56 protein-coding genes and 1 tRNA gene (1 of these 57 cut by a window edge) are annotated in these 54,640 nt (G+C 70.1%); 23 read left to right on the top strand and 34 right to left on the bottom strand.

The genetic code is table 11. The annotated features are described in order from the left end of the window. From DS843_RS26115 to DS843_RS26100, 4 genes are all read right to left on the bottom strand, one after another. Positions 1-190, bottom strand: the start of a protein-coding gene (locus DS843_RS26115; protein ID WP_286192332.1) for a putative nucleotidyltransferase substrate binding domain-containing protein. 1,670 nt of this gene lie to the left of the window's left edge; 190 of the gene's 1,860 nt are visible here — the first part of the coding sequence; it begins with the start codon at positions 188-190; the stop codon falls past the left edge of the window. Positions 191-308: 118 nt separating this feature from the next. Continuing rightward, positions 309-2,027: a cation acetate symporter gene (locus tag DS843_RS26110; protein ID WP_149471751.1), complete on the bottom strand. Its 1,719-nt coding sequence runs from the start codon at positions 2,025-2,027 to the stop codon at positions 309-311. After that, positions 2,027-2,329, bottom strand: a complete 303-nt coding sequence (locus DS843_RS26105; RefSeq protein WP_149471750.1) for a DUF485 domain-containing protein — start codon at positions 2,327-2,329, stop codon at positions 2,027-2,029. Before DS843_RS26105 ends, DS843_RS26110 begins: the two co-directional genes overlap by 1 nt. 218 nt (positions 2,330-2,547) lie before the next feature. Beyond that, positions 2,548-3,075, bottom strand: a complete 528-nt coding sequence (locus DS843_RS26100) for a DUF1178 family protein (protein WP_149471749.1) — start codon at positions 3,073-3,075, stop codon at positions 2,548-2,550. A gap of 130 nt (positions 3,076-3,205) precedes the next feature. Here DS843_RS26100 and DS843_RS26095 point away from each other — a divergent pair, with 130 nt between their 5' ends. Continuing rightward, a complete protein-coding gene (locus tag DS843_RS26095) occupies positions 3,206-3,835 on the top strand; it encodes a class I SAM-dependent methyltransferase (RefSeq protein ID WP_149471748.1) in 630 nt (209 codons plus the stop codon). Positions 3,836-3,839: 4 nt separating this feature from the next. Here DS843_RS26095 and DS843_RS26090 read toward each other — a convergent pair whose 3' ends face one another. The 4 genes from DS843_RS26090 to DS843_RS26075 form a co-directional block, all read right to left on the bottom strand. Further along, positions 3,840-4,676 (bottom strand): carbon-nitrogen hydrolase family protein, encoded by an 837-nt coding sequence (locus DS843_RS26090; protein WP_149471747.1) that lies wholly within the window; start codon positions 4,674-4,676, stop codon positions 3,840-3,842. Next, positions 4,673-4,936: a glutaredoxin 3 gene (gene grxC / locus DS843_RS26085; protein WP_149471746.1), complete on the bottom strand. Its 264-nt coding sequence runs from the start codon at positions 4,934-4,936 to the stop codon at positions 4,673-4,675. The genes DS843_RS26090 and grxC overlap by 4 nt, the downstream gene beginning before the upstream one ends. A gap of 91 nt (positions 4,937-5,027) precedes the next feature. Next, positions 5,028-5,771: a ComF family protein gene (locus tag DS843_RS26080; protein WP_149471745.1), complete on the bottom strand. Its 744-nt coding sequence runs from the start codon at positions 5,769-5,771 to the stop codon at positions 5,028-5,030. Positions 5,772-5,784: 13 nt separating this feature from the next. Next, complete coding sequence (locus DS843_RS26075; RefSeq protein WP_286192331.1) at positions 5,785-6,084, bottom strand: flagellar biosynthetic protein FliQ; 300 nt, start codon at positions 6,082-6,084, stop codon at positions 5,785-5,787. A 61-nt stretch (positions 6,085-6,145) separates the two neighbouring features. Between DS843_RS26075 and DS843_RS26070 the strand changes: the two genes are divergently transcribed. Next, positions 6,146-7,042 (top strand): methyltransferase domain-containing protein, encoded by an 897-nt coding sequence (locus DS843_RS26070; protein WP_149471744.1) that lies wholly within the window; start codon positions 6,146-6,148, stop codon positions 7,040-7,042. Positions 7,043-7,240: 198 nt separating this feature from the next. Here the strand turns inward: DS843_RS26070 and DS843_RS26065 are convergent, their stop codons facing one another. The 3 genes from DS843_RS26065 to DS843_RS31395 all read right to left on the bottom strand — a co-directional run bounded on the left by DS843_RS26065 (position 7,241) and on the right by DS843_RS31395 (position 8,975). Further along, positions 7,241-8,008, bottom strand: coding sequence for a sulfite exporter TauE/SafE family protein (locus tag DS843_RS26065; protein ID WP_149471743.1), 768 nt, complete (start codon positions 8,006-8,008; stop codon positions 7,241-7,243). Positions 8,009-8,127: 119 nt separating this feature from the next. Then, entirely contained in the window at positions 8,128-8,733 is a 606-nt protein-coding gene (locus DS843_RS26060; protein WP_149471742.1) for a general stress protein, read from the bottom strand. Positions 8,734-8,828: 95 nt separating this feature from the next. After that, positions 8,829-8,975 (bottom strand): hypothetical protein, encoded by a 147-nt coding sequence (locus DS843_RS31395; protein ID WP_167525474.1) that lies wholly within the window; start codon positions 8,973-8,975, stop codon positions 8,829-8,831. A 108-nt stretch (positions 8,976-9,083) separates the two neighbouring features. Here DS843_RS31395 and DS843_RS26055 point away from each other — a divergent pair, with 108 nt between their 5' ends. Together DS843_RS26055 and DS843_RS26050 are read left to right on the top strand one after the other, a co-directional pair. Further along, complete coding sequence (locus DS843_RS26055) at positions 9,084-9,647, top strand: ankyrin repeat domain-containing protein (protein WP_149471741.1); 564 nt, start codon at positions 9,084-9,086, stop codon at positions 9,645-9,647. A 7-nt stretch (positions 9,648-9,654) separates the two neighbouring features. Continuing rightward, positions 9,655-10,662 carry a cobalamin biosynthesis protein CobD/CbiB gene (locus DS843_RS26050; protein WP_149471740.1) on the top strand — a complete coding sequence of 336 codons (1,008 nt, stop codon included), beginning with the start codon at positions 9,655-9,657 and terminating at the stop codon, positions 10,660-10,662. An 82-nt stretch (positions 10,663-10,744) separates the two neighbouring features. Here DS843_RS26050 and DS843_RS26045 read toward each other — a convergent pair whose 3' ends face one another. From DS843_RS26045 to secA, 3 genes are all read right to left on the bottom strand, one after another. Further along, complete coding sequence (locus DS843_RS26045) at positions 10,745-12,274, bottom strand: DEAD/DEAH box helicase (protein ID WP_286192330.1); 1,530 nt, start codon at positions 12,272-12,274, stop codon at positions 10,745-10,747. Positions 12,275-12,539: 265 nt separating this feature from the next. After that, positions 12,540-12,974, bottom strand: a complete 435-nt coding sequence (gene mscL / locus DS843_RS26040) for a large conductance mechanosensitive channel protein MscL (RefSeq protein ID WP_149471739.1) — start codon at positions 12,972-12,974, stop codon at positions 12,540-12,542. A gap of 122 nt (positions 12,975-13,096) precedes the next feature. Beyond that, on the bottom strand, positions 13,097-15,847 hold the full coding sequence (gene secA / locus DS843_RS26035) for a preprotein translocase subunit SecA (protein ID WP_149471738.1): 2,751 nt from the start codon (positions 15,845-15,847) through the stop codon (positions 13,097-13,099). 400 nt (positions 15,848-16,247) lie between these two features. On the opposite strand from secA, the gene DS843_RS26030 reads away from it, so the two are divergent. The 9 genes from DS843_RS26030 (at position 16,248) to DS843_RS25990 (ending at position 25,246) form a co-directional block, all read left to right on the top strand. Beyond that, a complete protein-coding gene (locus tag DS843_RS26030; protein WP_149471737.1) occupies positions 16,248-17,186 on the top strand; it encodes a peptidylprolyl isomerase in 939 nt (312 codons plus the stop codon). Between the two features lie 164 nt (positions 17,187-17,350). Then, positions 17,351-18,589, top strand: coding sequence for a bifunctional glutamate N-acetyltransferase/amino-acid acetyltransferase ArgJ (gene argJ, locus DS843_RS26025; RefSeq protein WP_149471736.1), 1,239 nt, complete (start codon positions 17,351-17,353; stop codon positions 18,587-18,589). Between the two features lie 27 nt (positions 18,590-18,616). Next, positions 18,617-19,147: a GNAT family N-acetyltransferase gene (locus DS843_RS26020; protein WP_149471735.1), complete on the top strand. Its 531-nt coding sequence runs from the start codon at positions 18,617-18,619 to the stop codon at positions 19,145-19,147. Continuing rightward, a complete protein-coding gene (locus DS843_RS26015) occupies positions 19,147-19,590 on the top strand; it encodes a (deoxy)nucleoside triphosphate pyrophosphohydrolase (protein ID WP_149471734.1) in 444 nt (147 codons plus the stop codon). The genes DS843_RS26020 and DS843_RS26015 overlap by 1 nt, the downstream gene beginning before the upstream one ends. Before the next feature lie 440 nt (positions 19,591-20,030). Beyond that, entirely contained in the window at positions 20,031-21,950 is a 1,920-nt protein-coding gene (recQ, locus tag DS843_RS26010) for a DNA helicase RecQ (protein ID WP_149471733.1), read from the top strand. 81 nt (positions 21,951-22,031) lie between these two features. After that, positions 22,032-22,106, top strand: a tRNA-Thr gene (locus DS843_RS26005). An 85-nt stretch (positions 22,107-22,191) separates the two neighbouring features. After that, positions 22,192-23,757, top strand: coding sequence for a glycosyltransferase (locus tag DS843_RS26000; protein WP_167525473.1), 1,566 nt, complete (start codon positions 22,192-22,194; stop codon positions 23,755-23,757). A gap of 149 nt (positions 23,758-23,906) precedes the next feature. Continuing rightward, a complete protein-coding gene (locus tag DS843_RS25995; protein WP_149471731.1) occupies positions 23,907-24,272 on the top strand; it encodes a hypothetical protein in 366 nt (121 codons plus the stop codon). Positions 24,273-24,331: 59 nt separating this feature from the next. Beyond that, entirely contained in the window at positions 24,332-25,246 is a 915-nt protein-coding gene (locus tag DS843_RS25990; protein ID WP_149471730.1) for a DMT family transporter, read from the top strand. A gap of 3 nt (positions 25,247-25,249) precedes the next feature. Here the strand turns inward: DS843_RS25990 and DS843_RS25985 are convergent, their stop codons facing one another. From DS843_RS25985 to DS843_RS25975, 3 genes are all read right to left on the bottom strand, one after another. Next, positions 25,250-26,533 carry a TRAP transporter large permease gene (locus DS843_RS25985; protein WP_149471729.1) on the bottom strand — a complete coding sequence of 428 codons (1,284 nt, stop codon included), beginning with the start codon at positions 26,531-26,533 and terminating at the stop codon, positions 25,250-25,252. After that, positions 26,533-27,042: a TRAP transporter small permease gene (locus DS843_RS25980; protein ID WP_286192329.1), complete on the bottom strand. Its 510-nt coding sequence runs from the start codon at positions 27,040-27,042 to the stop codon at positions 26,533-26,535. The genes DS843_RS25985 and DS843_RS25980 overlap by 1 nt, the downstream gene beginning before the upstream one ends. A gap of 118 nt (positions 27,043-27,160) precedes the next feature. Next, entirely contained in the window at positions 27,161-28,198 is a 1,038-nt protein-coding gene (locus DS843_RS25975) for a DctP family TRAP transporter solute-binding subunit (protein WP_167525472.1), read from the bottom strand. 115 nt (positions 28,199-28,313) lie between these two features. On the opposite strand from DS843_RS25975, the gene DS843_RS25970 reads away from it, so the two are divergent. Next, positions 28,314-28,967 carry an OmpA family protein gene (locus DS843_RS25970; protein ID WP_149471728.1) on the top strand — a complete coding sequence of 218 codons (654 nt, stop codon included), beginning with the start codon at positions 28,314-28,316 and terminating at the stop codon, positions 28,965-28,967. Between the two features lie 24 nt (positions 28,968-28,991). Here the strand turns inward: DS843_RS25970 and tagF are convergent, their stop codons facing one another. Genes tagF through icmH form a run of 3 tightly spaced genes read right to left on the bottom strand, consistent with a single transcriptional unit; the run spans position 28,992 to position 32,984 of the window. Continuing rightward, positions 28,992-29,636: a type VI secretion system-associated protein TagF gene (tagF, locus tag DS843_RS25965; protein ID WP_149471727.1), complete on the bottom strand. Its 645-nt coding sequence runs from the start codon at positions 29,634-29,636 to the stop codon at positions 28,992-28,994. Beyond that, positions 29,636-31,630: a type VI secretion system membrane subunit TssM gene (tssM, locus tag DS843_RS25960; RefSeq protein ID WP_286192328.1), complete on the bottom strand. Its 1,995-nt coding sequence runs from the start codon at positions 31,628-31,630 to the stop codon at positions 29,636-29,638. Before tssM ends, tagF begins: the two co-directional genes overlap by 1 nt. A gap of 10 nt (positions 31,631-31,640) precedes the next feature. Next, entirely contained in the window at positions 31,641-32,984 is a 1,344-nt protein-coding gene (icmH, locus tag DS843_RS25955; protein ID WP_149471725.1) for a type IVB secretion system protein IcmH/DotU, read from the bottom strand. 101 nt (positions 32,985-33,085) lie between these two features. On the opposite strand from icmH, the gene DS843_RS25950 reads away from it, so the two are divergent. Beyond that, complete coding sequence (locus DS843_RS25950; RefSeq protein ID WP_167525471.1) at positions 33,086-33,475, top strand: STAS domain-containing protein; 390 nt, start codon at positions 33,086-33,088, stop codon at positions 33,473-33,475. A gap of 1 nt (position 33,476) precedes the next feature. On the opposite strand, the gene DS843_RS31390 is transcribed toward DS843_RS25950, so the two are convergent. From DS843_RS31390 to DS843_RS25920, 7 genes are all read right to left on the bottom strand, one after another. After that, positions 33,477-33,647 carry a hypothetical protein gene (locus tag DS843_RS31390; protein WP_167525470.1) on the bottom strand — a complete coding sequence of 57 codons (171 nt, stop codon included), beginning with the start codon at positions 33,645-33,647 and terminating at the stop codon, positions 33,477-33,479. Positions 33,648-33,786: 139 nt separating this feature from the next. Further along, complete coding sequence (locus tag DS843_RS25945; RefSeq protein WP_149471723.1) at positions 33,787-34,806, bottom strand: LLM class flavin-dependent oxidoreductase; 1,020 nt, start codon at positions 34,804-34,806, stop codon at positions 33,787-33,789. Between the two features lie 49 nt (positions 34,807-34,855). Then, a complete protein-coding gene (gene msrB, locus DS843_RS25940; RefSeq protein WP_149471722.1) occupies positions 34,856-35,368 on the bottom strand; it encodes a peptide-methionine (R)-S-oxide reductase MsrB in 513 nt (170 codons plus the stop codon). A 140-nt stretch (positions 35,369-35,508) separates the two neighbouring features. Continuing rightward, the gene (locus tag DS843_RS25935) at positions 35,509-37,140 is read right to left on the bottom strand and encodes an alpha-D-glucose phosphate-specific phosphoglucomutase (protein ID WP_149471721.1); all 1,632 of its coding nucleotides are present in this window, start codon (positions 37,138-37,140) and stop codon (positions 35,509-35,511) included. A gap of 148 nt (positions 37,141-37,288) precedes the next feature. Beyond that, a complete protein-coding gene (locus DS843_RS25930; RefSeq protein ID WP_149471720.1) occupies positions 37,289-38,083 on the bottom strand; it encodes a cold-shock protein in 795 nt (264 codons plus the stop codon). A gap of 150 nt (positions 38,084-38,233) precedes the next feature. After that, complete coding sequence (locus DS843_RS25925; RefSeq protein WP_286192325.1) at positions 38,234-38,509, bottom strand: hypothetical protein; 276 nt, start codon at positions 38,507-38,509, stop codon at positions 38,234-38,236. Then, a complete protein-coding gene (locus tag DS843_RS25920; protein ID WP_149471719.1) occupies positions 38,509-39,069 on the bottom strand; it encodes a hypothetical protein in 561 nt (186 codons plus the stop codon). Before DS843_RS25920 ends, DS843_RS25925 begins: the two co-directional genes overlap by 1 nt. A 157-nt stretch (positions 39,070-39,226) precedes the next feature. Between DS843_RS25920 and DS843_RS25915 the strand changes: the two genes are divergently transcribed. From DS843_RS25915 to DS843_RS25900, 4 genes are all read left to right on the top strand, one after another. Continuing rightward, a complete protein-coding gene (locus tag DS843_RS25915) occupies positions 39,227-39,988 on the top strand; it encodes a nucleotidyltransferase family protein (protein ID WP_149471718.1) in 762 nt (253 codons plus the stop codon). Further along, positions 39,981-40,712: a metallophosphoesterase family protein gene (locus DS843_RS25910; RefSeq protein WP_149471717.1), complete on the top strand. Its 732-nt coding sequence runs from the start codon at positions 39,981-39,983 to the stop codon at positions 40,710-40,712. Before DS843_RS25915 ends, DS843_RS25910 begins: the two co-directional genes overlap by 8 nt. Positions 40,713-40,917: 205 nt before the next feature. After that, positions 40,918-41,829, top strand: a complete 912-nt coding sequence (locus DS843_RS25905; protein ID WP_149471716.1) for a DMT family transporter — start codon at positions 40,918-40,920, stop codon at positions 41,827-41,829. Between the two features lie 111 nt (positions 41,830-41,940). Then, positions 41,941-42,456 carry a MarR family winged helix-turn-helix transcriptional regulator gene (locus DS843_RS25900; protein ID WP_149471715.1) on the top strand — a complete coding sequence of 172 codons (516 nt, stop codon included), beginning with the start codon at positions 41,941-41,943 and terminating at the stop codon, positions 42,454-42,456. A 4-nt stretch (positions 42,457-42,460) separates the two neighbouring features. Here the strand turns inward: DS843_RS25900 and DS843_RS25895 are convergent, their stop codons facing one another. From DS843_RS25895 to DS843_RS25875, 5 genes are all read right to left on the bottom strand, one after another. Beyond that, positions 42,461-43,228, bottom strand: a complete 768-nt coding sequence (locus DS843_RS25895; protein WP_475849392.1) for an ATP-binding cassette domain-containing protein — start codon at positions 43,226-43,228, stop codon at positions 42,461-42,463. A gap of 13 nt (positions 43,229-43,241) precedes the next feature. Then, positions 43,242-44,084, bottom strand: a complete 843-nt coding sequence (locus tag DS843_RS25890) for an ABC transporter ATP-binding protein (protein WP_149471713.1) — start codon at positions 44,082-44,084, stop codon at positions 43,242-43,244. Continuing rightward, complete coding sequence (gene nikC, locus DS843_RS25885) at positions 44,081-44,992, bottom strand: nickel transporter permease (RefSeq protein WP_208852327.1); 912 nt, start codon at positions 44,990-44,992, stop codon at positions 44,081-44,083. Before nikC ends, DS843_RS25890 begins: the two co-directional genes overlap by 4 nt. Positions 44,993-45,000: 8 nt before the next feature. Beyond that, the gene (locus DS843_RS25880) at positions 45,001-46,020 is read right to left on the bottom strand and encodes an ABC transporter permease (protein WP_149471711.1); all 1,020 of its coding nucleotides are present in this window, start codon (positions 46,018-46,020) and stop codon (positions 45,001-45,003) included. A 263-nt stretch (positions 46,021-46,283) separates the two neighbouring features. Then, positions 46,284-47,879 (bottom strand): ABC transporter substrate-binding protein, encoded by a 1,596-nt coding sequence (locus DS843_RS25875; protein ID WP_149471710.1) that lies wholly within the window; start codon positions 47,877-47,879, stop codon positions 46,284-46,286. A 202-nt stretch (positions 47,880-48,081) separates the two neighbouring features. On the opposite strand from DS843_RS25875, the gene DS843_RS31385 reads away from it, so the two are divergent. Then, complete coding sequence (locus DS843_RS31385; protein WP_167525468.1) at positions 48,082-48,240, top strand: hypothetical protein; 159 nt, start codon at positions 48,082-48,084, stop codon at positions 48,238-48,240. A gap of 86 nt (positions 48,241-48,326) precedes the next feature. Beyond that, positions 48,327-48,548, top strand: coding sequence for a hypothetical protein (locus DS843_RS25870; protein ID WP_149471709.1), 222 nt, complete (start codon positions 48,327-48,329; stop codon positions 48,546-48,548). Positions 48,549-48,555: 7 nt separating this feature from the next. On the opposite strand, the gene DS843_RS25865 is transcribed toward DS843_RS25870, so the two are convergent. After that, complete coding sequence (locus tag DS843_RS25865) at positions 48,556-50,421, bottom strand: tetratricopeptide repeat protein (RefSeq protein ID WP_149471708.1); 1,866 nt, start codon at positions 50,419-50,421, stop codon at positions 48,556-48,558. Between the two features lie 45 nt (positions 50,422-50,466). Between DS843_RS25865 and DS843_RS25860 the strand changes: the two genes are divergently transcribed. After that, entirely contained in the window at positions 50,467-50,874 is a 408-nt protein-coding gene (locus tag DS843_RS25860) for a hypothetical protein (RefSeq protein WP_149471707.1), read from the top strand. A gap of 6 nt (positions 50,875-50,880) precedes the next feature. On the opposite strand, the gene DS843_RS25855 is transcribed toward DS843_RS25860, so the two are convergent. Further along, positions 50,881-52,443, bottom strand: a complete 1,563-nt coding sequence (locus tag DS843_RS25855) for an ATP-binding protein (protein WP_149471706.1) — start codon at positions 52,441-52,443, stop codon at positions 50,881-50,883. A gap of 184 nt (positions 52,444-52,627) precedes the next feature. Between DS843_RS25855 and DS843_RS25850 the strand changes: the two genes are divergently transcribed. Next, positions 52,628-54,475 carry a bifunctional diguanylate cyclase/phosphodiesterase gene (locus DS843_RS25850; protein WP_286192324.1) on the top strand — a complete coding sequence of 616 codons (1,848 nt, stop codon included), beginning with the start codon at positions 52,628-52,630 and terminating at the stop codon, positions 54,473-54,475. Positions 54,476-54,640: the final 165 nt, after the last annotated feature.

The following is a 54,640-nucleotide window of genomic DNA, read 5'->3' as shown; positions in this document are numbered from 1 at the left end:
CCTCGCCCCCGCGGCGTTCGTGAACCAGCCCCTGCCGCACGACGAACAGGCAATCCGCCGGCTCGCCCCGGCTCAGGATCACGCTGTCGCGCGGATAGACGCCGAGGTCGAGAGCCGCGCCGAGGCGCTGCCGCTGCTCCGGCGTCAGCCGGTCGAAGGGGGGAACGGAGAAATCGAAGGCGTCGGACAAAACCCGCTCCACGAACCGGTGGGGTGAATAAAAAAGGCGCCCCAAGACCTGTGTCCTGAGGCGCCTTGAAGATTACACCAGTCCCGTCATTCGCGGAAGGCAGGTGCGACCATTCGCATTAGTGGGCAGAGGCCCCCTCCGCGCCCAGGCCGGTCTGCGACCGGATGTACTGGGCCTTGTAGGCCTCGCGCTCGTCCTGCGCGGTCTTGCTGTTGTCGGTGATCGAGAAGAACCAGATCGCCAGGAAGGACAGCGGGATGGTGAAGATGCCCGGGTTGTCGTACGGGAAGATGGCGGCCGGGTTGCCCAGCACCGACTTCCACACGGTCGGACCCAGGATCAGCAGCGTCACCGAGGAGATCAGGCCGATCCAGCCGCCCAGCACGGCGCCGCGGGTGGTCATCCGGCCCCAGAACATCGACATCAGCAGAACCGGGAAGTTCGCCGAGGCCGCGATCACGAAGGCGAGGCCGACCATGAAGGCCACGTTCTGGTTCTCGAAGGCGATGCCGAGGAAGATCGAGACGATGCCGATGACCACGGTGGTGATCTTCGACACGCGGATCTCGTCATGCTCCGACGCGCGGCCCTTGGCGAACACCGAGGCGTACAGGTCGTGCGACACGGCCGAGGCGCCGGCCAGCGTCAGGCCCGCGACCACCGCGAGGATGGTGGCGAAGGCCACGGCCGAGATGAAGCCGAAGAACAGGTCGCCGCCCACCGCGTGCGCGGTGTGGATGGCCGCCATGTTGGAGCCGCCGATGATCATCGCCGGGTTGACCTTGCCGCCCGCCGCCGCCAGCTTGGCCGCGTCGAGGAACGGATAGGCGCCGGTGGCGTCCGGAGCCAGCAGCAGCACGATGGCGCCGAAGCCGATGATGAAGGTCAGGATGTAGAAGTAGCCGATGAAGCCGGTCGCGTAGAACACCGACTTGCGGGCTTCCCGGGCGTCCGACACCGTGAAGAAGCGCATCAGGATGTGCGGCAGGCCGGCGGTGCCGAACATCAGCGCCATGCCCAGCGAAATCGCCGAGACCGGGTCGCTGATGAGGGCGCCCGGCGCCATGATGGAGACGCCCTTCGGGTGGAGCTGCGTGGCCGTGGAGAACATCGCCTCCGGGCTGAAGCCGAACTTGGCGAGCACCGCGAAGGCCATGAAGGAGGCACCCGACAGCAGCAGCACCGCCTTGATGATCTGCACCCAGGTGGTGGCGAGCATGCCGCCGAAGGTCACGTAGGCGATCATGAGGATGCCGACGATCACCACCGCCCACAGATAGTCCATGCCGAACAGAAGCTGGATCAGCTTGCCGGCGCCGACCATCTGGGCGATCAGGTAGAAGGTCACCGTGGCGAGCGAGCCACAGGCGGCCATCGTGCGCATCGGGGTCTGCTGGAAGCGGTAGGAGGCGACGTCGGCGAAGGTGTATTTGCCGAGGTTGCGCAGGCGCTCAGCGACCAGGAACAGGATGATCGGCCAACCGACCAGCCAGCCCACCGAGAAGATCAGGCCGTCGAAGCCCGACATGTAGACGAGGCCGGCGATGCCGAGGAAGGAGGCCGCCGACATGTAGTCGCCGGCGATGGCGAGGCCGTTCTGGAAGCCGGTGATGCCACCGCCGGCAGCGTAGAAGTCCTTGGCCGACTTCGTGCGGCGCGCCGCCCAGTAGGTGATGCCGAGCGTGGCGAGCACGAAGATCAGGAACATGACGATCGCGGAATAATTCGTCGCCTGCTTCTGAACCGCGCCTTCGACCGCCGCCGCGTGCACCGACGCGGGGATGAGCGCGCCAGCCGCAGCGGCCGCGACGCCCACACGATTGATCAGCGAACGCATCACTTCGACTCCTCCATGATCTGCCGGTTCAGCTCATCGAACTCGCCGTTCGCCCGGTGCACGTAGATGCCGGTCAGGATGAACGCCGAGACGATGGTGAAGAGGCCGACGGGAATACCCCAGGTGATCACGCCGTTACCGATCGGGGTACCCAGGAACCCCTTGCCGAAGGCGACCAGCAGGATGAAGCCGAAGTAGATGACGAGCATGGCGATCGAGAGCGTCCACGCGAATGCGCTGCGCTTCTGCACCAGCTCCTGAAACTTGGGATTCGCGAGAATCCTCTGAGCGTTTTCTTTCATAGTGCGTCCCCTCGCGAGTGCCGAGCGTTTTTGCAAGGTCATATTAGACACTCGGACCATATGGTCTTTGTAACGAACTATCCCGTCAACAACTTTGATTCAGGTCAACCGTTAAAAAGCGGCTTGACGCAGCCCGCAGTCGTTGTTCCGGCAGCCCGTCTGCAAACCCGAGGTAACGAAAGGGCAAGGGGAGCGGCGAATTGTTCTGAAGCGTGGACTTAGGAATTGGTCCGCGGAAGCCAAGGTATGCGACCAAAAGTCACACCCTCCTCCTCCAACTCTTCGGCTTCCCTGGCCGTGGCTTCGCCGTAGATGCCGCGCGGGTCGGTCTCGCCGTAATGGATGCGCCGCGCCTCCTCGGCGAAGCGGTCGCCGACGTAGTCGCAGTTGTCCTCCACCGTCCGGCGGATCTCCGTCAACTGGCGCATGACCTCCGCCGCGAAGCGCTCGCGCACCTCCGGCGGCAGGGGCGGAACGGCGGGTGCCGAAGGAGCCGCGGGGACCGGCGCGCCTCCCGCCGGCGCCGCGGGGGCGGTTTCCGGCGCGCCGCCGTCCCGGGGCGCGTCGTCCTTGGACCGCCCCCCTTTGGCGATGCGCGGCGCCATGGGGGCCTTGGTGATGTGCGTGTCGCCGCAGACCGGGCATGCGATGGCTCGGGCGGCGGCCTGCGTCTCATAGGCGTCGCCGTTGCGGAACCAGGCTTCGAACCGGTGGTCGGCCGTGCATTTCAGAACGAAGAGGATCATATCCCCGTCGGATGCTCCAAGGTGTGAAGGACAGATGGTATGGTGAAGGACCGCTGAACAGCCGCCAATTCAGCACGACGCGGCATCAGCGTCAAACACCGGTCATGAAAAGAGCGGGAGCATCCATCCCTTGTCCATCCCCCCCTCCGCTGCCCCATCCTCCTCTGCCCCTTCCCCGGCATCGCCCCATTCCGCGCTCGGCCCGCCCTCCCCCTGGGTCGCGCGCTTCGCGCCGCTGGTGCGGTCGGGCGGCCCCGTCCTCGACCTCGCTTGCGGATCGGGCCGGCATCTGCGGCTGTTCCACGCGCGCAACCACCCGGTCACCGGGCTGGACCGCGACCTGCGCGGGGTGGCCGACCTGTCCGGCACGCCGGGGGTGGAACTGGTGGAGGCCGATCTGGAGACCGGGGAACCCGTGCCGCTGCTGCGCGACCGCCGCTTCGCCGCGATCGTGGTGACCAACTACCTGCACCGCCCGCTGTTCCCCGCCCTGCTGGGCGCGCTGGAGCCGGGCGGCGTGCTGCTGTACGAGACCTTCGCGCTGGGCAACGCCCGCTTCGGGCGCCCCGCCTCCCCCGCCTTCCTGCTGCGCAGCGGCGAGCTTCTGGACGTCGCGCGCGGGCGCCTCCAGGTCGTCGCCTACGAGCATGGCGAGGTTGCCTCGCCCAAGGCCGCGGTGGTGCAGCGCCTGTGCGCGGTCAACGACCTGGAGGCCGGAAACGGGCTGGACGGCGACCCGGAGCCCCGGCCCCTTCCCTGAATCCTCAGAAGCCGATCCGCTCCAGCGTGAAGGTCCGGTCGTGGGTCAGGGCCGGCACCATCCGCCGGGCCTCCTCCACGCGGGCCATGTCCAGCTCCGCCAGGACGAAGCCCACCTCCTCCCCGGCGTCGGCAAGCACCTCGCCCCAGGGGGCGACGATCAGGGAATGGCCGTAGGTCAGCCGTCCCTGGTCGTGGGTGCCGGTCTGGGCCGGGGCGAGCACGAAGCAGCCCGTCTCGATGGCGCGGGCGCGCAGCAGCGTGTGCCAATGCGCCCGGCCGGTCGGCACGGTGAAGGCCGCCGGCACGGTGAGGATCGACGCCCCCGCTTGGGCCAGCGCCCGGTAGAGATAGGCGAAGCGCAGGTCGTAGCAGACGGTCATGCCCACCCCGCCCCAGGGCGTGGCGGCCAGGACCGCGCGGTCGCCGGGCCGGAAGGTCGCGGATTCGCGATAGCTTTCCCCGCCCGTCAGGTCCACGTCGAACATGTGGAGCTTGTCGTACTGGGCGACGGTCCGCCCCTCCGCGTTGAAAAGGTAACTGCGGTTCGCCACCCGCCCGTCGTCCAGAAGCACGCCCAGCGTGCCGGCGAGCAGCCAAGTCCCCGTCTCCCGCGCCAGATCGGCGAAGAAGGGGATGGCGGGGTGCTCGTCCGCCGGCTTCACCCGCTCCAGCACCTTCGCGCGGCCCTGCACGATCATGCCGACATTCTCGGGAAGGGCGATGAAGTCCGCGCCGGCGTCCCGCGCCCGGCGGACCAGATCGCCCGCCGCCTGAAGGTTCGGAAGGATTTCCGTGCCCGCGTTCACCTGGACGCAGGCGGCCTTCAGGATGCCGGTCATCCGCCGATCCCCAGCAGGGGGTCGAGCTTGCCCGCGCGGTCCAGCGCGTGGATGTCGTCGGACCCGCCGTAGGGCTTCCCGTCGATGAAGATCTGCGGCACGGTCATGCGCCCCTCGGCGCGCTGCACCATCTCGTCACGGCGGCCCGGCTGCATGTAGAGGTCGATCTCCTCATACGCCACCCCCTTGCTGTCGAGCAGGCGCTTGGCGCGCGAGCAGTAGGGGCAGAAGGGCGTTGTGTAGATGACGACGTCGGCCATGCGGGCGGCTCCTTGGCTGTTTGGAACGGTTATAAGATCAACCGTCCTTCCACGCCACCCGTTACGTTTTCAAGGCTTACGTCTTCACGGCTTACGTCTTCACGACGCGCGCCAGGGTCAGCGCGTCAACCCGCTCCGCCCCGGCGCGCAGAAGCACCCGCGCGCATTCCGACAGGGTGGCCCCGGTGGTCAGCACGTCGTCCACCAGAACGATCCGCTTGCCCGCCACCCGCGGCTCCAGCCCCGGACGGACCGCGAAGGCTCCCTTCACGTTCCGCCGCCGCCCGGACCGGTCCAGGCCGCCCTGCGACGGGGTGGCCCGGCGGCGGATCAGCAGATCGGGCAGCACCGGGCACCCGGCCTGCCGCCCCGCCGCCCGGGCCAGCAGGGCCGCCTGGTTGTAGCGCCGCCGGAACAGCCGCAGCCGGTGCAGCGGCACCGGGGCCAGCAGGTCGGCCTCGGCCAGAAGCTCCGCCCCGGCGCGGGCCAGCCACGCGCCGTAGGCGTCGGCGGCGTGGATGCGGTCGCCGTGCTTGAAGCCCAGCACCAGGGGCCGGCTGCCGTCGTCATAGGCCAGCACGGCGCGGGCGCGGGCGTAGACCGGCGGTTCCGCGATGCAGGCGCCGCACAGATGCTCCCCCTCCAGCGCGAAGTCGAAGGGCGTGCCGCAGCCGGCGCAGAAGGGCGGCGCGATGAAGGTCAGGCCGGTCCAGCAGGCCGCGCACAAACCGCCCTGCCGGTCCACCGCCCCACCACAGCACAGGCAGCGCGGCGGCAGAAGCGCGTCCAGGATTCCCGCCAGGACTCCGGTCGCCAGCCGTTGCGCGAGGGCCATCGCGGCGCCCCCCTCAGTTCAGCCCGGCGATGCGGTCGAAGATCACGAAGGTGTAGTCGCGCAGCGCGATGTAGATCGCCGGCCCCGTGATGAACAGAAGCGCCAGCGTCGCGAAGATCTTCAGATCCTGCTGGAGCGTCGATTCGTTGATGTTGGTCGCCTGCTGAAAGACGGTCAACACCATGCCGAGCACGGTCGTGACGACGAGGACCGGGGTGGTGATCTTGATGATGACGATCAGCGCCTCGTAAGTGGCGCCGATGGCTTCCTCGATTCCCATGGCCAAGCTCCAGCGACGTTCGGCGTCGATCATACCACAGCTCCGCCGCTTCGCCGATGGTTGTAGCCCCCGGGCGCTGGGCTATATTGCGGGCATGACCACGCCCGACAGCATGACCGTCTTCGACCGCGCGCTCGTCCGCCGCCGCCGCGACCGCGCCGTCCCCGCCTTCGCCGAACACGCCTTCCTGTTCGAGGAGGTGGCCGACCGCCTCGCCGACCGGCTGGAGGACGTGGTCCGGCCCTTTCCCACCGCGCTCGACCTCGGCGCCCATGACGGGGTGATGGGGCGGATGCTGCGCGGGCGGAAGGGGATCGAGACGCTCGTCGCCTGCGACCTCTCCCCCGGCTTCGCCCGGCGGGCCGGTCCGCTGGCCGTCGCCGCCGACGAGGAATTCCTGCCCTTCGCGCCCGAGACCTTCGACCTCGTGGTCAGCAACCTCAGCCTCCACTGGGTCAACGACCTGCCGGGCGCGCTGGTCCAGGTGCGGCAGGCGCTGAAGCCCGACGGCTTCTTCTGCGCGGCCATGCTGGGCGGCGAAACGCTTCTGGAGCTGCGCCGCTGCCTTTACGAGGCGGAGATGGAGGTGTCGGGAGGCGTGTCGCCCCGCGTGTCGCCCTTCGCGGAGATCCGGGACGTGGGCGGGCTGATGCAGCGAGCCGGCTTCGCCCTGCCGGTGATCGACAGCGACGTCATCACCGTCACCTACAGCGACGCCTTCCGCCTGATGCGCGACCTGCGCGGCATGGGGGAGACCAACGCCGTCCTCGCCCGCCGCAAGGTGCCGGCCACCCGCGCCCTGCTGTTCGACGCCGCCCGCCGCTATGCCGAGCGGTATGCCGAGCCGGACGGGCGCATCGAGGCGACCTTCCAGATCCTCTATCTGGCCGGCTGGTCGCCGCACGAGAGCCAGCAGCAACCGCTCAAGCCCGGCTGCGGTGAGATCCCGCTGGGCGAGGCGCTGAAGGGATCGGCGGAAAGGTTGTCGTAATTCCGGGGGGTGTCGCTTGGGCGGCGGGACACCACAAAGACACGAAGGCACAAAGGAAGCACAAAGAAGCTTCTTGCCCGAGACGTTCGGATAACAGGAAATTTCATCCGGGCTCAGGCGCGGCCAAGTCAACCAATCTTCGTGTGTTCTTAGTGCCTTCGTGTCTTCGTGGTGAAATCCCGCAACCCCACCAGCAACTCACCCGATCATCCGGACCGCCATCCAGCCCAGCACCCCGGCGTTCACCACCATGATGACCGGCGCCGCACGCACCACCGCGGTGCGCCAGGTGCGCCCCGCCAGATGCCCGGCCAGACCGACCGCCAGCAGGCTCGGCAGCGTGCCCAGCGTGAAGGCCGCCATGCCCAGCGCCCCGGTCAGCGCGCTGCCGCTGGCCGCGGCCACCGCCACGGCGCCGTAAAGAAGCCCGCAGGGAATGAAGCCCAGCGCGAGACCGAGCGCGTAGCCGCGCCAGCCCGTGGGGTTGCCGAACAGGGGACGGGCCAGCCCCGACACCCGGTCGCCCCACCAGCGCTGGACCGCGCCGTCGAGCTTCGGCACCCAGGCCGTCAGCCCCTTCACCGCATAGCCCAGGAAGAACAGCGCCGCGAAGGCCAGCAGAGCCACCGACAGCCATTTCAGCCCCGGCAGAGCCCCGACATGGCCGGCGACCGCCGCCGCCGCCGCGCCGATCAGCGTGTAGGTGGTGCCGCGCCCCAAATGATAGGGCAGCACCGCCGCCCCGGCCAGCCGGTGGAACTCGCTCATCCGCGAGGCCGGAACCTGCTCCAGCCTCGCGGTGACCTGGGCCAGAACGAAGGGACCGCACATGCCCGCGCAATGGGTCGCCCCCCCGACCAGCCCCGCGGTGAGCAGCGCGAACAGGAGCCCGCCGTCCCGGTCGATGACGATGGCGCACTGGTTCAGGCCGGCTTCGAGAAGCGACAGGGCCGAGTGGGTGTCCAAGGCGGACCTCCGGTTGGAAGACCGCCCGTGTATAGGGGAAGCCCGCCGCGAAGGCTATGACCTGGGTCAACGGGGCCGGGTCAACGGGGCTCGGTCAACGGGTCGTAAGCGCCCTGCGCTCAGCCCTCGGAACCGGCCTGCGGCACCTCGTGCACCGTCACCGGCTGGACGGCGTGGCGGTTCATGATCTCCAGCGCCTGCCGCTCCCGCCCGGCGTCGGCCAGATTGACCCACAGCAGGATGCCGCCCTTGTCGAGGTGCTGGAGCATCGGCTCGTTGCGCTTGTCGGTCAGCCAACTCGACATGACGGAGCCCATGGCACCGCCCCCGACACCCGCCGCCGCCGCCGCGGCCACCGCGGCCAGGGCCGTCCCGCCGGTCGCCAGAACGGCGCCGGTCGCCAGGATCGCTCCCACATAGGCCGGGAACCCAACGGCGACGCCCTTCACGCTGCCGACATCCTCCGGCGAGACGTAGGACTGGCGCGGCGCGTCTGGATCGTGGGCGATGTCCTCCGCCCGCTCCGGCACATGGCCCAGATGGTCGCGGATGGTCTGGTCATTGGCGAGCACGCTCAGCTCGTGGCGCTGGAAGCCGGCGAGGGACAGCTCGTCGATGGCCTTTTGAAGGGCGTCGCGGCTGGCGAAGATGCCCACCGCTTCGCGCACGGCGCCGCGCGGATCGCCGCCGGTCCGGTTCGCGTTCACGTCACTTTCGAAGCTCATGGTGGTCTCCCCTGTTGCGCCTCCCGGTTGAGGCCCCCCGGTTGAAGATTAACCGCGGGCGCCGAAGGGAGGTTCCCGCCGGGGAGGCCGTGGGGTCAGGGCTTTCCGGCGGCGGCGGGCGGCGGCACCACGCCCCGCGGTTCCGGCATGGAGCCGAAGAACCACCAGAGGCCCAGCGCGATCAACGCGAACTTCACCGCGAGAAACAGGGCGATGTGGCGGGCGAGCGGGTTGCGGACCATGGGCGGCTCCTTTGCAGCGGGTCGCCGTCGCCAAACCGGGCCAAACTGGATAGTATCCCCGGCCGAAGGACGGATCTCACCCACACGGATCGCACAAAAGGACGCGCCATGAAACGGCTGCTGTTGCTCAGTCTGCTGGCCCTCGGCCTGACCGCCCCCGTCACGGCGCCGGCCCTGGCCCAGATCAACCTTCTGGAAGGCCCCTCCATGGTCAAGGCGGTGACGTCCAACGACGCCAGCGCGCTGCGGCTTCTGCTTCTGAAGGGCGAAAACCCGAATCAGGTCGATGCCAGCGGGCGGCCCGTCCTGCTGCTGGCCATCGGCAACGGCCATCCGGAGTTGGTGCGGCTTCTGCTGGACGGCGGGGCCAACCCCAACCGCGCCGACAAGGCCGGCAACACCCCGCTGCACTACGCGGCGGAGTCCGACGCGCCGGAGGCGGTTGACCTTCTGCTGGCCAAGGGTGCCAAGGTCGATCAGGACAACCGCCAGGGCATCACCCCGCTGATGACCGCGGCGCGCTATGGCCGGGCCGAAATGGTGGAGCGGCTGCTGAAGGCCGGTGCGAAGGCCGACCGGTCCGACTTCACGGGCCGCACGACGCTGAGCTGGGCGCAGGACAGCCGCAACGCCCGCGTGGCGAGCCTGCTGCGTCAGGCCGGGGCGCGCTGAGGCCGCGATGGGCGACGCCACGCTCACCTCCATCCTCGGCGCCGCCCCCCTGAACGGTCCGGGTCCGCTGTTCCTGTTGCTGCTGGCCCTGGCCATCGACGCCGCCGCGGGCGATTGGATCGGGCACGTCCTGCCCGACCCGGCGGCTCTGGCGCGGCGCTTCTGCGCCTGGGCCGACCGGCGGCTGAACCGGGTGGAGCGCGGGAAGACCGCCCGCCTGCTGCGCGGCGCCCTGGTCGTGCTGGCGCTCCTGCTGGCCGCTGTCGCCATCGGCCTGATCGTGGAGCGCATCGGCGCGCAGAGCCGGGGCTGGCTGCTGGAACTGGTCGTGATTCTCGCCACGTTGCGCGGGCGGAGCGCCTGGGTGCAGGTGCGGGCGGTGCGCCGCGCGCTGGAGAAGGGCGGAGCGGTCCCGGCGCAGGTCGCCGTCGCCCCCCTCACCCGCCGCCATGCCTTCAGCCTGGACGAGCACGGCATCGCCCGCGCCGCCATCGAGGCCGCCGCCAAGGGCTTCGCCCGCAAGCTGGTGGCCCCAGTCTTCGGTTACGCCCTGCTGGGGGTACCGGGGCTGCTGGTCTGGGCGGTGGTGGACGGGGCCGATTCGGCGCTGGGCCATCAGGGCATCCGGCACGAGCGCTTCGGCCTGACGGCGGCGCGGCTGGACGACGCGCTGAACGCCATCCCGGCCCGGCTGGCCGCGTTCCTGCTCGCGCTGGCCGCGCCATTCGCCGGGGCGAAGGCCGGCGGCGCCTTCCGCACCATGATGCGGGACGGCGGCAAGGCGGCTTCCCTCAACATGGGCTGGCCGACCGCCGCCATGGCCGGCGCGCTGGGTCTGGCGCTGGGCGGGCCGCACCGCGACGGCGGAGTGGTCATCACCGAACCCTGGATCGGCGAAGGCCGCGCGAGGGCCACCGCCGCCGACATCGGACGGGCGCTGGCGGTCTACGCCGTGGCCGGGCTGATCCTGATCCTGCTGGTGGCCCTGCTGCTGTGGGGCATTGCGGGGGTGTGACGCGGCTCCCAAAGAGCATGGCCAAGAAAAAAGGCGCGATCCCGAAGGACCGCGCCTTTTTCATGTCAGCGGCGAGCCGCTGTTACCACTTGGACGCCCGGTGCGCCGGCTTGCCGCCCTGGGAGTCGCGGCGGGCGTGACCACCGTGCTCGTTGCGGGCATGGTCGCTGCGGCCATGCTCGTTCCGGTTCGCCGGACGGCCCTGCGGACGGCCCCCCGGGCCGCCGTTCGGCTTGCCGCCCTCGGCGCCACCCGCGTTGCGCACCCACGGCTTCTTGTTGTAGCCGCCGCCGTTGCCACCACCCGGGCGGCCACCCGGACGGCCCGCCGGACGACCACCGCCGCCGGACTGGAACGGACGCTGCGGCTCCAGACCCGGAACGACGTGGATGTCGAGACGGGTGCCGGTGTAGCGCTCGATCCGGAACAGGGCGTCGCGGTCGGCGCGGGCGGCGAAGGAGATCGCCACGCCCGAGGCGCCCGCACGGCCAGTGCGGCCGATGCGGTGGACATAGTCCTCCGCCGAACGCGGCAGGTCGAAGTTGATGACGTGGGTGATGTCGCGCACGTCGATGCCGCGCGCCGCCACGTCGGTCGCCACCAGCAGGCGGACCTGACCGGTGCGCAGGCGCTGGAGCGTGCGGTTGCGCTTGAACTGGTCCATGTCGCCGTGCAGGGCGGCGGCGGCGTGGCCGGCGTCGCTCAGCTCCTCGGCCAGCGCATCCGCGTCGCGCTTGGTGGCGGCGAAGATGATCGCCTTGCCCACCTCGGGCTGGTCCGCGAAGTGCTTCAGCAGGCGGCGCTTGTGGTCCATGTCGTCGGCGTGGTGCAGGCGCTGCTCGACGTTCACCGAGGTGGTCGCGCTTTCAACGGCGACGCGCACCGGGTTGCGCAGCAGGTTGCCGGCGAGCTGGGCCATGCGGCGGTCCAGCGTGGCGGTGAACAGCAGCGTCTGGCGGTTGTCCGGGCAGCACTTGGCGATGGTTTCCACATCGTCCAGGAAGCCCATGTCCAGCATGCGGTCCGCCTCGTCCAGGATCAGCACCTCGACGGCGCTGAGGTCGATGCGGTTGCGCGACACATGGTCCAGCAGGCGGCCCGGCGTGGCGACCATCACATCGACGGCGCGCGACAGCAGGCGGAGCTGGTCGCGGTAGGGCATGCCGCCGACCACGTCCACGATGTTGTACTTCATGAACTTGGCGTACTTGCGCGCGGCGTCGGTGACCTGCTTGGCCAGCTCGCGGGTCGGGGCCAGCACCAGCACGCGCGGGGCGGCGACGCCCAGACGCGGAAGGTCGATGGTGCGGGTCAGCGCCGGCAGCATGAAGGCGGCGGTCTTGCCCGTGCCCGTCTCGGCGGTCGCCAGGATGTCGCGGCCTTCCAGGGCCGGCGGGATCGCCTCGGCCTGGACCGGGGTCGGGGTGTTGTATTCGAACGCTTCCAGCGCCTTCACGACCAGCGGGTGGACGCCCAGCCCGGTGAAGGCGTTGGGGGTGACGGTGGTGTCGGTCACGGTTTCGTCGGCGACGGCAACCTCGGTGACAGAGGTCTCGATGACGGAAGTCTCGGCAACGAGAGCGTCGGCGGCGGTCATTTCGATGGACGACAAGTAGGGTAACCTTTCCTCAGGACCAAGACGGCGCACGGCCGCCGCACCAGGATGGTGAGCGGTGGAACGCCGGCGTTTTCGCCGGGAGGAGGTCGGAAGAGGGAGAGGCGTCTGTCCGAAGCTACGGGCGACCGGGTCCCAAGGAAGGCCGTCCCGAAATATCAAAGCGCGTCTCGCTCAAGAGACGCGCGAGCCTCCAGCGATCAAGACGCCTTACATAATGGTTTGCGCTGCACAATCCAAGAAGATTCTTTCACGGTCCCGGTCATCCCCCGTCCCCCGGGGCGGTTGCCTGCCGTGCGCGCAGCGCATCCCGGATCTCCTCCAGCAGCACTTCCTGGCGGGGCGGCGTCTTTGGCTTGGAATCCTGGAGGAAATGCAGGCGGTTGACCTGCCGCACGATCATGAACAGAGCCCCCGCCACGATGAAGAAGTTGATGAGGGCGTTGATGAAGCGGCCGTAGTTGATGGTCGCGGCACCCGCCGCCTCCGCCGCGGCGAGGCTCTCGTACTGGCCGCCGGACAGGTTCAGGAAGTAGTTGGAAAAGTCGATCCCGCCCATGAGCCAGCCGATGGGCGGCATCAGCACATCCTTGACCAGCGAGTTGACGATGCCGGTGAAGGCCGCGCCGATGATGATGCCGACGGCCAGCTCCACGACGTTGCCGCGGCTGATGAAGGTCTTGAACTCCTGCAACATGGCTGCGCTCCGGCTTTTGTTCGGAAGAACGCCAAAGCCCAGCCGAAGTTTCAAGACCCGCAAAAGGAAAGGGCCGAACCCGACGGTCCGGCCCCATCCGAAACACCTTCGGCGGTGGCTGCTTACGCGACCTTGCCGTGGCAGTGCTTGTACTTCTGGCCCGACCCGCAGGGGCACGGCGCGTTGCGCGGCGTGTTCGCCCAGGCGTTGGGATCGGCCCCCGGCACCACCGAGGCGGCGGCCTCGCGCCGGACCATGCCGGCGGGCAGCGGCGCGTCGGCCGGCGGATAGCCCTGAGCGGCCCCGGCTCCAGCCTCCGCCATCGCGAGCGCCGGATCGTCACGGCCCTCGTGCATCTCCTGCGGCGGACGGGCGTAGAGGTCTTCCGGCTGCGGGGCGATGCGGATCTCCACATGCATCAGCACGGCGGTCACCTGCTCGCGCAGCGTCGACAGCATGGTCTCGAACAGTTCGAAGGCTTCCCGCTTGTACTCGTTCAGCGGGTCCTTCTGCGCGTAGGCGCGCAAGGAAATGCCCTGGCGGAGATGGTCGAGCTGGAGCAGGTGATCCTTCCATTCCTGATCCAGGATCTGGAGGAGCAGGCTCTTCTCCACATGGCGCATCGTCTCGGCGCCGTAGCTCTCCACCTTCTCCGCGTATTTGCGGTCGGCGGCCTCGCGGACGCGCTCCTCGATCTCCGGCTCGGCGATGCCCTCTTCCTTGGCCCAGTCGGCAACCGGCAGGTCCATGCCCAGAAGGCGGTTCACCTCCTCGTGCAGGCCGGCGATGTCCCAGGCTTCGGAGTAGGAGTTCGGCGGAATCGCCTTGTTGACCATGTTGGAGATGACCTGATGGCGCATCTCCAGGATCGTCTCGGCGATGTCCTCCGTGTCCATGATCTCGCGGCGCTGCTCGTAGACGACCTTGCGCTGGTCGTTCATCACGTTGTCGAACTTGAGCAGGTTCTTGCGGACCTCGAAGTGATGGGCCTCGACCTTGGTCTGGGCCTTTTCCAGCGCCTTGTTGATCCAGGGGTGGATGATCGCTTCCCCATCCTTGAGGCCCAGGCGCTGGAGCATGCCGTCCATGCGCTCCGACCCGAAGATGCGCATCAGGTCGTCTTCCAGCGACAGGAAGAACTTCGACGCGCCCGGATCGCCCTGGCGGCCCGAACGGCCGCGGAGCTGGTTGTCGATGCGGCGGCTCTCGTGCCGCTCCGTGCCGACCACGTAGAGGCCGCCGGCCTGCTTCACCAGCTCACGCGCCTCGGCCACCTCGGCCTGGATCTGCTTGATCCTGGCGTCGCGCTCCGGCCCCTCCGGCAGGTCGGCGAGTTCGGTCGCGATGCGCATCTCGACGTTGCCGCCGAGTTGGATGTCGGTGCCGCGGCCCGCCATGTTGGTGGCAACCGTGACGGCGCCCGGACGGCCCGCCTGGGCGACGATGTAGGCTTCCTGCTCATGGTGGCGGGCGTTCAGCACGTTGTGCGGGATGCCGCGCTTCTTCAACAGGTCGGCAATCAGTTCCGACTTCTCGATGGAGGTCGTGCCGACCAGCACCGGCTGCTGGCGCTTGCGGGCGTCCTCGATCAGGTCGACGATCGCGTCGTACTTCTCCGACGCCTTCCGATAGACCTCGTCGTCCATGTCCTTGCGCTGGACCGGTACGTTGGTCGGCATGTCCACGACCTCGAGGCCGTAGATCTCGGCGAATTCGGCCGCCTCGGTCATCGCCGTGCCGGTCATGCCGGCCAGCTTCGGATAGATGCGGAAGTAGTTCTGGAAGGTGATGGAGGCCAGCGTCTGGTTCTCGCGCTGGATGGTCACCTTCTCCTTGGCCTCCAGCGCCTGATGAAGGCCCTCCGAATAGCGGCGGCCCTCCATCATGCGGCCGGTGAACTCGTCGATGATGATGACCTTGTCGTCCTTGACGATGTAGTCCTTGTCGCGCTGGAACAGGGTGTAGGCGCGCAGCGCCTGCTGGGAATGATGGACCAGCGCCACGTTCTGGATGTCGTACAGCCCGCCCGCCTTCAGCAGCCCGGCCTCGGACAGAAGCTGTTCCATGTGCTCCTGCCCGGCTTCGGACAGGCTGACGGTGCGGTTCTTCTCGTCCAGCTCATAATCGTCCCGCGTGAGCTGCGGGATCAGGCGGTCCACCTGCACGTACATTTCCGACGAGTCGGTGGACGGTCCGGAGATGATGAGCGGGGTGCGCGCCTCGTCGATCAGGATCGAGTCGACCTCGTCCACGATGGCGAAGTTGAAGGGCCGCTGGACCATGTCCTCCAGGCGGAACTTCATGTTGTCGCGCAGATAGTCGAAGCCGAATTCGTTGTTCGTGCCGTAGGTGATGTCGGCGGCGTAGGCGGCGCGGCGCTCCTCGTCATCCAGCCCGTGCACGATGCAGCCGGTGGTCAGGCCGAGGAAGCCGTAGATTCGGCCCATCCATGAGCTGTCGCGCGAGGCCAGATAGTCGTTCACGGTGACGACGTGGACGCCCTTGCCTTCCAGCGCGTTCAGGTAGACGGCCAGCGTGGCGACCAGCGTCTTGCCTTCGCCGGTGCGCATTTCGGTGATCTTGCCCTGGTGCAGGACCATGCCGCCCATGAGCTGCACGTCGTAGTGCCGCTGCCCCAGAACGCGCTTGCCCGCCTCGCGCACGGTGGCGAAGGCGTCGGGCAGGATGGCGTCGAGCGTCTCGCCCTGCGACAGCCGGCCGCGCAGCCAGTCGGTGCGGGCGCGCAGTTCGTCGTCGGAGAGCTTCTCCAGCTCGGGCTCCAGCGCGTTGATCTGCTGGACGGATTTTTGCAGCGCCTTGACCGTGCGCGTGTTGGCGGTGCCGAAAATCTTGCGGGCGAGAGCACCGAACATGAAAACCTCGGGGGTGGAACGTCGTGAAGCCGGCTTTTTGACCGGTCTCACATAGGCCCGAAGCAAGTTTCTGTCAACGAGACCCGCCCCTTTGCCCGGCCATTTGGGAGGTCCATCGCGGGACTGCCGGCCCTGCATGGGGCGGCGATCGGCGTGTGGCGCGCCCTGGAAGCACCACCGTTCCGCCGCCATATCGCCTTGAACACGGTCGAAGCAGGGCGCCGAAGGAAGGCGTCACGGCCACGCATCACGACCGCTTGCTCCGCGCCGCGAACCCATGCTTAATCCCCCGCGGATTCGGGCGCGGAGCCGGATCGTCCGTACAGCCGCCGCCAATCATAAGACGTTCTGTCATGCCATTGACCGTGACAAGACACATCCGCCGGAAGGAAAAGACTCCATGGTGAATCGAGTGTTCCGCGCCGCCCTGCTGTCGATGGCCGCCTGCGGCGTCGCGCTGGCCGCACACGCCCAGACTCCGGCTCCCGCGGCCACGCCCGCTCCGGCCGCGCAGGCCGCTCCCGCCCCGGCGGACGCCGATCCGGTGGTGGCGCGCGTCAACGGCGAGGCGGTCCACCGCTCCGACGTCCAGCGCATGGTCGCCCAGCTTCCGCCGCAGGTGCAGCAGATGCCGCTGGAAATGATCTACCCGGCGGTGATCGAGCAGCTCGTGAACTCCAAGCTCGTCGCGGAGGCCGGCTACAAGGCCAACCTCGCCGGCACGCCGGAGGTCAAGGACGAGATCAAGCGCGCCGAGGAGCGCGCCGTCCAGCGCGCCTACATCCAGAAGGAAGTCCAGTCCCGCATCACCCCGGCCAAGCTGGACGAGGCCTACAAGGACTTCCTGAAGCAGAACCCGCCGCAGGAAGAGGTGAAGGCCAGCCACATCCTCGTGGAGAAGGAGGACGAGGCCAAGGCCATCATCGCCCAGCTCAACAAGGGCGGCGATTTCGCCAAGCTCGCCAAGGAGAAGTCGAAGGACCCGGTGGCCGCCGAGCAGGGCGGCGACCTCGGCTACTTCACCAAGGACACGATGGTCGAGCCCTTCGCCGACGCCGCCTTCGCCATGAAGAAGGGCGAGATCAGCAAGGAGCCGGTGAAGACCCAGTTCGGCTGGCACGTCATCAAGGTCGAGGACAAGCGCACCATGCCCCAGCCGACCCTGGACGAGGTGAAGCCGCAGCTCGAACAGCAGCTCAGCAAGGACATCGTGAACAACGTCGTCGAGGATCTGCGCAAGGCCGCGAAGGTCGAAACCTTCCAGCTCGACGGCTCGCCGATGCCGAAGGAAGAGCCGGCGAAGGACGCCCCCAAGGCCGAAGAGCCTAAGAAGAACTAAGGTCCGGAACCGGTTGCCCCCACCCCGGCCCTCCCCCGCTAACGCAGGGGAGGGAGCCAATCCCCTCCCCTGCGAAGCGGGGGAGGGTTAGGGAGGGGGCAAGCGCCTTGCATCCCAATCACTGCCCAACACCCCCCGCTCACCAGAACCGCGAGCCCGTTCCCATGGCCACGACCGTCTCCCCCCTGGCACCCGCCGGCTTCCCGACGCTCCCGCCCGTGGCGGGCGTGCGCATCGCCACCGCCAACAGCGGCATCCGATACAAGGGCCGCGACGACCTGATGCTGGCCGTGCTCGACGAAGGCACCACCGTGGCCGGCGTGCTGACCCGGTCGCTGACCTGCTCCGCCCCGGTGATCTGGTGCCGCGACAGCCTGTCCCGCGGTTCGGCCCGCGCGGTCGTGGTCAACGCCGGCAACGCCAACGCCTTCACCGGCAAGGCCGGCGACGCCACCGTCAAGGCGACCGTCGAGGCCGCGGCGGAGATCGCCGGCTGCGCCACGGACGAGGTTTATGTCGCCTCCACCGGCGTGATCGGCATCCCGCTGGCCGCCGATGCCATCGCCAAGGTCCTGCCGGGCATGGTCCCGAATCTGAAGGACGACTCGGCGGCGCTGGAGGCCGGTGCCCGCGCCATCATGACCACCGACACCTTCGCCAAGGGCTCGACCCGTCAGGTCGCCATCGGCGGAACGACGGTGACGATCAGCGGCTTCGCCAAGGGCTCCGGCATGATCGCTCCGGACATGGCGACCATGCTGGGCTTTATCTTCACCGACGCCGCCATCGCCGCCCCGGCGCTGCAATCCATGCTGTCGGAGTTCACGGAGCGCAGCTTCAACGCCATCACCGTGGACGGCGACACCTCGACCAGCGACACTCTGCTGCTGTTCGCCACCGGCAAGGCCGGCAACGCCCCGGTGACAGACGCCCAGGCGCCGGAGCTGGCAGACTTCCGCAGGGCGCTGGAAGAGGTGATGCTCGACCTCGCGCTGCAGATCGTGCGCGACGGCGAGGGGGCGACCAAGTTCGTCTCGATCACGCTGGTCGGCGCCGAGAGCGACGCCGCCGCCAAGCGCATCGCGCTCACCGTCGCCAACTCTCCGCTGGTCAAGACCGCGCTGGCCGGCGAGGACGCCAACTGGGGCCGCATCGTCGCCGCCATCGGGCGGGCGGGCGAGCGGGCCGACCGCGACCTCATCAAGATCACCATCGGCGGCACGCTGATCTGCGCCGAGGGCATGGAGGTTCCGGGCTATGACGAGGCGCCGGTCGCCGCCCACATGAAGGGCCAGGAGATCGACGTGCACATCGACCTGGGCATCGGCACCGGCAAGTCCCGCGTCTGGACCTGCGACCTGACCCACGGCTACATCGACATCAACGGCTCCTACCGGAGCTGAGGCACACGCCGACCCGCTCCAACAGCCATGACCGGCGCGCCCCTGCCCGAGCGCCTCGACACGGCGCGGCTGACGCTCCGCCCCTTCCGCGCGGAGGATGTGGAGCGCTTCGTGCCGCTGATCGGGGAGTGGGAGGTGGCGCGCTGGCTCGCCCGCGTACCCCATCCCTACAGCCTGGAGGACGGGCGCGCCTGGGTCGCCCTGGCCGCCCACAACCGGGCGGAGCGCGCCGCGCTCGACCTTCTGGCGGTGCGCCGGGATGACGGGCAGCCGGTTGGCGGCATCGGCGTGATCCTGGCGGACGGTGAGGCAGGCGGTGAAGTCGGCTATTGGCTTGGCCTGCCGCACCAGGGGATCGGTTACGGGACGGAGATGCTGCGGGCCATCGTCCCCGCCGCCTTCGCGCTGGGCCTGCCCCGCCTGTGGGCGCGGATCGCGCCGGGCAACCACCGCTCCCGCCGCGTGCTGGAAAAGGCGGGCTTCACGCCGCCGGGCGATGCCGACCATTATGAACTGACCGCCGGACGCTGGCGGTTTCTCACCCAGGAGACCGCCTGATGCCGGCCTGCTTCGATCCCTCCTCCACCCCGGCCCCCGGCTCCCTGCCCACCCTGCTGGTCGTCGCGGTGGCGCTGGTGGATGCCGACGGGCGCGTCCTGCTGGCCCAGCGCCCGCCCGGCAAATCGCTGGCCGGGCTGTGGGAGTTTCCCGGCGGCAAGGTCCATGAGGGCGAGACGCCGGAAGCCGCCCTGGTCCGCGAGTTGAAGGAGGAACTGGGCATCGACACGGGGGCGAGTTGCCTCGCCCCCTTCACCTTTGCCTCGCACAGCTACGAGAGCTTCCACCTGTTGATGCCGCTGTTCGTCTGCCGCGTCTGGGAAGGGGATGTCGTGGCGCTGGAGGGGCAGAAACTCGCCTGGGTCTATCCGAACCGCATGGGCGATTACCCCATGCCTCCCGCCGACGTGCCGCTGGTGGCGATGCTGCGCGACCTGTTGTAGCCGGTTGGGGATTTGCAACGCCGGGGAATTGCGCTATCGTGTCGGGAGTGGCCGGCAGGTGCTCCTAACACCCACCGGCACGCTCCTAGTGCTTAGCGCACGGTGATGCGGATTTCGATCCGCCATCGCCGCCACTGGAGCACCAGGAAAAAGGGCATTTTTGGCATGCCTCTTTCTCCTTTCGAAACGGCGGGTGGCCAATTCCACCCGCCGTTTTCACTTTACACACGATCGGATGCATTCGCGCCACAGTTTTTCCCGCATCGCGCGATGCGCCACCCTTGTCCCCATACCCATTCCGGATTGCGTCTTCACGAATCGGGTGAACTGTGCCACATCATAGCCGTTGAGTTCGGGATCGCATCCCGGCCACCAGATTTTGACCCGACCACCGGATTTTGAATCGTCCAGAGACGGACCAGCATCTGAATCGCATCGGCGTGGACTCGCTCTTCAATTTCACGGCCCGCCCGGCGGACCCGTCTTCCGATCCCGCCCTGGAGGTGCTGCGGTCGGTCTTCGGCTATTCCGCCTTCCGCGGACAGCAGGCCGACATCATCGCCCATGTGATCCGTGGGGGCGACGCGCTCGTCCTCATGCCCACGGGCGGCGGCAAATCGCTGTGCTATCAGGTGCCGGCGCTGGTGCGCGACGGCGTGACGGTGGTCGTCTCTCCGCTGATCGCCCTGATGCGGGATCAGGTGACGGCGCTGCGCGAGTTGGGCGTGCGCGCGGCCTTCCTCAACTCCTCCCTGGACGCCGCCGAGGCGCGCGACGTGGAGCGCGCCATGGTCCGCGGCGAGATCGACCTCGTCTATGTGGCGCCGGAGCGTCTGGTCACTCCGCGCTTCCTCGATTTGCTGGACCGCACGACGCTCGCCCTGTTCGCGCTGGACGAGGCGCATTGCGTCAGCCAGTGGGGCCACGATTTCCGGCCCGAGTATCTTCAACTCTCCATCCTGCACGAGCGGCACCCGACCGTGCCGCGCATCGCGCTGACCGCCACGGCGGACGCGCAGACCCGCGCGGAGATCAAGGACAAGCTGGGGCTGACCGAGGCCCGCGTCTTCCTGTCCAGCTTCGACCGGCCCAACATCACCTACCGCGTCGTCCCGAAGAAGAGCGAGCGCCAGCAGATGCTGGCCTTCCTGCGGGAGCACCATCCCGAGGACGCCGGCATCATCTACTGCATGTCGCGGGCGAAGGTGGAGGACACCGCCGCTTGGCTGAACCAGCAGGGGCGGGAGGCGCTTCCCTACCACGCCGGCCTGCCGCCGGAGGTGCGCGAGGCGAACCAGGACCTGTTCATCAAGGGCGAAGGCATCGTCATGGTGGCGACGGTGGCCTTCGGCATGGGCATCGACAAGCCGAACGTGCGCTTCGTCTGCCACCTCGACCCGCCCAAGAGCCTGGAAGCCTATTACCAGGAGACCGGCCGCGCCGGACGCGACGGCCTGCCCGCCGACGCCTGGATGAGCTACGGCATGGCCGACGTGGTGTCCTTGCGCCAGATGCTGGAGCAGTCGGAGGCGGGCGATTCCCACCGCCGCGTCGAACGCTCCAAGCTGGAGGCGCTTCTCGGTTTCTGCGAGACCTCCGCCTGCCGCCGCAAGGTGCTGCTGAACTACTTCGGCGAGACGCTGGAGGCGCCCTGCGGCAACTGCGACACCTGCCTGGAGCCGGTGGAGACCTGGGACGGCACCATTGCCGCGCAGAAGGCCCTGTCCGCGGTCTACCGCACCGGCCAGCGCTATGGCGCCGGGCACCTGATCGACGTGCTTCTGGGCAACGCCACGGAGAAGGTGGCCCAGCAGGCGCACGATGCGCTGAAGACCTTCGGCTGCGGCAAGGAGCTGTCGAAGGCGGAATGGCAGTCGGTCTACCGCCAGCTCGTCGCCGCCGGCTATCTGACGGTCGATCTGGAGGGTTATGGCGGCTTCCGCCTGACCGATGCGGGCATCCCGGTTATCAAGGGCCAGCAGCCGGTGAAGCTGCGCAAGGACCCGGTCGTGGAGAAGCGCCGCGGCGTCCACGACGCCCTGCGCCGCCACGTCTCCCGCGGCGGCTCCTCCCCTTCCTCTGGCAGCCTGTCCGGCGAGGGCGTGTCGCGCGCCGGCGCCCGCGGCACCTTGTCCCCCGCCGACGACGCCCTGTGGCACGCGCTGAAGGACTGCCGCACCGAATTGGCCCGCGCGCAGGGGGTCCCGCCCTACGTGATCTTCCACGACAGCACGCTGCTGGAGATGGTCGCCACCCGCCCGATGGACCGCGCCGCCTTCGCCCGCCTGCCCGGCGTCGGCGCCCGCAAGCTGGAGCGTTATGCCGACCCCTTTCTGGACGTCATCCGCCAGAAAGGATAATTTTATCCATCTCCCAAAAAAGCGCTTGCACCGGTCCTCCCTCGCGGTTAATTTCCGCGCCCACGACGCACCGACGTCGAAGCCGCAGTAGCTCAGGGGTAGAGCAACTGATTCGTAATCAGTAGGTCCGGGGTTCAAATCCCTGCTGCGGCACCACTCTAAGGCCCTGGAAGGTAACGCCTTCCGGGGCCTTTCCATGTGTGGCACAACTCATCGCGCCGTTCCTTTTACAGCAAGGCCGATGCCCCAGCCCACCTCCCCCCTCGCCGACCTCGCCGCCGCTTTGCGCCGCCCCGTGACCGGCGGGCAGGATCTGAAGGCCATCGAGACTCTCTGCGAGGCGTTTCTTGACCGGCCCAAGACCGAGCGGGCACGGGCGGCGCGGGAGTTGCCGCGGCTGGCGCGAGGAGCGGACACCATCCTGCTGCTGTCGGCCATGGCCGCCGTCTCGGGCGATCTGCGCTACTACGACGAGCTCTTGGACGCGGTGGAGAGAAACATCGCGCGGTCGGGGCTGGAAGGGCTGCTGCACATCCATTGCTGCGTCGGGCGCCAGTTGTTCCTGATGCGGATGAACCCGGCCAGCCGCCCCGGCTTCTTCGAGGAGCGGCAGTTCCCTTTCTATCGCCGCATCGTCGAGGAGATCCGCCGCCGTCAGGCCATCGCCCCGCCCCCCCGCCGGACCGGGGGAGCGGACACCGGGCGGGTCGTGCTGGTGACCAACCAGTTCCTGTCGCTGCGCCACCAGCCGTCGCGGGACCTGCTGTCCTACGCCGCCCTTCTGGAAGACCGCTGCGGGCGGGAGGTGGTGATCCTCAACACCAACATCATGCCGTCGGAGATCCACAGCCTGTTCGTGCCATCCTTCGCGGCGTCGGTGGAACCCGCCTTCACCGGCAAGCAGATGATCGAGGCGGACGGGCGCGCCTACCGGATGCTGTCCTCCGTCGAGCCCTGCGTCAGCCCCGGCAAGATCGCCTGGTTCATGGAGGCCATCGCGGCGCTCGATCCCGATCTGGTGCTGTCGCTCGGCGGGTCGAGCGTCGTGGCGGACCTCATGGCCGGAACGCGCCCCACCCTGTGCATCCCGACCACCACCGGGGCCACCCTGTCGCTGGCCGACGTCGTGCTGGATTTCGGCGGCGGGGCCGCCCCCGCGCACGGCCCGCTGGCCCGGTCCTGGCGGCCCTTCCGCTTCCTGCATTCGCTGGCCGGCGGCGCACCGAGGGTGGCCGGCTCGCGCGCCGCTTTCGGGCTGGCGGAGGACGCCTTCGTCTGCGCGGTGGTCGGCAACCGGCTGGACGAGGAGGCGGACGGCGCCTTCCTCGCCATGCTGGAGACGCTGTTCGACCGCGTGCCCCGCGCGGTCGCCGTCTTCGCCGGCCATGCCGACGCCCTGCCCGGAAGGCTGGCCGCGTCGCGCCACGCCGAACGGCTGCGCCATCTGGGCTATGTGTCGGACATGGGCGCCCTGCTGGCGGTCTGCGACGCCTATGTCAATCCCCGGCGGACCGGCGGAGGCGCCAGCGTCGCCGAGGCCCTGACCGCCGGCGCCGTGCCGCTGTCGCTTCCCGCCGGGGACGTCGCCAGCGTCGTCGGTCCGCGCTTCATCCACCCCGACTACGGCGCCTTCGTGGAGCGGCTGTCCGCGCTCGCCGCCGACCCCGCCGTCCTGGCCGCCGCCGCCGCCGAGGCCCGCGTCCAAGGGTCGCGCCGCACCGGGCCGGAGGAGGCCGCCGCCGCCCTGTCGCGCTATCTGGACGAGGCCGTGTCGCTGTTCCGCGAAAGGCCGCCCGCCGCCCCCTGATCGCCGCCGTCAACCGCTTTATCGCACCGGCGGAGCAAACTCCCGGCTTGCTTTGGCGCCGGTGCCTTTCCAATAATCCGCGCTCCCCGACCGGGCGTCCGCTGGGACGCCGCGGCGGGTGTCTTATTTTCTTCAACGAGGACCTTTCCATGCGCGCCTTCGACGGCCAGCATTCCGACAACGTCGCCATCAAGCGCACGCGGGAGCAGAAGCAGCTCCAGCTCCAGCAGTTGAAGGAGCAGCTTGCCACCCTGAAGTCCCACGCGGCCCCGGCGATCCGCGAAGCGCTGGTGAAGCGCATCGCCGAGCTGGACGCGGAAATGCGCCTGCCGCCGAAGCCCCCGCGCGAAGGCCGCGGCGACGGCCCGCGCGGCGAGGGCTCCCGTGGCGATGGGCGTGGTCCCAAGGGCGACGGCCCGCGCCGTGACGGCCCGCGCGGCGAGGGCTTCCGCAGCGACGGTCCCCGCGGCGATGGTCCCCGCGCCCCCTTCGCCTCCCCGCGCCGCCGCGGCTGAGCCGCCACGCGCACCAGCCCGATACCCGGCCCGACGCCCAGCCTGACGAGTGCCAAGACGTGAGCGAGAACGCCACCCCAGCCCGACGCCGCCTCTTCGATCAGGCGTGGCTGCTGATGATGCTGCCGCCGCTCTTCTGGTCCAGCAACGCCGTCCTGGGCCGCGCGGTGTCGGGCGAGGTGCCGCCGGTCGGGCTGGCCTTCTGGCGCTGGACGCTGGGGATGCTGCTGGTGCTGCCTTTCGCGTGGCGGCACCTGCGGCACGACGCGCGCGCGCTGGCCCGGCATTGGCCGGTGGTCCTGCTGCTGTCCGGGCTGGGCATCGCGGTCTTCAACACCTTCCTCTATGTCGGGCTCCACACCACCACGGCGCTGAACGCGGTGATGATGCAGTCCTCCATGCCGGTGCTGATCGTGTTGATGAGCCTGGCTCTGTTCGGCGACCGGGTGACCCCGCTGCAGGGGCTGGGCATCGCCGTGTCGCTGGTGGGCGCCCTGACGCTGATCGCGCGGGGCGACCCGGCGGTGCTGATCGGGCTGCAGCTCAACGCCGGGGATTTGTGGGTGCTGGCGGCGGTGCTCGGCTACGCCGCCTACACCGCCCTGCTGCGCCGCCGCCCGGCGGTGCACGGCCTCAGCTTCATCGCCGTCACCTTCGCGGGCGGGGCGGCGATGTTGCTGCCCTTCTATCTGTGGGAAAGCATCGGCGGGGACCCGATGCCGCTCTCCCCGACGGCACTGGGGGCGGTCGCCTATGTGGCGCTGTTCCCGTCGATCGCGGCCTATCTCTGCTTCAACCGCGCCGTCGCGCTGGTGGGCGCCAACACGGCGGGGATGTGCATCCATCTGATGCCGGTGTTCGGGAGCATCCTCGCCATCCTGTTCCTGGGCGAGCAGCCCCACCTCTACCACGCCGCCGGGATCGGCCTGATCGCGGCGGGCATCCTTCTGGCCACCCGCCGCGCCAAGAGCTGAGGGCTACAGGTAGCCGAGCTTCCGGGGCAGCCAGAGCGACAGTTCCGGCACGAAGGTCACCAGGACCAGCGCGCCGAGCATCGCCGCGACCATCCACAGCACCCAGCGCACCGTCGATTCGATGCTGATGCCGGCCACCCGCGTGGTCACCATCAGGTTCACCGCCATGGGCGGGGTGAACTGGCCGATGGCGAGGTTCATGGTCAGCATCACGCCGAACCACACCGGGTGCCACTGGAAGGCGGTCATGATCGGGGTCAGCAGCGGCAGCAGGATCAGGAAGATCGACACCGCGTCCAGCACCATCCCCAGCGCCAGCAGCGCCACGTTCAGAAGAAGAAGCACGAGGATTTCGTGGCCCACCCCCTCGACCGCCATGGCGGCCACCCGGTCGAAGGCGCCCATCGTGCTGCCCGCCCAGGCGAAGACGCTGGACAGCGCGATGATGAGAAGCACCACGGCGGACATCTCCGCCGCCTCGGCCAGCACCTCGTACAGCTCCCGCCAGGTCAGGCTGCGGTAGATGAAGGCACCCACCGCCAGACCGTAGAAGACGGCGACCACCGCCGCCTCGGTCGGGGTGAAGGCGCCGGTGCGCAGGCCGCCCAGTATGATGACCGGAGCCAGCAGCCCCCAGATCGCCTGCCGCAGGCTGCGCCAGAAGGGAGGACGCGGTCCGGCGTCCTTCAAACCGAAGCCGTGCTTGCGCGACAGCCAGATCGTCGGCGCCAGCAGCGACAGGCCGGCCAGGATGCCGGGGATCAGGCCCGCCGCGAACAGCGCCGGCACCGACGCCTGGGGCACCAGCACGCTGTAGATGATGAAGGCAACCGATGGCGGGATCAGGATGGCCGTGGCCGCGGCGGCGGCGATCACGCTGGCCGAGAAGGCCTTCGGATAGCCGGCCTTGTGCATGGACGGGATCATCACCGTGGCGACCGCCGCCGCGTCGGCGGGGCCGGAGCCGGAGATACCGCCCATCACCATGCAGACCAGGATCGCCACCACCGCCAGCCCGCCGTTCTTCGCCCCGACGATGGAGGAGGCGAAGGTGACGAGTTGCTTGGCGACGCCCGCCCGCTCGAAGATCAGGCCGGCCAGGATGAAGACCGGGATCGCCAGCAGCGGGTACTTGGCGATGCCCGCATAGACGTTGGTCGGCACCGACAGGATGCCGAGCTGCGCGTCCAGGATCGCCAGAGACCCCGCCAGCCCCAGCGCCACCGCCAGCGGCGCGCCGATCACCAGAAGCAGCAGGAAGCCGCCGAACAGAATCGTCATCGCCATCAGGCCGTTCCCTTCGCCGTGCGGATCAGGCGCCCGATCACGCGCAGGGCCACCACCGCCGACAGCAGCGGAAGCCAGACCGTATAGAGCCATTGCGGATTGCCCAGACCGGGCGAAGTCTCTTCGAACCGCCACTGGTCGTAGGTCAGGCGCCCGCCGTACCAGACGAGCAGGCCGAACATGACCAGAGCCGCCGTCCAGGCCACCAGCTCCGTCACGCGGCGGACGGGCGGCGGCAGCTTGTCGGCGAGAAAGGTGATCCGGATGTGCCGGTCGGCGGCGGCGGCCACGGCGGAACCGAACAACGTCATGACCACCAGGAGGAAGATCGAATACTCCTCGGTGAAGGCCAGCGACACGTCGGTCAGGTAGCGCGTCACGACGTTGGCGAAGGTGACGAGGCACAGGGCGGCCATGGACAGGGCGGCCAGCGCGCGTTCCAGCGTCACCGGCACCCGCGTCTTGGGCTGCTCCGTCGCCATGCCGGCTTCCAGCAGGTCGTTGTTCATTGAGATGGTCTCGAATTGGGAACCGGTTGCCCCCACCCTCCCGCTTCGCGGGTCCCTCCCTCCCCTGCGACAGCGGGGGAGGGTCAGGGTGGGGGCAATAGCACGGCAGGCGGCAGGCTTACTTCCGGTCGGCGATGGACGTTTCGGCGGCCTTCACGAGGTCCGGGCCGATCGTCTTGGCCCACTTGTCATAGACGGCCTGGGTGGCCTTCTGGAACGCCTTCTGCTGCTCGGGCGTGAGCTGCACGACCTCCACGCCCTGGCCGGCGATGTCCTTCAGCAGGCTGTCGTCCTGGGCGGTGATGCCCTTGCGGGCAATGGCGACCTCTTCCGCGGCGGCCTGGACGGCGGCGGCGCGCACCGCCTCCTGGTCTTCCTTGGACCAGCCGTTCCAGACCTCCTTGTTGACCACGAAGATCAGCGGGTCGGCGACGTAGCCCCACAGGGTCAGGTGCTTCTGGCCCAGCGTCGGCAGCTTGCCGGCGACGAACACGCCCACCGGGTTCTCCTGCCCGTCGACGGCGCCGGTGGACAGGGCGGGCTGCGCGTCGGCCCAGCTCATCTGCGTCGGGTTGGCGCCCAGCGCGGTGAAGGTGTCGAGGTAGAGCGGCGAGCCGACGACGCGGATCTTCAGGCCCTTCAGATCCTCCGGCGTGCGGATGGCGCGCTTGGAGTTGGAGATCTCGCGGAAGCCGTTCTCGCCCCAGGCCAGCGGCACCACGTCCTTGGTGGCGAGCAGGTCGAAGAGCTGCTTGCCGACCGGACCCTGGGTCAGCGCGTCCATGGCCTTGTGGTCAGGCATCAGGAAGGGCAGCGAGAAGAGATTCAGCTCCTTCACCTGCGGCGACCAGTTGATGGTGGAGCCCACCGCCATGTCGATCACGCCCTGGCGCAGCGCGGTGAATTCCTTGGTCTGGTCGCCGTTCACCAGCGCGGAGCCGGGATACATCTTCACATTGATGCGCCCGTTGGTCTTTTCCTTGACCAGCTCGGCCCAGCGGTCGCCGCCGATGCCCCAGGGGAACGGCTTGCCCAGCACGGTGGACAGCTTGTATTCGGCCTTGTAGTCCGCCGCCGCCGCGCCGTTGGCGAGCACGCCCGGCAGGACCATGGCCGCCAGCGCCAGACCGGCGAACAGCGCCTTCATCGACTTCATTCTTCTTTCCTCCCAGATACCGCAAACGAAAGATCGGACCGGGATCGTACAGAGGCGCGCACAAGTGTTCCACGCGGAATTTGACCTCCCGTTCCGGAGCTTGGACAATGCGGTCATGCAAACGCGGAAAATCCCAACCATCGGGGCTTTTGCTCTTGGACTGGCGGCGCTTCCGGTCCTGGCGCAGGCGCCGGTCCCGCCCTCCGTCCCGCTTGGCCCGAATCCCAGCGAATGCGAGATCCAGGCGGCCCTTCTGGGCGCCGCCGGTCCCGGCTGCCCGCCCATCCTGATGAAGCGCCCGCCCCCGCCGCCGGTCGCGGCCACCCCGGCGCCCGCTCCACCGCCCGCGCCGGCTCCCGCCCCGGTGGCCGTGCCCGCCTTGCCGGAACCGCCCCGGGACCCGCCCGTCGACGCGCTGAAGGCCGGGCTGCGCGCCGTCTTCCGGATCGGCTTCGACTTCAACTCCGCGCGCATCCGCCCGGAATCGCGGGCGGTGCTCGACCGCATCGGGGCGGTGATGACGGCGCCGGAGGCGGCGACCGCCCGTTTCCGCATCGTCGGCCACACCGACGCGGTGGGCGGCGACGCGGCCAACCTCACGCTGTCACAGCGCCGCGCCGACGCGGTGGCGGATTATCTGGCGGAGCGGCACGGCGTGCGCCGCGACCGGCTGGACACCGCCGGAATGGGCGCGCGGGAACCGCTGCTGCCCGGCAAGCCGAAAGCGGCGGAGAACCGGCGGGTGGAAATCGTCAATCTGGGGGGATGAGGTTTGGGGGCCCGGCGCGACACCCTACCCGTCCAGATCGTCCCATCCCCGGCGCTGCCAGGCCCCGTCGATGAAGGCCGCGGCGCGGGTGGAGCGGGGCAGGCCGCAGCAGGTCAGCACCGACGGCGGAACCCGCCCGCCGCCGCGGCTCCACCACAGGCTGGCGCGGGGCGGCAGGGGGCCGACGCGCTCCTCCACCACGGTGGCGACCGTGGGATCGGCACCGTTCGGCTCCGGGCGGCCCAGGATGGCCATGCGGGCGGGCAGAGCGTCCACGTCCGCCCCGGCGCGGCAGGCGTCGGCGGCGATGGACTCCGCGCGGGTGAACCAGTGCAGGCAGGCCACGGGCACCACCGCCAGATCCGTGCCGTAGGGCAGCGTGCCGACGATGGTGAAGGGGTACTGCCGCCCCACCCGGTCGGCGCTGGGCATCATGATGCCGGCCAGCGGCGGTTCCCCGCACAGGCCGGGCGACAGCGCGAAACGCCAGACCGGGGCCGACTGGAACAGCCGTTCCCAGGACGTGCCGAGCTGGCGCACCGCCGCCTCCAGAACCTCCGTCAGCCAGGCGTCCCAAGGAATCAGCACGCCGCGCGGCAGGCCGTATCCCACGAAATCGCCGCGCGCCGGCACCTTTCCATGGAAGCCCACCGCGAAACCGGGGCTCATCAGCCGGCCCCGCCGTTGCCGGACCCTTGGGGAGCGGACGGAGCCGGCTGGCCCAGCACGTCCAGAACGCGGGACACCAGCGCCTCGTCCGGCGGCACCGGGGCGAAGCCGGCCTCCACCAGCGCGGCCAGATGGTCGCCCAGCGCCCGGCGCTGCGCCTCATGCGCGGGACCGGGCAAGGTGCGTTGCCAGTCGGCGGCCAGCCATTCGGCCAGCACCGCGGGGTCGAGCGGCTCCCGCCCGCCGATCATGGCGTAGGCGCGCAGGCTCTGGCGCAGCAGGTCGGGCCGCGCCCAGCCGGTGCGGAGCTGCTCCTCCAGCCGCAGGACGATGCGCGACAGGAAGACGCTGCGCAGCGCCCGCCGGTAGACGTCCTCCGCGGGAAGGCCAACGCGCTCCCCCTGCGACAGGCCGAAGCCGAGCAGGGACGCCCGCCGCTCCGCCCGCTCGGTCCAGCCCGCGGGCAGGGCGCGCAGCGCGTCGAGCGCCGGCAGCACCGCCAGGAAATCGGCGTCGTCCACCCGCGTCAGGGAGCGCGGCGGGGTGTCCAGCGCGCGCAGCCGCTCCTCCGCCTCCGCGACCGCCGCTTCCGCCCGCGCCAGCAGCGCGTCGTTGACGCGGTGGCTGTTCAGCCCGGCCAGCCCCAGCAGAAGCCCCGCCGCCGCGGCCCCGCCCAGCGCCCAGGCGTAGTTGCGGCGCTGCGCCCGCTCCAGCGCGCGGTCCACCCCGACCATGTTCGCCTCGGGGAAGACCACCTCGGGCAGAAGCCGTTCCAGGAAGAAGGTCTGGGCCGGCGACTCCGCGGAGGCGCCGGGCTGGGTGGCGCTGCTGAGGTAGATGCCGCGCAGCAGGGGCACCGCCTCCTCCGCCTCCGCGGTGAAGGCGGTGTCCACGAGGTCGGCCAGGGCCGCCTCGTACTCCGCCATGCGCAGGGGGAAGGCGAAGGCGTCGCTGCGCCGCTGGATGTCCGGTTCCTGGTGCAGCCGTTCGGGAAGCCGTTCCTCCAGCCGGCGCAGCAGCGCCTCGAACTGCGCGTGGAAGCTGGCCAGCGGGCCGGGGGGAACGTCCTCCACCGGAAAGGTGATGCCCCAGACCTGGGCGCGCTCCGCCCGGTCCAGCGGGTCGAAATAGGTGGTGAAGCCGTCCACGAGGTCGGCCTTGGTGCACAGCAGATAGACCGGCACGCGGATGCCCAGATGGGCGCGCAGCTCGCCCAGCCGCTGACGGATGGTGATGGCGTGGTTGTGCCGCTCCTCGTCGCTCCAGGCGGCGAGGTCGGTCAGGCTGATGGTCAGAAGCACGCCGTTCACCGGCTGGCGCGGGCGGTGCTCCTTCAGCAGGTCGAGAAGGCCGGACCAGACGCGCCCGTCCACCGCACGGCGGCTGTCCTGGGTGGTGTAGCGGCCCGCCGTGTCGATCAGCACCGCCTCGTCGGTGAACCACCAGTCGCAATTGCGGGTGCCGCCCAGATTCTGCACCGGCATGCCGTCCAGCCCGCCGCCCAGCGCCGCTCCCAGGCGGGCGTTGGCCAGCGCCGTGGTCTTGCCCGAGCCGGGGGCGCCGATCACCAGATACCAGGGAAGCTGGTAGAGATACTGCCCGCCCCAGCGCGCGCCGAAGCGCTGCGTCTTAAGCCGGTCGATCACGGCGTCCAGCCGCTCGCGCACCGTGCCCAGCTCGTCCAGCGACGCCTTCAGCTCCGGATCGCGGGATGCCGCCAGCGCTTCCACGAAGCGGGCGTTGGCGGCGCTCTCCCGACCGTCCTCGCGCCGGTTCAGCGCGTACCACAGGCCGAGCAGAAGCAGCGCCGGCAACAGGCGGGCCAAGCCCCCCACCCCGAGCAGCGGCGTCACCGCCCAGCCCAGCAGCCCCACCGACAGGGCGACCCCCAGGGTGGCCCACCAGCGCAGGCGCGGCGCCATCGCCGGAGCGGGGCGGCGGGACCGGCGGGAGTCGCGAGTTTCGGGGCGGGCTTGCGAGGACGGTTCGCGCATGGGCCGCGGCCTATTCGGGGTAGAGCCGGACATCGACGCGCCGGTTGGCGCCCCGGTTGGCCGGCGTGGTGTTGGGGGCCAGCGGCTCGCGCTCGCCCCGCCCTTCGGCGGTCAGGCGGTCGGGACCCAGCGTGCGCTCCAGGATCTTCAGGACGGCCAGCGCCCGCGCCTGGGTCAGCGCCTCCGCCGTGGGCAGCGGGCCGGTGTGCGGCGTCTGGTCGTCGGTGTGGGCGACCACCACCACGCGCCCCGCCTCGGGACCCAGCGCCTGCCCGACGCGGTCGACCACGGCGCGGTAGCGGGCGCGGATCGCGTCGCTGCCGGTGGCGAACATGCCCGCCCCCTCGATGCGGATGACCAGCGCCCCGTCGTCGCCGGCCAGCACCGCCACCGCGCCGGAGCGGATTTCCGGCTGAAGCAGGGCGGTGACCCGGACGGCCAGCGCCGGCCCGGCGCTGGGCGGCGGCGGCGGGGCGGCGCGGACCAGCTCCAGCGGACGGTCGGGAAGCAGCGCGCCCAGCCGGACCACCACCTCGTCCGCCCGGCTGCCCAGCGAGACCGACAGGTGCAGGAACAGCCCGCCCAGCAGGGCGGCGACCGCCGCCCCCGCCAGCCAGGGCGGCAGGACGAGGCCCAGCGGGCGGAATCGTTCGGCCACGCCCCGCCATTGCGGCGACAGCGCGCGCTCCCGCTCCCCGCGCAGGCGGCGCAGCACGCGGAACAGCTCGTCCCGCAGGTGGGCAAGATCGTGGGCGCCGCGCGGCTTGTCGCGGAACTTCCCCTCGAAACCCAGCGACAGGCAGGCGTAGAACAGCTCCAGCTCCCGGCGGTGCAGGCGCGGGTCGCTCAGCATGGTGTCGAGCAGGTCGAAGAAGCGGTCCGGCCCGCCGGCAACGGGGTCCACCACCGCCGCCAGCCCGTCGCGCGCCCAGCGGCAGCGCGCCCCCCAGGGGGTGGCCCGCACCACGTCGTCCAGCATGGTGCACAGCGCGAAGCGGGCGACGCGCACCTCCTCCGGCGGCACGCCCGCGGCGGCGGCCTCCGCCTCGAACCGGCGGATGTCGGCCAGGATGGGGTCGCGCAGCGCTTCCGGGTTCTCATACCCGGAGCGTTCGCGCAGCGCCCCGGCGAGGTCGAGCAGCGGCCCCGCCGCGGCCAGCAGCGGGTTCAGCGCCCCGCGCAGCCGCGCCGGCTGGTCCGGCGGAGCGTCGGCCGTCGGGCGCTCCTCCGGAGGAACGGCGGGACCCGCCGCGAGGAAGGCCGGCAGCGCGCGCGGCCCCGTGCCGGGCTCCGCGGGAAACTCTCCGCCGTCCCGCAGGCCCGCCCCGCCGCCGAAGCGTCCGTCCGATTCCATGCCCCCGCCGCCGCTCTGCTGTACGATGATCCGTGTGATGGGAAATCCCCCGCCGGAAGAGGTATAGCAGGCCCGGCCGGATGGGGAAATCGGAGGGTTTGATGCAAATCGCGGAAGAGGTCCGAGGCGACGTGACGATCCTGCGCCCGGTGGGGCCGATCGACAGCGCCGCCGCCCCCCGGTTCGAGGCGCGGCTGATGGCCGCGCTGGCCCCCCCGGCACCGGATGCCGCCCCGGACGCGCCCGCAAAGGCGCCGGTCGGGCTGGTGCTCGACCTGTCGGCGGTGACGCAACTGACCCCGGCGGGGCTGCGCTCGCTGCTGCTGGCGGTGCGGCAGGCCAGGAGCGCGGGCCGGCGCATCGTGCTGACGGCGGTGCCCGCCCCCGTCCGCGCCGTCCTGGACGAGGCCGGGCTGTCGCCGCTGGTGGAGAGCCACGGCGACCTGGAGGCCGCCGTGGAGGCCGCCATGCGCGCCGCATCACAACAATGAATTAGTCCATGTTGCGAAGACTGGATTCGTAAAGCTGCTGCGCCAGCATAATCTTCACAAGCGCTTCCACGGTAACGCTCATATAGCGCGCCCGCCGTTCCAGACGCCGATAGACGTCGAGCGGCAGTTCAAGCGTCACGTTGACCCTGCTGGCGTGGGGAATCTCGGCCATATCCCCTCTCCATCTCTGTGAACCGCGTCACGCGACGCCGGGCCACAGACGATAAGTCTTCCCTCCGGCGTGGTCCATGGCGCAGTCCGCGAAGCGCGCAGTGCGGTTGCGCCGGCCCGTTCCTCCTAATTGGAGCGCGTCAGGCCGCGGCGCCGAGCGACCGGTGGACCTCCGCCAGGATCTCGTAGGAGCGCACCCGCGCCGCATGGTCGTAAATGGCCGAGGCCACCATGATCTCGTCGGCGCCGGTCTCGGCGAGGAAGGACTCCAGCCCGCGCCGCACCGTCTCCGCCGAGCCGACGAAGGAGCAGGAGAGCATGTTCATGGCCTGGGCCTTCTCGTGGGGCGCCCAGTAGCTCTCGATGTCGTCGATGGGCGGCGGCAATTGGCCGCGGGTGCCGCGGATCAGATGGGTGAAGCTCTGCTGGGCGGAGGAGAAGAGCCGGCGCGCCTCCGCGTCGGTCTCGGCGGCGAAGACGTTCACCCCGACCATGGCGTGGGGCCGGTCGAGCTGCGCGGAGGGGGTGAAGTTGTCCCGGTAGACCCGCAGCGCCCGCATCAGCGCGTCCGGCGCGAAATGCGAGGCGAAGGCGTAGGGCAGCCCGAAGGCCGCCGCCAACTGCGCGCCGAACAGGCTGGAGCCGAGAATCCACAACGGCACGTTCGACCCGGCGCCGGGCACCGCCTGCACCCGCTGGCCGGGCTGGACGGGGCCGAGCAGGGCCTGAAGCTCCAGCACGTCCTGTGGGAACTGCTCGGCCACCGACGGGTCGCGGCGCAGGGCGCGCAGGGTCATCTGGTCGGTGCCGGGCGCCCGGCCCAGGCCGAGGTCGATGCGGCCCGGAAACAGCGCTTCCAGCGTGCCGAACTGCTCGGCGATCACCAGCGGCGAATGGTTGGGCAGCATGATGCCGCCGGCCCCCACGCGGATGGTCGAGGTGCCCGCCGCCACATGGCCGATGACGACGGAGGTGGCGGCGCTGGCGATGCCGGTCATGTTGTGGTGCTCCGCCAGCCAATAGCGGCGGTAGCCCAGCCGTTCGGCATGGCGGGCGAGGTCCAGCGTGTTGCGCAGCGCGTCGCCCGGCGTGCTTCCCTGCGGCACGGGGGCGAGGTCGAGAACGGAAATCGGCGGAAGGGACAAGTCGTCGGACGGCATGAAGGGGATATCCAGTGAAACGGGGAGTTCGGGGTGGGGGCACCGTGAGCTAAAACGCCGCCCCCTCCTCCACCCAATCCTGCACGCTCTTCGCCAACCCCTCCCCCTCCGGCACGAAGGCCAGCGAGACGGAGTTGATGCAGAAGCGCAAACCGGTGGGCGCCGGGCCATCGGGGAAGACGTGGCCCTGGTGGCTGCCGCAGCGGGCGCACAGGGTTTCCACCCGCACCATGCCGTGGCTGGTGTCCTGCACCAGCTTCAGATGCGCGTTGTCGAAGGGGGCGGTGAAGCTGGGCCAGCCGGTGCCGGACTCGAACTTCGTCGCGGATTGGAACAGCGGCAGGCCGCACAGCCGGCAAGCGTAGATGCCCGGCTTCTTGTTGTCCAGCAGGCCGCCGCAGAAGGGCGCCTCCGTCCCGTGGCTGAGCAGGACGTGCCGCTCCTCGTCCGACAGGCGCTCCACCAGCGCCGCGCGCTGATCCGGCGTCGGCGGCGTCAGGTCGAAGCCGGCGGGCGACGCCGGGGCGGAACTGACCGGGGAGCGGTTGGAGGGGGCGGACATCGGGCGGCTCCTGTGACGGAATGACGGTCACAGGGGATATGGGCGGCTCCCGCGCCGATGACACCCGGCGTCCGCCGGTTATCTTCCCTGCGTGGAGGGAATGGGGAACCGCCCCTGTTCACAAGGGAAAAGGCCCGCCGTCAGGTGGCAACGTCCGGCTTGGTCCGTCCGGTGTGCCGTTCGATGCCGGCCAGCTCCGCCGCCAGATCGGCCAGCGGCTTCAGCGCCGCCGGGGCGTTCATCCCATGGTCCCCGCCGACCGGCTCGTACCGCTCGAAATAGACGCGGAGCGTGGCGCCCGACGTGCCGGTGCCGGACAGACGGTAGACGATGCGCGACCCGTCCTCGAACCCGACGCGCAGGCCCTGCCGCTCGGACCGGCTGCCGTCCACCGGGTCGGTGTAGGCGAACTCGTCCGCCGCGGAGACCGTGCGCCCGCCGAGATCCGTGCCGGCCAGCCCCGCCAGTTTGGCGCGCAGTTCCGCGATCAGGGCGTCGGCGGCCTCCTGCGGGATGGCCTCGTAATCGTGGCGGCCGTAATAGGTGCGCCCGTAGGTGCCCCAATGTTCGGCCATCAACTCGGCCACCGACAGGCCGCGGGCGGCCAGGACGTTGAGCCACATCAGGACGGCCCACAGCCCGTCCTTCTCCCGCACATGGTCGGCGCCGGTGCCGAAGCTCTCCTCGCCGCACAGGTTGATGCGCCCGGCGTCGAGCAGCGTGCCGAAGAACTTCCAGCCCGTCGGCGTCTCGTAGCAGGAAATCCCCAGCTTCGCCGCCACCCGGTCCACCGCCCGGCTGGTCGGCATGGAACGGGCGACTCCCGCCAGACCGCCCTTGAAGGCCGGGACATGGGTGGCGTTGGCGGCCAGCACGGCGAGGCTGTCGCTGGGCGACACGAAGACGTTGCGGCCCAGGATCATGTTGCGGTCGCCGTCGCCGTCCGACGCGGCGCCGAAATCCGGCGCGTCCGGCCCGAACAGCCGCTCCACCAGTTCCTCCGCGTGGGCGAGGTTCGGGTCGGGGTGGTGTCCGCCGAAATCCTCCAGCGGCGTGCCGTTGATGACGGTGTCGGCGGGGGCGCCCAGGCGACGCTCCAGGATTTCCGTGGCGTAGGGGCCGGTGACCGCGTGCATGGCGTCGAACACCATGCGGAAGCCCGACGCGAACATGGCGCGGATGGCCGCCATGTCGAACAGCGACTCCATCAGCTCCGCATAGTCGGCCACCGGGTCGATGACCTCCACCGCCATGCCGCCGAGCGCCGTCTCGCCGAGCGTGTCGAGGTCGAGATCGGGCGACTCCAGGGTCTTGTACGCGGCGATGACCTTGGAGCGGGCGAAGAAGGCGTCGGTCATCGATTCCGGCGCCGGGCCGCCGTTGGCGGCGTTGAACTTGATGCCGAAATCGCCGTCCGGGCCGCCGGGGTTGTGGCTGGCCGACAGGATCACGCCGCCGACGGCGCCCCGCTTGCGGATGACGCAGGAGGCCGCCGGGGTGGACAGGATGCCGCCGCGCCCGACGACCGCGCGCGCGACGCCGTTGGCCGCGGCCATGCGCAGAATGGTCTGCACGGCGGTGCGGTTGTGATACCGCCCGTCGCCCCCGATCACCAGCGTGGCGCCGGCCAGCCCGTCCACGCAGTCGAAGATGGATTGGACGAAATTCTCCAGGTAGCGCGGCTGCTCGAAGACCGTGACGGCCTTGCGCAGCCCGGAGGTGCCGGGCTTCTGCCCGTCGAAGGGCGTGGTCGGACAGGTGACGGGAACCACTGGACGTCCTCTCTTGGTCGTGTCGGGCCGGGGCGGCGCGCCGTCGCACCGCCACCCCGCCCCGCCACGATGCGCGGCTTTGCGCCGCCGTTCAACTGGTCCGATTGACACCCTACCTTCGGTGGCCCACCTTCGGTAGACCGGAGCCTTACGCCTCTTCCACCGAGACGGCTTCCGGACCCTTGTCGCCCTGGCGGACGGAGATGCGGACGCGCTGGCCGTCGTTCAGCCCCTGAAGGCCGGAGCGCTCCACCGCCTTGATGTGGACGAACACGTCCTGGCCGCCGCCGTCCTGGGCGATGAAGCCGAAGCCCTTGGTGGCGTTGAACCACTTCACCGTGCCTTCGGTCTGGGAGGTCGGACCGCCCGCCGCCGGACGGCGCGGGCCGCCGAAGCCGCCACGGTCGCCGCCCCGGTCGTTGAAGCCACGATCATTGAAGCCGCGGTCGCCGCCCCGATCGTTGAAGCCCCGGTCGCCCCCGCGATCACCGAAACCACGGCTGTTGCCCCGGTCGCCCGGTCCACGGCCACCGAAGCCGCGCTCGCCACGATCCCCGAAGCTCCGGTCACCGAAACCGCGGTCACCGCCCCGGTCACCGCCACGCTCGCCGAAGCTCCGCTCGCCATAGGACGGGCGCGGCCCCTGGGGACGCGGCGCGCGGGCCGGTGCGGCGGTGGAGGTGTCGACGGAATGCAGGGCGGAGACCTGGTTGCCCTTGCGCCCCTCCACGATGTCCACCACGACGGTGGCGCCGTCGGGCAGGGAGTCGTGGCCGGCGGTGGCGACGATGGCGGCGGGGATCAGGGCGTCGGGCGACCCATCCTCGAACTTCACGAAGCCGAAGCCGCGGTTGGGATCGTACCACTTCACGGTGGCCTGAACCTGGGTGCCGAGGACGACGGGCTGGCGGTAGACGTGCTGGCGCGGGGGTTGACGGTGCATGAGACCCACTGAACTCCAAGAGACGACGCGGCACCGGCCTTCGGTGCCCAGGAGAAGACATCGCCTTTCCTCGCGCGAATCACAAGACCGCAGGCGCGTCGTTTCGCGCGCCCGCGGCCCCGGTGCCATTTTTCTCCCAGACGGCGATTTTCAGGCCAGCCGTTCGGGGGCCAGCCGTTCGGGGTTTGGCGGCGGTTCCTCCGGCGGGACGGGAATGGGGTCCGGCGGCTCCTTGATCGGCGGGCGGGACGGGTCGCCGGGCAGATCCGGCATGCCGGGCGGCGGCACCGGCATGTCGGGCGTGGGCGGGGTGGGCGGAAAAGGGCCTGCGACGCTCAACTCGGCCAACTCCACCCCGGCCAACTCTACCCCGGCCAGCGCCATCTCTGCCGTCGCCATCCCGGCCATCATCCTCGCCGTCGCCATCAGCCGCCCCCTCCCGTCACTCCCGGCGCGGCGCGGGTGAGGTTGCGCGCCTTGTCCAGCGACTCCATGCAGAGCTGCTCGTTGCCATCCTTCGCGGCGGAGCGCGCGGCGGTCACCAGCGATTCGATCTGGGCGTTGCGCGCCGCCTGCCCCATCGACCCGCTCTCCATGGAGGAGCCGCTGTTGGGGGCGGCGTCGGGCCGCACCGCCGGGGCGGTCGGCATGGGGGCGCCGGTGCGCGGCGGCTCGATCACCGCCTGATCGCCCGAGGCCGGCGGCGCGACCACTCCGCCCGAGCGGGCGAGCTGGTCCGGCGTCGCCCCGGAACCTTGCCCCGACCGCCCGCTGGGCAGCGCCCCGTCGGCCGCCGTGGAACCGGAACTGCCCGGCGGGGCGGCGACCGGCGGCGGGCTGGCCGACAGGTTGTGGTCGGCGGCGAAGCGGTCCACCAGCGCGGCGCAGCTTCCCTGCGCCAGCGCCGGACCGGCGCCGCACAGCATCAGGCCGGCGGCGAGCAGAAAGCCCCGTGGGATTGCCCCTGGATTCGGATGTCGTGCCATCGGTTGGCCTCCCCATCAGCAATACCACCCTCAACCGGTGTAGCGGGGCGGCGGTTCCACCCGCCTTTTCCCGCCCCGCCCGCCGACCGGCTGGTGCCGTTTCGCCGTTTCCGCCTGTTGAAGGCCCACAAGACAACGGCGGGGGAGAAGGGGTTCGATGGACAGCAACCGCGAAGGCCGTGCGGACGTTTCCGCCGAGGCCGAAGCCTTCTACACGGAGAGCCTGAAGGTCCTGAAGGAGTCCGGCATCCCCTTCCTGCTGGGCGGCACCTTCGCGCTCAGCGCCTACACCGGCATCACACGGCCCACCAAGGACATCGACATCTTCTGCCGGGGCGGCGACTTCCCGCGCATCCTCGCGCATTTCCAGGACCGCGGCTTCGCGACGGCGATCGAGGACGAGCGGTGGATCGGCAAGGTCCTGCACGGCGACCTGTTCTTCGACGTGATCTTCAACTCCGCCGCCGCCATCAACCCGGTCAACGACCGCTGGTTCGAGGAGGATCACCGCGCGCTGGTCTGCGGCGCCGACGTGCAGCTCATCCCGCCGACGGAAATGGTCTTCTCCAAGGCGTTCGTGCAGATGCGGCACAAGTACGACGGCCCCGACGTCGCGCACATGATCCTGAAGCAGCACGCCCAGATCGACTGGAAACGGCTGCTCGGCCACATGGAGCAATATTGGGAAGTGCTGCTGATGCACGTCCTGAACTTCCGCTTCATCTACCCGACGGAACGCGATCACATTCCCGACTGGCTGTTGCAGGAGCTGCTGGAGCGCCTGAACGAGCGCGCGAAGCTGCCGGTGCCGCAGACCCGCATATGCCGGGGGCGGCTGTTCTCGCGCGAGGATTATCGGATCGACGTCACGGACTGGGGGTTCGCCGACGTCGTCGGCGAGGAAACGAAGCATGGTTGAAAACACGCGGGCTGAAGGAACCATCAAGGTCGCCGCCATCGGCGACATCCATGTGGGGGAGACCTCCACCCACCCCTACCGCGAGCTGTTCCAGGAGATCGCCGACCGGGCGGACGTGCTGGCGCTGGCGGGGGACCTGACCAACCACGGCAAGCCGCGCGAGGCGGAGGTGCTGGCCGAGGATTTGCGTGCCATCGGCATCCCGGTGGTCGCCGTCCTGGGCAACCACGACCACGAATGCGGCCATGTCGAGGAGCTTCAGCGCATCCTGGAGCAGGCGGGCGTCCGCTTCCTGGACGGCAACCCGGTGGAGATCCGCGGCGTCGGCTTCGCCGGGGTGAAGGGCTTCGGCGGCGGGTTCGAGAACCGCATGCTGGACGCCTTCGGCGAACCGGCGATCAAGCAGTTCGTGCACGAGGCGCTGAACGAGGCCATGCGGCTGGAAAGCGCTCTGCGCCAGTTGGAGACGGAACGCACCCTGGTCGTCCTGCACTACGCCCCCATCGCCGAGACGGTGCGGGGCGAACCGCCGGAGATCTATCCCTTCCTCGGCTCCTCCCGTCTGGCGGAGACCATCGACCGCTTTCATGTGCGGGCGGTCGTCCACGGCCACGCCCACCACGGCAGCTACGCCGGCAAGACCCTGCGCGGCACGCCGGTCTACAACGTCGCCCAGACCATCGAGAAGGAGTCGGGCAGGCCCTACGCGCTGATCGAGCTGTGAGACGACGGCTCCGATTGTCCCCACCCTTCCCACGGCTTCGCCGCGGGCCCCTTCCCTCCCCCGCTTCGCAGGGGAGGGTTAGGGAGGGGGGCCCAATGCAACCACCCCCACACCCCCGCCATGCAGCCGCCGCACTACCCCCTCGGCGGCGTTCCGGATAGGGTGCGGGCACGATGCCCCACCCTGCCCTTTCGAAGCTCCCGTCATGCTGACCGCCAACCTCGCCGCCCTGGGGGCCGCGCTCTGCTGGGCGGCCAGCGGGCTGATCGCCGTCGGCCCCGTGCGCGCCATCGGGTCGGTCGCCTTCAACCGCCTGCGCATGAGCATCGTCTTCGTCGGCATGGCGCTGGCCGCGACCCTGCTTGGCGGCTGGCAGACGCTCGACCTGCACGGGGCCGCGATCCTCGCGCTGTCCGGCGCGGTCGGCATCGTGATGGGCGACACCGCCCTGTTCTGGGCGCTGGGGCGCATCGGGCCGCGCCGCAACTCGGTCATCTACGCCACCAACGCGCCGATCACCGCGCTGCTCGCCTGGGCCGTGCTGGGGGAGGCGCTGGGGCCGTGGACCGCCGTGGGAATCGCGCTGGTCACCGCCGGGGTGATGCTGGCGATCTTCTTCCGCGCCAGCCCCGCCGCGAACGGCAACGGCGGCGTCCCCCACGACTGGGAATCGGTGCGGGGCCGCCTGCTGATCGGCGTCGGCGCCTGCCTGATCGCGGCCTGCTGCCAGGCCGCCGGCTCGGTCATCGCCCGTCCGGTCATGGCGGCGGGCGCCGACCCCATCGCCGCGGCGGCGGTGCGCGTCGGAACGTCGGGCCTGCTGCTGTTCGCGGGCGGGCTGCTGCCGGGCCAGCGCTTCGGCTTCGGCGCCGGGCTGACGCCGCGCATCCTCGCCCAGGTGGCGGTGAACGGCTTCGTCGGGCTGGGGCTGGGCATGACGCTTCTGCTGATCGGGCTGGCGCACGGCAACGCGGGCGTGGTCGCCACCCTGTCGGCCACCAGCCCGGTGCTGATCCTGCCGATGCTGTGGGCCTGGACCCGCCAGCGTCCGGGGTCCGGGGCCTGGGCGGGCGCCATCGTCGCGGTGCTGGGAGTTGCCCTGATCGTCAACCGCTGAAAATTTTTGTCTGAAACTGTTGCGCCAAGGAATTTCAGGGGCAGGATGGAGAAACCGGCTTCCGGTTCCCGCATTCCGACATTCCCGCATTCCGACAAGGCGCGACACCCCATGGCCACCCCCCGCCGCAAGCGTCCCGGCGCCGATCCCGCAGCGCCGGTGCTCCATCTGACCCGCTTTCTGCCCTACCGCCTGTCGGTGCTCTCCAACACGGTCAGCCACACGGTGGCGAAGCTGTACGAGAAGCGGTTCGGCATCACGATCCCGGAATGGCGGGTCATCGCCGTTCTGGGCGGCGGCGAGACGCTGAGCGCGGGGGAGATCGCCCAGCGCACGGCCATGGACAAGGTGCAGGTCAGCCGGGCCATCAGCCGGATGCTGGATTCGGCCCTGATCCTGCGCGAATCGGGCGCCACCGACCGCCGCAAGGCGCAACTGACCCTGACGCCAAAGGCCATGGCGATCTACACGGAGATCGTCCCCCTCGCGCTGGCCTACGAGCGGGAGCTGACCGGCGCCCTGTCGGATGAGGAGATGGGGCAGCTCGACCGGCTGCTGGCCAAGCTCCAGACCCAGGCCGACGCTCTGGCCGCCCGCCCCACTCCGACTCCCCCGGAAGCGGGGTGACCGTTCACGCGAAGTCCTTGAAGCTATCCGCCGCCGCGCGGTCGTAGCCCTGGCTGGCGCGCAGGAGCTGCCGCGTGTAGTCCTCCCGAGCGGCGCCCCGGCGCAGGGCCTCCACCTCCATCTCCTCGACGATGCGGCCCCGGTTCATCACCGCCAGCCGGTCGCACATGGTGGCGACGACCGCCAGATTGTGGCTGACCAGAACGTAGGTCAGCGCGTGCTCCGCCCGCAGCCGCTTCAGCAGGTTGAGGATTTCGGCCTGCACCGACACGTCGAGCGCCGAGGTCGGCTCGTCCAGCAGAAGCACGCGGGGCTCCAGCACCAGCGCGCGGGCGATGGCGACGCGCTGGCGCTGCCCGCCGGAAAGCTGGTGCGGGTAGCGGAAACGGAACTGCGGCCCCAGACCGACGTCGCGCAGCACCCGGTCGATCCGCGCGTCGGCGTCGCGCAAGCCATGGATGGCGATGGGCTCGGCCAGGATGCGGTCGATGGTGTGGCGCGGGTGCAGCGAACCGTAGGGGTCCTGGAAGACCATCTGGCAGGACTTGAAGAAGCCCTTCTCGCGGCGACGGCTTTGCGCCGCACCGGCCACGGCGATGGCGCCGGTCCAGTCGTGGTTCAGCCCGACGACGGCGCGCAGCACGGTGGACTTGCCCGACCCGGACTCGCCCACCAGCCCGAAGCTCTCGCCCTCCCGCACATGGAAGGACACCCCCTGCACGGCGGCCACGGTGTCGGCCCCATGGCCGAAGGTGACGCGCAGATCCTTCACGTCGATCAAGGCCTCAGCCCTCCAGCCAGGACGGGTCGCGCGCCAGCACCGGCAGTTCCGCCCGCGTGTCGTCCAGGCGCGGCAGGCTGTCGAGCAGGCCGCGGGTGTAGGGGTGTTTCGCTGCGTGCAGCTCCGACGCGCGGCAGGTCTCCACGACGCGCCCGGCATACATGATGAGGATGCGGTCGCAGAAGGACGCCACGAGGTTCAGGTCGTGGCTGACGAAGATCATCCCCATGCCGCGGCTGGAGCACAGCTCGTCCATGATCGCCAACACCTGCATCTGCACCGTCACGTCGAGCGCCGAGGTCGGCTCGTCGGCGATCAGCAGGTCGGGGTTGGGGATCAGCATCATGGCGATCATGATGCGCTGGCCCATGCCGCCCGACACCTCGTGCGGATAGAGGCCGTAGACCCGCTCCGGGTTGCGGATGCGCACGGCCTCCAGCATCTCCAGCGCGCGCCGCTTCGCCTCCGCCTTGCCGGCGCTGGAATGGACGCGGTAGGCCTCGGCGATCTGGGCGCCGATGGTCATCACCGGGTTCAGCGAGAATTTCGGGTCCTGCATGACCATGGAGATGCGCCGCCCGCGGATGCCGCGCAGCCGCTTCTCCGGCAGGGTCAGCAGGTCCTCGCCCTGGAAGGACAGTTTGTCGGCGGTGACGAGGCCGGGCGGCGGGACCAGCCGCAGGATGGCCCGCCCGGTCATCGACTTGCCGGAGCCGGACTCGCCGACGATGCCCAGCTTTTCCCGCCCCACGGTGAAGGAGACGCCGCGCACGGCCTGCGTCACGCCTGTCCGGGTGGGGAAGGAGATGCGGAGGTTCTCGACCTCCAGCAAGGGTGTCTCGCTCATTTGCCTTTCGGGTCCAGAACGTCGCGCAGGCCGTCGCCCAGCAGGTTGAAACCCAGGCTGACCACGAAGATGGCGATGCCGGGCATGGTGGCGACCCACCATTGCTCCAGCACATACTGGCGCCCGGTGGCGATCATCGCGCCCCATTCCGGCGCGGGCGGCTGCGCGCCGAGGCCGAGGAAGCCCAGCCCCGCCGCCGTCAGGATGATCCCCGCCATGTCCAGCGTCACCCGCACGATCAGCGAGGAGGAGCAGAGCGGCACGACATGGCCGAGGATGATCCGCGGCGTCGAGGCGCCCTGGAGCCGGACGGCGCTGATGAAGTCGCTCTTGCGGATGGTGATCGTCTCGGCCCGCGCGATGCGGGCGTAGGGCGGCCAGCTCGTGATCGCGATGGCGATGATGGCGTTCTCGATGCCCGGCCCCAGAGCGGAGACGAAGGCCAGCGCCAGGATCAGCTTCGGGAAGGCCAGGAAGATGTCGGTGACGCGCATCAGCGCCGCGTCCACCCAGCCGCCGAGATAGCCCGCCACCGTCCCGATCAGCAGCCCGGCGACCGGCGCCGTCACCGCGACCAGAGCGACGATCATCAGCGTCAGGCGGGAGCCGTAGAGGATGCGCGACAGGATGTCCCGCCCGAAGGCGTCGGTTCCCAGCCAGTGCGCCGCGCTGGGCGGCAGCAGCCGCTGCGACAGGTTCTGCGCGTAGGGATCGTAGGGGGCGAGCAGCGGGGCCAGCGCCGCCATCAGCACCAGCAGCAGCACGATGCCCAGCCCGATCATGGCCAGCCGGTTGCGCGAGAAGGCCAGCCAGCCCAGATAGACCCGGCCCAGCCGCGCCTGCCCGCGTGACCGCGGCGTTTCCGCCGTCAGCCACGCCCGCAGCCCGTTTTCCGTCTGTGCAGTCATCGCGCCCCTCATCGCGCACGCGGGTCCAGCAGGCGGTACAGCAGGTCGGACAGCAGGTTCAGGCCGATGAAGACCGCCCCCACCACCAGCGTGCCGCCCAGCACCGCGTTCATGTCCGCCGACAGCAGCGAGTTGGTGATGTACAGCCCCAGCCCCGGCCATGCGAACACCGTCTCCGTCAGAACCGACCCCTCCAGAAGCGAGGCGTAGGACAGAGCCACCACCGTGGTCAGCGGCACCGCGATGTTGCCCAGCGCGTGGCGCCAGATCACCCGCGTTTCCGACATGCCCTTCACGCGGGCCGTCGTGATGTATTCCTGGCGAAGCTGGTCCAGCATGAAGCTGCGCGTCATGCGCGCGATGTAGGCCACGCTGTAGAGGCCGAGGATGCCCGCCGGCAGCATCAGGTGATGCAGCGCGTTCCAGAACACGTCGGTCTCGCCGGCCAGCAGGGCGTCCACCGTGACGACGCCGGTCACCGGATCGACCAGCCCTTCGTAGAAGACGTCCACCCGCCCCGGCCCCGGCGCGAGGTCCAACCGCGCGTAGAAGACCAGCAGCGCCATCAGCCCCAGCCAGAAGACGGGAATCGAATGGCCGATCAGCCCGATCACGCGGATCAGATGGTCCGGCCAGCGCCCCTGGTGGACGGCGGCCATCACCCCCGCCGGAATGCCCAGCAGCACGCCGACGATCACCGCGGCGGTCGCCAGCTCCAGCGTCGCCGGGAAGACGCGCAGGATGTCCTCCAGCACCGGGCGGGAGGTCAGCACCGAGGTGCCGAAATCGCCCTGGAGCACGTCGCCGACATAGCGCAGGAACTGCTGCCACAGCGGCAGGTCCAGCCCCAGCTCCTGCCGGACGCGGGCGTAGGTGTCGGCGGACACGCGGTCGCCGACCACGGCGATCACCGGGTCGATGGGCACCACGCGCCCGATCAGGAAGGTGACGAGCAGAAGCCCGAGGAAGGTCAGCGCCACGGAGACGAGCAGCCCCGCCCCCCGCACCACATGGCGCCGCCCCGGCATCCCCGGTCGTTTCAAGATAGCGGCCAAGTTTCACCCGAAATGAGTTCAAAGTCCCTCTCCCGCCCCGGGAGAGGGAAGGGACCCGTGCGGAGCACGGGAAGGGTGAGGGTGCCACCGAGGATCGTGCCTTGATCCTTGCGCTACCCTCACCCGCCCGCTTCGCGGCCCCCCTCTCCCGGAGCTCTCGGCGGCCAAAGGCCGCCTGACGCCGTCAGCGCCCGCATGCGGGCGCGAGAGGCGGGAGAGGGAATGATGCAGCGCCCCTACTTCTTGCTGACCTTCCAGTAATAGTTGCTGTCGAAGCTCGGCCCCCAGACCAGCCCTTCGACGTTGCTGCGCTCCGCGATCACTTCGGTCTGCTGGAACATGATGATGAAGGGCGACGTCTCCAGCACCTCGCGCTGAAGCTCCTGGTACATGGCGGCGCGCTTGCCGGCGTCGCGCTCCTCGACCGCGGCGAGGGTCTTCTTGGTCAGCTCAGGGATGTCCCAGGCGTTGCGCCAGGCGAGAGGCTTGGCCTTCGCGTCGTCGGCGTTGTCCGGGTTGGCGGCGAAGGTGTCGGCGTTGGTGTGCGGGTCCTGATAGTCGGCGCCCCACTGGTACAGCAGCGCCTCGTGGTTGCGGGCGCGGTACTTGGTGACCACCTGCTTGCCGTCCGCCGGCAGCAGGTTGATCTTGATGCCCGCCGCCGCCGCGCTGCCCTGGATGGCCTGGGCCATGTCCATGCTGGGCGAGGTGTTGCGGACGTCCATGGTCACCGTGATGCCGTCCGGATAGCCGGCCTGCTTGAGAAGCTCCTTCGCCTTGGCCGGGTCGTAGCCGTAGGGGTTCTCCTCCAGCGCGCCGAGGAAGCCCTTGGGCAGGAAAGCCTGATGGACGGTGCCGAGCCCGTTCATGATGGTCTTGCCCATGCCGTCGTAATCCACGGCGTACTTGAACGCCTTGCGCACGTCGGGCTTGGCCAGGACCTCGTTCTTCTGGTTCAGGGCGAAGTAGTAGAGCGTGCCCTTGGGCGCCTGGACGATGCGGATCTTGTCGTTGCCGCGCAGCGGTTCGAACTGCTCCGGCTTCAGGTTGCGGGCCACGTCCACGTCGCCCTTCTCCAGCAGCAGGCGCTGGGTCGCCGGCTCCGCGATGTGGCGGATCAGCACGCGCTTCACCGCGGGGGCGCCGCCCCAGTAGTTGGCGTTGGCTTCCAGCGACAGAAGCTCGCTGGCCTTCCACTGACGCAGGATGAAGGGGCCGGACCCGGCGGAGTTGGTCTTCAGGAAGGCGGCGCCGAAGTCGCCGTTGACCTCCTTGCTCTTGACCAGCTTGGAGTCGACCACGCCGGACACGTCGGCGGTCAGGCAGTAGAGGACGAAGGTGGGGGCGTAGACCTTGTCCGTCTCGAACACCAGGGTGCGCGGGTCGGTGGCGCGGACCTTCTGGTCGACGTTCTCCGGCGTCAGGCCGAACTGGGTCAGGATGAAGGCCGGCCCCTTGTTCATCTTCACGGCGCGCTGGAAGGACCAGGCCACGTCCTCCGCCGTCAGCGGGTTGCCGGAGTGGAACTTGATCCCGTCGCGGATGGTGAAGGTGAAGGTCTTGCCGTCGTCGGAGACGGTCCAGCTTTCCGCCACCTGCCCGTGGATCTTGCTGACGTCGTTGACGTCGAATCGGATCAGCCGGTCATAGACCTGGGCGCCGTACTCCGCCCCCGACAGTTCGAAGATCTCGCCGGGGTCGAGCGTCACGATGTCGTCGAACTGCCAGGCCATGACCAGCGTGTCCTTCGGCGTGTCGGCCAGGACCGGCGTGGCCGCGAGGCCGAGCGAGAAGATGGCGGCACCGGCAAGACGGCGCGCGAGCGTGTTCATGGTTCCCGTACTCCCTGCAAAATCCCGTGGCGACCCCGGACGGGGCGAATTCTCTTTGGAATTCTTGCCGGTTAACGCCCGAATGATCCGGCGGCGCGGGTTCGTCTGTCAAGCGGGTGGCGGTCATAGCGCCGGGCTTGCCGGCTTCGCCGTTCCATCCACATCACTGGCAAAGCGATGCCGGTGAAACGAAGGAGGACCCATGGACCAGGACCGCGAGAACGGCCAGTCGCGCGTGCCCAAGCCGCCGAGCCGCGAGGAAGTGGAGAAGATCAGCGACGCGCAGCGCTACATCACCGACGACTGGACCGGCGACGGGGGAAAGCCGGACGACCGTCCCGCGACCGACGCCGGACGTTGAGACAGCGGGCGTTGAGTCCGGGGCCGTGCCCGCGTAGCCTCGTCCGCCGGTAACCACCACCGACGACCACACGCGCGGGGACGACCATGATCGGGAACGACGGAAAACCGGTGTCGAAGGAGGGGCTGCGCCAGCACCTCGCCGCCTACAACACGCAGTCGCGCGGGTCGAAGGAGTTCGCGGCGATCCCCCGCGCGCTGGTCACCATCTGCGACAACCTGAAGGCCGGCAAGACCACCTACGTGAAGTGCCTGGACGGCCAGTTGCAATTGTCACGGCGCAAGGACAACAGCGTCCAGGCGGCGTAGCGCCCCGTCACTCCTCCCCCTTCACCGGCCCCTCATCCTTCACTGGAAAATCGAACCAGGGCAGGCGCAGGAATTCATGCTCCCGCAGCCGCAACGCCCGCCCGCGCCGCGCCCAATCGTGGAGCACGGCGTAGGGGGCCGCCTGATCCAGCGTCCAGGCCGCCTCGCCCCGGTCGAAGAACCAGCCGATGTAGGCGCACACGAGGCCGAGGACCCCCCGCCCCGCCGCGGTCGGCGCGACGCCGAGGAAGCTGACGATGATGTCGTCGAACGGCCCGCGGGCGCGGCGGTCACGCATGATCGTCAGGTCCCAGCCCGCCCCGTCCCGCAAGTCCGGCGGGAGCGACGCCGTGCAGCGGGCGTCGATGTCGGTGATGAAGACCGGCGCCCCCGTCCGCTCCAGAAGATCCAGGGCCACGAGGAAGCGCGCGCAGGCGTAATAGGTCGTCTCCGCCCCCGGCGCGTGGGCGGTCAGATCGATCCGCTCCATCGACCAGGACAGGCGCCCCGGCTGGGCGGCGCAGCGGCGGTCCAGGTCGGCGCGGTCCTCCGCGCCGGGGTTGACGACATGGACATGCACGCGGTTGCCCGTCTCGTCCTTCAGGGCATGGGACAGGAACCATCCGCCGAAGCGCCGCCAATAACCCGAATCGACGCTGACCAGCAGGATCGCCCCGCCCTCCGCCGTGGGCGGGACGGGCATCGAGCGCTCCCCCGCCTCTGCGATGCGCGGACGATACCCGGCGAGCGCGTCCAGGAAGACCGGGCGCGCATCGACCTGCCGCCATTTCGCCGCCTGGGGATCGGCGCGGACCGCCTCCCCCGGCCAGCCGCGGAGATGGCGCCGGGCGAGGCGCGAGGCGGCCACCAACCGCCCCCGCCGGTAGAGGTCATGGGCAATGCAGGCCGCCGCCGCTCCATCTCCCGGCACGCGGCGCAGCCGGTCCCGCGCCCGTTGCGCGATCCGCTCCAGCCGCGCGTCGTCCAGCATGCCGCGATGGATGGTCAGCAGGGCGGTGCGGAACAGCGCCGCCTCCGCGACCTCGCCCGCCCCGCGCTCCAGCGCCTCCCGGAACAGGTCGAGGGCGCGGGCGAGCGGTTCGGCCCAGGTCGGCTCCGGGCGGTCGGCGCGGGAAAACTCCGGCAGGGCGCCGCTGGCCTGCAAGGTCGCCATGGCGAGGTTGCTCAGCGCCGTCCCGTCGCCCGGCCTTAGCCGCGCCGCCCGGTCGTAGCCCGTCACGGCCCCGTCCGCCTCCCCCGCCGCCAGCCGCGCCCGGCCCACAGCCCCCCAGGCATCGGCGCTGTCCGGCGCCAGGGCCAGCGCGTGGGCCAGCCAGCGCTCCGCCGCCCCACGGATCACCCCTGGCTCCGGCCCGCCGGCCAACAGCCGTCCCGCCGCCAGCGCCGCCGCCCCATAACCGGGATCGACCCGCAGGGCTGCACGAAAACAGCTCAGCGCCTCCTCGACCCGGCCCAAATCCCCATGGCCCAGATCGCCCAGCGCCAGCCCCCGGTTGAAGGCCGCCTTCGCCCGCGCCGGGTCCAGCGCCAGGGCGCGCGCGTGGTGCCCGACCGCACGCGCCACGTCGCCGCCGGTGCGGCGCAGGCTGCCCAGATTGTCGTGATAGTCCGCCACCTCCGGGTCCAGGGCGATGGCCTGGGCGATCAGGGACAGCGCGTCCTCCGTCCGCCCGATCTGGCCGGACAGCACGCCCAGCAGATGCAGCGCGTCGGCCTGCCGCGGATCGGCGTCGAGAATGGCCCGGTAGATCCCGGCGGCCTCGCCCATCCGTCCGGCCCGGTGATGGCCGATGGCGATGGCGTAGGCTTCGGACAGGCTGACCATGACGACTCCGGGCTGCGCTTGCGACATCGCGTCCGTTTGCGGGGGCGCGCCGTCCCTCTACCATCGCGGGCCATGCGAACCGATCCCGACGGCCTTCCCCATCATGACGACCGCCGCGCCCTGGCGGAAGCCCTGCGCGCCGCTCTGACGCAGCGCTTCCCGGATGCCGACGCCGATCTGGCCGCGGCCATCGGGGCCATAGCGGCCAGCCGCTTCTTCGGGGTGCGCTTCCGCGCCGAGGGCAACGCCGCCCGCGCCTGGGTCGCCCGGCGCCCCAACCCCGACGTCTTCGAGGTCTGGGACCCCGCCACCGGCGCCTGGGACTTCGCCGAACGCCTGCCCGACCCGTCTCTCTACCAGCCGACTCCGGAGGGTACCGGGCGCATCGCCGCCAAGGCGCAGGAGGCCATGGCCGCGGTCGCCGCCGCCGGTCGGCTGGCCCACGCCCTCGCCACCGGGGTCGAGCCGGACGACGAGTGATAGGACTCAGGCGGTGGCGAACAGCCCGCCGTCGTCGGAACCGTTCGGCCCGTCATCCGCGTTCGGATCGCCCAGAGCCGTTTCCCAGCCCAGCGCCGGCAGGGCGATGCTGCGCGTGTTGCCCAGCCCGCCGCGCGTGGCGATGAAGCCCCGCTGCTCCATGTAGGTCAGCAGCCGCCGCGCCCGCCCGCGCGACCGGCTGCCGCAGGCGCGGGCCACGTCGGCGTCGGACGGGCAGGGCAGATGGTCCAGCGCCGCGCGGGCCAGCAGCAGGAAGACGACCTGGATGTCCTCCGGCAGGGTGGCCGCGACCTGGGTCGCCTTTTCCCAGGCGGGATTCTCTTCGGTGTCCTGCCCCGCCCCGGCGCGGGCCGCCGCCAGCTTCCGCCGGAAGGCCGGCAGTTCCAGCAGGTCCCCCCGCACCTCCCGCGCGCGGCAGCGGACCAGGAAGTCCTGATAGAGCACGGCGATGGAGCGGTAGGGCGCCTCCGGATCGGCCAGCACCTCGCGCAGGACCGCCTCATAGGCGGCCTCGCGCTCCGCCGCCTGTTCCGGGGTTTCCGGCTCCTCCATGGGAAGCTCGGGCGCCGCGTCCGCGGTCTCCGGCTCCACCGGCAGGGGGCGCGGGCGGGCCAGCCGGGCCAGCAGGTCGGCGCTGGCGCTGGTGGAGGGGCGGCGCACCGGCAGGCGTGGCGGCTCCGGCTCGCCCGGCTGGAAGATCAGCTCCCGCGCGTCCTCCAGCGGGGTGTCGGGCAGCGGCATCAGCTTCGGGCTGCCGGCACGGCCCTGCGTCTCCACCGCCCCGATGCGCAGCGGCAGCGGGCGGCGCGAGATGGCCGGGCCGAGCGCGATGAAATGCCCGCGCTCCAGGTCGCGGAACATCTCCGCCGTGCGGCGCTCCATGCCCAGCAGGTCGGCGGCGCGGGCCATGTCGATGTCGAGGAAGGTGCGGCCCATCAGGAAGTTGGAGGCCTCCGCCGCGACGTTCTTGGCGAGCTTGGCGAGGCGCTGCGTCGCGATCACCCCGGCCAGCCCGCGCTTGCGGCCGCGGCACATCAGGTTGGTCATGGCGCCCAGCGAGACCTTGCGCGCCTCGTCCGACACCTCGCCGGCGGCGGAGGGGGCGAAGAGCTGCGCCTCGTCCACCACCACCAGCATGGGATACCAATGGTCGCGGTCGGCGTCGAACAGCCCGCCCAGGAAGGCCGCGGCGTGGCGCATCTGCATCTCCGCGTCCAGCCCTTCCAGGTTCAGGACGACGGAGACGCGGTGCTGGCGCACGCGGGCGGCAACGCTCTGCAGGGCGGCCTCGCTGTGCTCGTCGGCGTCCACCACGATGTGGCCGAACCGCTCCGCCAGAGTCACGAAGTCGCCTTCCGGGTCGATCACCGCCTGCTGGACCCAACGCGCGCTCTGCTCGATCAGGCGGCGCAGCAGGTGCGACTTGCCGGAACCGGAATTGCCCTGCACCAGCAGACGGGTCGCCAGCAGTTCCTCCAGATCCAGCATCGCGGGCGCCCCCGTCGCGCCAGCCGTCATGGCCGCCCCCATGTCGATGCCGACCTTCATGCCCCGCCGCCCCCCAGATCCATCATCGTCTGCGTTGAAGCGCACCCCTATAGCGCAAAGCGGGGCCGGGGTGCGAAGGGCATTTTGGATCGCCCTCCGCGCACGCGCCTTGCCTTTGTCACGAAACCGAAAAGATCATCCGCTACAACATGGGCTTGCCCGCGACGAACATGGACAGCCGGCGGTGGACGAAGCCATGGCCTCGGTGCCAGCACAGGAAATGGAGGAGGGCGGCGGCGCCCCGGCGGGACGCGCCCACCGGGCCGGGCTGCCGCCGGAATGGTCCAACCTGCTGGCCGGGCTGTCGGTCGCCTTCCAGCCCATCGTGCAGATGCGCACCGGGCGCTGCCACGGGATGGAGGCGCTTCTGCGCGGGCTGGACCGCAGCCCCTTCGCCAGCCCCAACGACCTGCTGGACGCCGCCTGCATGCAGGGCCTGCTGGCCGAGGTGGAATGCGCCCTGCACGCCAAGGCCACGGCGGCCTTCCGCGCGCTGGACGACTGGCAGGACGCCAAGCTGTTCCTGAACATCGACGCGCGGGTGGTCGGGGTTGCCGGCTCCCCCTGGCTGCCCCCCTTCGCGCTGGCCCCCTTCACGCAGGATGGCGGCACGCCCGACCGGCGGCTGAACATCAGCCTGGAAATCTCCGAACGGCGGGAGCTTCGCCCCGACCACAGCATCGAGCAGGCCATCGACCGTTACCGCCAGGCGGGCATCGGGGTGGCGCTGGACGATTTCGGCGTCGGCTTCGCCGGTCTGCGGCTGCTCTACGAATCGAAGCCCGACTATCTGAAGATCGACCGCTACTTCGTCGCCGGCATCGACCAGGACACGCGCAAGCGGGCCATCGCCCACGCGCTGGTCGGCTACGCCCACGCGCTCGGCATCCTCATCATCGCCGAGGGGGTGGAGACGGAGAAGGAATTCCACACCTGCCGCGATCTCGGCTGCGACTTCGCCCAGGGCTATCTGATCGCCCGGCCCAGCCTGGACCTGCGCGCGGTGCCCGAGCGCTACGCCATCGTGGAGGAGTTGAACCGCCAAGACCGGCGCAAGCCGAACGAGGCCCGCCTGCGTCTGTCCGAGGTGATCGAGCGGCAGCCGCCGCTGGCCGTGACCTCCCCCAAGACGGAGCTTCTGGAGTATTTCCGCGGCGACAGCAGCCCATCCATTGCCCCCATCGTGGACCGCCAGCGGCGCCCGCTGGGGCTGATCCGGGAGCGTGACCTGAAGCGCTACGTCTATTCCCGTTTCGGCAGCGAACTGCTGCGCAACCGCGGGCTGGGCGACACGCTGATGGAACTGGTGGTGAAAAGCCCCGTCTGCGACATCTCCACGCCGCTCGACCAGGTGATCGAGGCCTTCTCGGCGGAGGAGGCGAGCGACGGAATCATCATCATCGAAGGCGGGGAGTATGCCGGCTTCCTGTCCAGCGGCGCGCTGATCCGGCTGGTGCACGAGCGCAACCTCGCCATGGCCGCGGACCAGAACCCGCTGACCCGCCTGCCCGGCAACGCCGCCATCGTGCGCCACATCGAACGCGCCCTTCAGGAGCAGGACCGTGGGCATGTGCTGGCCTATCTCGACTTCGACAACTTCAAGCCCTTCAACGACCGGTTCGGCTTCCGCCAGGGCGACCGGGCGATCCTGATGTTCAGCGAACGGCTGAAGGCCTGGGCGTCGGGCAACGGCGGCTTCGCCGGCCACATCGGCGGCGACGACTTCTTCGTCGCACTCAGTGGCGCCGAGGAAGCCGACGCGCTCGCCCATGTGGCGGAGCTGGTGGCTCAATTCCGTTCGGACGCGGAAAGCCTCTACGATCCGGAGGCCCGGGAGGCCGGCTGTTTCCAGGGCCAGGACCGCTACGGCGCGGTGCGGCATTTTCCGCTGCTGTCGGCCAGCGGCGTCGCCGTGGTGGTGGCCCCCGGACCGCATCGCCTGACCCCCGACGCGATCAACACCGCCATCGCCGCCCACAAGGCCGCCGCCAAGGAAAACCCCGAGAAGATCTGCACCGTCCGCCTCCCCTGACCCCCGCCTGCTCCGTTCAATCCCCTCCCCCGTTGCGCCAGGGCTATCGCATCTGAGTAAAGCAGGTTGCGTCTGTTGACCTGAAGGAAGCGGTCGCTTTGGCCTTTTTCTTCAGGAGACGCGCGATGCTCTCTCTCATGGAAATTTTCCGAGAGGTTCGTGACC

Source organism: Roseomonas genomospecies 6, from assembly GCF_008365375.1.
Classification (GTDB): domain Bacteria; phylum Pseudomonadota; class Alphaproteobacteria; order Azospirillales; family Azospirillaceae; genus Azospirillum.
The sequence above is the reverse complement of the archived record's forward strand: the minus strand, read 5'-3'. Positions and strand labels throughout refer to the sequence as shown.

Coding starts and splice junctions, on each gene's coding strand:
- DS843_RS26020 (WP_149471735.1), top strand. CDS start 18,617: ATGACCGGCGCGCCCCTGCCCGAGCGCCTCGACACGGCGCGGCTGACG.
- tssM (WP_286192328.1), bottom strand. CDS start 31,630: ATGCGCGAACCGTCCTCGCAAGCCCGCCCCGAAACTCGCGACTCCCGC.
- DS843_RS31390 (WP_167525470.1), bottom strand. CDS start 33,647: ATGGCCGAGATTCCCCACGCCAGCAGGGTCAACGTGACGCTTGAACTG.
- DS843_RS25870 (WP_149471709.1), top strand. CDS start 48,327: ATGATCGGGAACGACGGAAAACCGGTGTCGAAGGAGGGGCTGCGCCAG.
- DS843_RS25910 (WP_149471717.1), top strand. CDS start 39,981: ATGGTTGAAAACACGCGGGCTGAAGGAACCATCAAGGTCGCCGCCATC.
- DS843_RS25950 (WP_167525471.1), top strand. CDS start 33,086: ATGCAAATCGCGGAAGAGGTCCGAGGCGACGTGACGATCCTGCGCCCG.
- DS843_RS25855 (WP_149471706.1), bottom strand. CDS start 52,443: ATGAAGGTCGGCATCGACATGGGGGCGGCCATGACGGCTGGCGCGACG.
- DS843_RS25945 (WP_149471723.1), bottom strand. CDS start 34,806: ATGCCGTCCGACGACTTGTCCCTTCCGCCGATTTCCGTTCTCGACCTC.
- DS843_RS25880 (WP_149471711.1), bottom strand. CDS start 46,020: ATGCCGGGGCGGCGCCATGTGGTGCGGGGGGCGGGGCTGCTCGTCTCC.
- DS843_RS25865 (WP_149471708.1), bottom strand. CDS start 50,421: ATGTCGCAAGCGCAGCCCGGAGTCGTCATGGTCAGCCTGTCCGAAGCC.
- argJ (WP_149471736.1), top strand. CDS start 17,351: ATGGCCACGACCGTCTCCCCCCTGGCACCCGCCGGCTTCCCGACGCTC.
- DS843_RS26000 (WP_167525473.1), top strand. CDS start 22,192: ATGCCCCAGCCCACCTCCCCCCTCGCCGACCTCGCCGCCGCTTTGCGC.
- DS843_RS25875 (WP_149471710.1), bottom strand. CDS start 47,879: ATGAACACGCTCGCGCGCCGTCTTGCCGGTGCCGCCATCTTCTCGCTC.
- DS843_RS25975 (WP_167525472.1), bottom strand. CDS start 28,198: ATGAAGTCGATGAAGGCGCTGTTCGCCGGTCTGGCGCTGGCGGCCATG.
- DS843_RS26105 (WP_149471750.1), bottom strand. CDS start 2,329: ATGAAAGAAAACGCTCAGAGGATTCTCGCGAATCCCAAGTTTCAGGAG.
- icmH (WP_149471725.1), bottom strand. CDS start 32,984: ATGGAATCGGACGGACGCTTCGGCGGCGGGGCGGGCCTGCGGGACGGC.
- DS843_RS25860 (WP_149471707.1), top strand. CDS start 50,467: ATGCGAACCGATCCCGACGGCCTTCCCCATCATGACGACCGCCGCGCC.
- DS843_RS26075 (WP_286192331.1), bottom strand. CDS start 6,084: ATGATCGACGCCGAACGTCGCTGGAGCTTGGCCATGGGAATCGAGGAA.
- mscL (WP_149471739.1), bottom strand. CDS start 12,974: ATGTTGCAGGAGTTCAAGACCTTCATCAGCCGCGGCAACGTCGTGGAG.
- DS843_RS26110 (WP_149471751.1), bottom strand. CDS start 2,027: ATGCGTTCGCTGATCAATCGTGTGGGCGTCGCGGCCGCTGCGGCTGGC.
- DS843_RS26015 (WP_149471734.1), top strand. CDS start 19,147: ATGCCGGCCTGCTTCGATCCCTCCTCCACCCCGGCCCCCGGCTCCCTG.
- DS843_RS26030 (WP_149471737.1), top strand. CDS start 16,248: ATGGTGAATCGAGTGTTCCGCGCCGCCCTGCTGTCGATGGCCGCCTGC.
- tagF (WP_149471727.1), bottom strand. CDS start 29,636: ATGAGCCCCGGTTTCGCGGTGGGCTTCCATGGAAAGGTGCCGGCGCGC.
- DS843_RS26060 (WP_149471742.1), bottom strand. CDS start 8,733: ATGAGCTTCGAAAGTGACGTGAACGCGAACCGGACCGGCGGCGATCCG.
- DS843_RS26090 (WP_149471747.1), bottom strand. CDS start 4,676: ATGACCGGCATCCTGAAGGCCGCCTGCGTCCAGGTGAACGCGGGCACG.
- DS843_RS25985 (WP_149471729.1), bottom strand. CDS start 26,533: ATGGCGATGACGATTCTGTTCGGCGGCTTCCTGCTGCTTCTGGTGATC.
- grxC (WP_149471746.1), bottom strand. CDS start 4,936: ATGGCCGACGTCGTCATCTACACAACGCCCTTCTGCCCCTACTGCTCG.
- DS843_RS26070 (WP_149471744.1), top strand. CDS start 6,146: ATGACCACGCCCGACAGCATGACCGTCTTCGACCGCGCGCTCGTCCGC.
- DS843_RS25925 (WP_286192325.1), bottom strand. CDS start 38,509: ATGGCGACGGCGAGGATGATGGCCGGGATGGCGACGGCAGAGATGGCG.
- DS843_RS31395 (WP_167525474.1), bottom strand. CDS start 8,975: ATGGTCCGCAACCCGCTCGCCCGCCACATCGCCCTGTTTCTCGCGGTG.
- secA (WP_149471738.1), bottom strand. CDS start 15,847: ATGTTCGGTGCTCTCGCCCGCAAGATTTTCGGCACCGCCAACACGCGC.
- msrB (WP_149471722.1), bottom strand. CDS start 35,368: ATGTCCGCCCCCTCCAACCGCTCCCCGGTCAGTTCCGCCCCGGCGTCG.
- DS843_RS26050 (WP_149471740.1), top strand. CDS start 9,655: ATGGGCGACGCCACGCTCACCTCCATCCTCGGCGCCGCCCCCCTGAAC.
- DS843_RS25915 (WP_149471718.1), top strand. CDS start 39,227: ATGGACAGCAACCGCGAAGGCCGTGCGGACGTTTCCGCCGAGGCCGAA.
- DS843_RS25930 (WP_149471720.1), bottom strand. CDS start 38,083: ATGCACCGTCAACCCCCGCGCCAGCACGTCTACCGCCAGCCCGTCGTC.
- DS843_RS25900 (WP_149471715.1), top strand. CDS start 41,941: ATGGCCACCCCCCGCCGCAAGCGTCCCGGCGCCGATCCCGCAGCGCCG.
- DS843_RS25995 (WP_149471731.1), top strand. CDS start 23,907: ATGCGCGCCTTCGACGGCCAGCATTCCGACAACGTCGCCATCAAGCGC.
- DS843_RS26100 (WP_149471749.1), bottom strand. CDS start 3,075: ATGATCCTCTTCGTTCTGAAATGCACGGCCGACCACCGGTTCGAAGCC.
- DS843_RS26080 (WP_149471745.1), bottom strand. CDS start 5,771: ATGGCCCTCGCGCAACGGCTGGCGACCGGAGTCCTGGCGGGAATCCTG.
- DS843_RS25980 (WP_286192329.1), bottom strand. CDS start 27,042: ATGAACAACGACCTGCTGGAAGCCGGCATGGCGACGGAGCAGCCCAAG.
- DS843_RS25970 (WP_149471728.1), top strand. CDS start 28,314: ATGCAAACGCGGAAAATCCCAACCATCGGGGCTTTTGCTCTTGGACTG.
- DS843_RS26055 (WP_149471741.1), top strand. CDS start 9,084: ATGAAACGGCTGCTGTTGCTCAGTCTGCTGGCCCTCGGCCTGACCGCC.
- DS843_RS25920 (WP_149471719.1), bottom strand. CDS start 39,069: ATGGCACGACATCCGAATCCAGGGGCAATCCCACGGGGCTTTCTGCTC.
- nikC (WP_208852327.1), bottom strand. CDS start 44,992: ATGACTGCACAGACGGAAAACGGGCTGCGGGCGTGGCTGACGGCGGAA.
- DS843_RS25890 (WP_149471713.1), bottom strand. CDS start 44,084: ATGAGCGAGACACCCTTGCTGGAGGTCGAGAACCTCCGCATCTCCTTC.
- DS843_RS31385 (WP_167525468.1), top strand. CDS start 48,082: ATGGACCAGGACCGCGAGAACGGCCAGTCGCGCGTGCCCAAGCCGCCG.
- DS843_RS25905 (WP_149471716.1), top strand. CDS start 40,918: ATGCTGACCGCCAACCTCGCCGCCCTGGGGGCCGCGCTCTGCTGGGCG.